We start from the raw sequence: 55,458 nt of genomic DNA, 5'->3' as shown, positions 1-55,458 counted from the left end.
CCGCGCTACTCGATTCCGCAGAGCCCAACAAGCCCCGCACTCGGTTGAGCACCGCTATAAGATCGATGTGTGCGCAGTCCAGGTCGCAAGCGGCCAATCCCTCATAGCCTCGATACCGAGGTCGCACCGAGCGTGCTCGAAAAATGGGCGGATTTCGCGCAGTACGTCGGTTCTCCCGAGCACAAGTCTTACCCGTCATTCGCTGGCCCCCCTCGCCTGCGATCCGATGCGACCCAATGCCCCAAACAGTTGAATGACGCCAACCAGGTAACTGAGTGGTTGCGACGTGGCATTCTCGACGGAAACGTGAGTGCGTATCGCGACGGAGGTAATTACCCCCGCTATGTCTGGGGGTGGCACCTCGACAGGTGGTTCGAGGCACGACTTGTGAATTCAGAACAGGGCACGTACAAGGGCTATCCAGTTCGGGACGACGAAGTTCCGCCAACGTTACGGAATCGAGCATGAGTCTCTCAATCACGTTGGACTGGGACCGAGCCGACGAAGTCAAGACGCCTGAACTCCGTGAGACCTGGTGCCGCCTCCGGGTATCGGTCGATGGCGCAGTAGCGTCGTTGGTCCGGCAGCGAAACTCGCCACACGTAATCCGTGAATCCTTGGATGTGTCCGCGTATCCGTTGGCTGAGTGGATCGCGTTGAATTGGTGGGCTCTAGCCACTTCATCTCATGTTCCATCCTTCGCGGGAGTGAAACTCTCCGATGCGGGCGATGGTTTTCCGTGGCCGCCTCTTCGACTCCGGTCCGATCGTTCCCAGATGTGGGCCACTCTCGACCCGTTTATCGATGAAAGTGCGCAGGTCGAATTCCTCAGTCGTATTAGCACCGTGCTGGACTCTGAAGAGACCCTTCTGGAGCTCACTCGCTTCGTTGACGCCACCGTCCGACGCCTCGATGAAGCAGCCATCACAGGCACCCTGTTGCAAGACGAGTGGGCTGAAATCCGCCGAGCATCCGCCGAAGAGCGAGAGTTTGCAACGGTCGCCGCTGCGTGGGGGTTCGATCCCTACTCTATGGACGAGCACGTCGAACAACTGCTCCTTCAAGCGAATGCCACATTGGGCGACTCAACGCTGTTAGCAGAGTTCGCCCGAACGGGCGATCTCAGTTCACTTCCCAAAGCGGAAGCGTGGCTCAACGCGGCAGCCGCACGGTCTTTCGCCCCAAGGCAGCATGCGCTCATTGAAACCGCAGTCGAGCCTGTGCGGTCGATCCACGACACAGTGCCTTGGCGAGAAGGCTATAAAAGGGCGCGGGCGCTCCGTGAAGCGCTCGGTCTCTCCTGGTCTGAGCGTGCGCCTGTCGATGATCTTGTGGAGGTTGTGTCACTCGCAACCGCCCCACCAACCAACGTCGACGCACTCGTCCGAACCAACAGCATGATGACCGGAGCGATCGTCGCCCCGCACCTCCACGCACACTCACAACGATTCCTCGCTGCTCGAGCAATTGCTCGAAGATCGACAGAAACTGGTTACGGCGTTTCGCTGCTGACACGCGAGTCCGGGTACTCCGACAAAGTGGAGCGTGCGTTTGCCGCAGAGTTTCTCGCGCCAGCTCAGGGAATCAGCGAACTACTCGGCGGTGATTTTGGGGAAGATTCGCAACTGCAGGTTGCCACCGCACTCGGAGTAAGCCCGCTCGTGATCTCTCATCAAATTTCGAATCAGCTGGCGGCCTGAGGAAGATCAGGCACTCCTGACAACGGTTGCGCCCCCGACGGCACTGCCCGGGGCCCCGCGCTACTCGGCCTTGACCGGTTCGGGGAAGATCGCCGTGAACAGCTGTCCGACCCACTCGAGCAGTTGCGCATCGGGCAGGGGTTCGAGCCCCACGCCGACTGCAGCAGGGACCGTGGGCATCGGCACGACCAGAGCCTCTCCCCCGGAGACGAGCTTCGCCTTCGGGTACAGACGCTGCAGCCGCACCTTGATCGAGTCCTCGAGCCGCGCGGGCGCGATGCGCAGGTTCGACCCCATCACCACGACGTCCGTCAGCCCCGCCCGTGCCGCACGACGACGAAGGCGCGAGACGGCCAGCAGCCCTTCGACCTCTTCCGGCGGAGTGCCGTAGCGGTCGACGAGCTCTTCGACGACGAGGTCGATGGCATCGTCCTTCGCGGTCGCAGCGGATGCGGCGGAGAGCTTCTGGTACGCCTCGAGGCGCAGCCGCTCACTGTCGATGTAGTACTCGGGGATGCGCGCGTCGAGGGGCAGCTCGAGCCGCAGCTCCTGCCCGGTCTCGACCTCGTCGCCGCGGAAGGTCGCCACGGCCTCGCCGATCATGCGCAGGTACAGGTCGAAGCCCACGCCGGCGATATGACCGGCCTGCTCGGCACCGAGCATGTTGCCCGCACCACGCAGCTCGAGGTCCTTGAGCGCGACCTGCATCCCCGAGCCGAGTTCGTTGTTGACCGCGATCGTCTGCAGACGGTCGGCGGCAGTCTCGCTCAGCGGCTTCATCTCGTCGTACAGGAAATAGGCGTAGGCGCGCTCTCGCCCACGACCGACGCGGCCGCGCAGCTGGTGCAGCTGGCTGAGTCCGTACTTGTCAGCGCGGTCGATGATGATCGTGTTCGCGTTCGCGATGTCGAGTCCGGTCTCGATGATGGTCGTCGACACGAGCACGTCGAACTTGCGCTCCCAGAAGTCGTCGACGACCTGTTCGAGCTGGTGCTCGGCCATCTGACCGTGTGCGACCGCGATCCTGGCCTCCGGCACCAGTTCGGCCAGCTCGCTCGCGACCCGCTGGATCGACTGCACCCGGTTGTGCACGAAGAACACCTGGCCTTCGCGCAGGATCTCGCGTCGGATCGCCGCCGCCATCTGCTTGTCGCTGCGGGGACCGACGAACGAGAGGATCGGATGCCGGTCCTCCGGTGGCGTCGCCAGGGTCGACATCTCGCGGATGCCGGTGACCGCCATCTCCAGTGTGCGCGGAATCGGGGTCGCGCTCATAGCGAGGATGTCGACGTTCGTCTTCATCTTCTTGAGCGCGTCCTTGTGCTCGACGCCGAAGCGCTGCTCCTCGTCGATGATCATCAGGCCCAGGTCCTTGAAGATCACCTGATCGGTGAGGATGCGGTGGGTGCCGATCACCATGTCGACCGAGCCCTCCAGCAGGCCCTGCAGGGTGAGGCGCGCCTCCTTGTCGGTCTGGAAGCGCGACAGCGGCCGCACCTTCACCGGGAAGCCCGCGAAGCGCTCCGTGAACGTCTCGAGGTGCTGCTTCACGAGCAGCGTCGTCGGCACGAGCATGGCGACCTGCTTGCCGTCCTGGATCGCCTTGAACGCGGCACGGACGGCGACCTCGGTCTTGCCGAAGCCCACATCGCCCGAGAGCAGACGGTCCATCGGGATCGGCCGCTCCATGTCGGCCTTGATCTCGTCGATGGTCTGCAACTGGTCCTGGGTCTCGGCGAACGGGAAGGCTTCTTCGAGTTCGCGCTGCCACGGGGTGTCGGGGCCGAACGCGTGGCCCTTCGCGCTCATCCGGGCGGAGTAGAGCTTCACGAGCTCGACGGCGATGTCGCGGACGGCCTTGCGTGCTTTGCCCTTGGCCTGCGACCAGTCGCTGCCGCCCATCTTCGAGAGCGTGGGGGCCTCGCCACCGACGTACTTCGAGAGCAGGTCGAGCTGATCCGTCGGAACGAACAGCTTGTCGCCGGGGTACCCGCGCTTGGAGGGCGCGTACTCGAGCACGAGGTAGTCGCGGATCGACTTCGTGGCGTTGCGTCCGCCGGTGGACACCTCGCGCTTGGTCATCTCGACGAAGCGGCCGATGCCGTGGGTGGCGTGCACCACGAAGTCGCCCTGCTTGAGCTGCAGCGGGTCGACCACGTTCTTGCGGCGCGATGCGAGCTTCTTGACCACGCGCTGGTCGCCGCCGATCGTGCGGCCGTAGAACTCGTTGTCGGTGAGGACCGCGAGCTTCGCCTCCGCCACCTGGAAGCCGGCTTCCACGGACCCGGTGACCAGCGTCGCGACGCCGCCCTCCGGTGCATCGCCGAGCGTCTCGACCACTCGGGCGGCCAGGCCGCGGTCGGCGAGCACGTCGCGTGCGCGGTCGACCAGACCGCCACCCGCCGCGATCACGACGACGCGCCACCCGTCGGTCAGCTTCGCCTCGACGAAGGAGATCGCGCCGTCGACGTTGCCGTGGAAGGACGGGATGACGGCGGCGCCGAGGTTCGTGGTGTCCGCGTCGCCCTCGCCGAGCCCGGCTCCGAACGGGCTGAGCCGCCACCACACGCCGTCCCGATCCCGCACGACCTCGCGCAGCTCGGCGATCGTCAGGAAGTCGCCGGCACCGAGGTCGATGGGAGCCGACGCCCCCGAGGTCGCGGCGCTCCACGCGGCATCGAGGAACTCGCGATTCGTGTCGCCGAGGGTGATGGCACGCGCGCTCGAACGCTCTGGGTCGATGATCGCCGTGGCGCTGCCGACGGGCAGGTACTCGGCCAGCGACTTCAGCGGCCCTGCGACGGCGGGGAGCAACGACTCCATGCCCTCGACCGGGATGCCCTCGGCCATCTTCTCGAGCATTCCCGAGATCGCGGGGAAGCCTCCGACCAGGGCACGGGCACGATCTCGGACCTCGGCGGTGAGCAGCAGCTCGCGGGTGGGAGGCAGATCGACACCGGTGACGTCGCCGGGCAACGAGCGCTGATCGGCGACCGAGAACGCGCGGATCTGATCGATCTCGTCGCCGAAGAACTCGACGCGATACGGATGCTCCGACGTCGGAGGGAAGACGTCGAGGATGCCGCCGCGCACCGCGAACTCTCCGCGACGGGACACCATGTCGACGCGCGAGTAAGCGCGCTCGACCAGCTGCTCCACCGCGAGGTCGAGTTCGTTCCCCCTGCTGCCGACGGCGAGTTCGAGCGGGGCGATCTCTCCCAGGTTGCCCGCGATCGGCTGGAGCGCGGCGCGCACGGATGCCACGACGACGAGCGGGTGATCGCCCGACCACTCGGCGATCCGGCGCAGGGTCTGCAGCCGCTGGCCGACCGTGTCGGGGCTCGGGCTGAGCCGCTCGTGCGGCAACGTCTCCCAGGCCGGGAAGGTCAGGACATCGGCCTCCGGAAGGTAGGCGTGCATCGCGAGCGCGAGGCTCTCCGCCCTCCTGCCCGTGGGGACGACGGCGAGCAGGGCGGCGGGGTGCCCTGCCGCGGCGCGCTTCTCGAGCAGCCCGGCGAGCGCGGGCGCATCGAGCCCGTCGACCAGGCCGAGATCGGCGTCGGTGCGCGCCCAGCTGAGGGCATCGCGGTACAGAGACGCCTCTTCCAAGGCGCGCAGAATCCCCGGAACAGTCACCGGACAAGACTAGTCGCGCCCACCGACACTCCGGCCGCTCCGCGTTCGCAGGGGCATCGTTCTCCCTAGGCTGTCGGGATGGAATCCGTCGTCCTCACCACCGAACGCCTCGTCCTCCGCGCCCCGACGGAGGCGGACATCGATGCGATCACGGATGCCTGCCAGGACCCGGAGATCCCGCGCTGGACGACCGTTCCGAGTCCGTACGGTCGCGAGGACGCCGCAGAGTTCGTGCGCATGGTCGCCGCGCAGTGGGACACCGGGTCGGAGGTCGTCTGGGGCATGTACGCGGATGGCGAACTCGTCGGCATGATCGGTCTGCACAACATGACCGAGCACTTCACCGGCGCGACTGCCGAGCTCGGCTACTGGGTGACGGAGGCGGCCAGGGGCAAGGGCTATCTCGCAGAGGCGGGGAGGGCCGTGGTCGACTGGGGGTTCGTCGGACTCCGGCTGGTGCGCATCCGCTGGCAGGCCGTCGCGGGCAACGTCCCCTCCGCCCGCGCTGCGCGCGCACTCGGCTTCCGGTACGAGGGACTGCAACGGCAAGCGCTCACGGGCCCGCGCGGCCGGGACGACGGCTGGATGGCCGGGCTGCTGCCGAGCGACGACCGCACGCCGGTGGACTGGCCCATCCTCTGAGGTTCGTGACCGCGCGGCGAGCGATGACCTCGGCAGCCGAGGGTGACAGTGTCGGCGGCCGATGACAGGATGAACGCATGCCGGAGATGCCGGAAGTCCAGGGGCTGTCCACCTTCCTCGGCGAGCGCGCCGTGGGGCACACGATCGCGCGCGCCACCGTCTCGGCGATCGCCGCGCTGAAGACGTACGATCCGCCGATCCATGCGCTTCAGGGGCAGGCGATCACGGCGTCCACCCGTCTCGGCAAGTTCGTCGTGCTCTCCTGCGGCGACGAACTGCACCTGGTGTTCCACCTCGCGAAGGCCGGCTGGCTGCGCTGGTACGAGTCCCTCCCCACGACGCTCATCAAGCCGGGCAAGTCGCCGATCGCCCTGCGCGTCGCGCTCGACGACGGGAGCGGGTTCGATCTCACGGAGGCGGGCACGAAGAAGTCGCTCGCGGTGTATGTCGTCCGCGATCCGCAGGAGGTGCCGGGCATCGCCAGGCTGGGACCCGATCCGCTCGACGAGGCGTTCACGCGCGAGACGTTCGCCGCCCTGCTCGACGGCCGCCGCATGCAGATCAAGGGGCTGTTGCGCGACCAGGCGGTCATCGCCGGTATCGGCAACGCGTACTCGGACGAGATCCTGCATGCCGCTCGCATGTCGCCGTATGCGATCGCCGACACGCTCGACGGTGCCGAGATCGATCGCCTCTTCGATGCCATGCGCGAGACGCTCACCGAAGCGGTCGCCGAAGCCTCCGGCAAGCCACCGGCCGACCTGAAGGATGCGAAGCGCCGTGGGATGCAGGTGCACGCCCGCCGGGGGGAGGCCTGCCCGGTGTGCGGCGACACGGTCCGCAGCGTGTTCTTCGCCGACCGCTCGCTCGAGTACTGCCCCACCTGCCAGACGGGCGGCAAGGTGCTCGCCGACCGGCGACTGTCCCGGCTTCTCAAGTGACGGCGAGCGCGTGGCGCACCCGGATGCATGTCTTGGAATGAAATCTGCGCAGATGCGTTGACTACACTCAGATCAACAACGTGCTCCGGGGTCGGTGGGAATCCGAACCGGCGGTGACAGTCCGCGAGCGTCTCGAGAGATCGAGATGCCGATCCGGTGGAATTCCGGGACCGACGGTGATGCGAGGGAGACCTCGCTAGTCCGGAAGGGAGGCAGCACGAGACGCATACGTGCGTCCGTTCCGCCATCCCTGCCCGAATCCGGAGCCTCAGAGGAGGACGACGGATGGCAGTGAACGCGGCAGAGCGCACCGCGATGGACCGCGCTCTCCATCTCGCCGCACGCGGGCCCCGCGGGGCGAACCCGCAGGTCGGCGCGGTCATCCTCTCCCCCGACGGCACCGTGCTCGCCGAGGGCTGGCACCACGGCGCCGGCACTCCGCACGCCGAGGTCGACGCTCTCTCGAAACTCGCTCCCGGCGAAGCCGAAGGCGCGACGGCCGTGGTCACACTCGAACCCTGCAACCACACCGGCCGCACTGGCCCCTGCGCCGTCGCCCTGATCGAGGCGGGCATCTCACGGGTGGTCTACGCTCTCGACGATCCCGGCGCGGTGTCCGGGGGCGGCGCGGAACGTCTGCGCACTGCCGGCGTCGAGGTCGAGTCCGGCGAACAGGCGGATGCCGCGCACGCCCTCATCGCCGGATGGCTGACCGCCCAGCGACTCGGCCGTCCGCACATCACCGTCAAGTGGGCCCAGAGCCTCGATGGCCGCGCCGCCGCCGATGACGGGTCGAGCCGGTGGATCACCGGATCCGCAGCCCGCACCGACGTGCACCATCGCCGGGCAGCGGCCGATGCGATCGTCGTCGGCACGGGAACGGTGCTCTCCGACGACCCCGCTCTCACGGCCCGCGACGGTGACGCTCTGCACCCGCATCAGCCGATCCCCGTGATCATCGGAACGCGGCCCACACCCGCCGCGGCAGCGGTGCATCGCCACCCGCAGACGCCCCTGTTCTTCGACACCCGCGACCTGCATGCCGTCGCGGCCGACCTCCATGCCCGCGGCGTGCAGAGCGTGTTCGTGGAGGGCGGCCCGACGCTCGCCAGCGCCTTCATCGCGGCGGGGCTGGCCGACCGGGTGCTCGCCTACATCGCGCCCGTGCTGCTGGGCGGACGCCGGCTCGCCCTGACGGAGATCGGCGTCGGATCCATCGGCGAGGCGCGCCGCCTCGTCGTCGACGAATGGGTACCTCTCGGCGAGGACCTGCTCGCCGTCGCACACCCCGCGGACGCGGCGGACCCTGCGCAAACCACGAACCCCCAGAGCGAAGGAGCCGCCTGATGTTCACCGGAATCATCGAGGAGATGGGCGAGATCACCGCGATCACCCCCGCGGGCGACGGCTGGCGACTCACCGTGCGCGCGCCCCGCGCCGCTGCGGATGCCGTGCACGGCGAGTCGATCGCCGTCTCCGGCGTGTGCCTGACCGTGGTCGGCTCGACCGCGGACACCTTCGACACCGACGTGATGAAGCAGACGCTCGATGTGGCCGCGATCGGGTCGGCGACCATCGGCACCCGCGTGAACATCGAGAAGGCCATGCCGGTGGGCGCCCGACTCGGCGGACACATCGTGCAGGGCCACGTCGACGGGGTCGGCGAGGTGCTCGAGGTGCGGCCCGGCGCGCAGTGGAGCGTGCTCCGGATCAGTCTGCCCGCCGATCTCGCCCCACTCGTCGTCGACAAGGGCTCCATCTCGGTCGACGGCACCTCGCTGACGGTGAGCGCCGTCAGCGCCCCTGCGGACCCCTCTCCGTGGTTCGAGGTCTCGCTGATCCCCGAGACCCTCGCCGCGACGACCCTCGGCGTCCGCGCCGTGGGAGACCGCGTGAACCTGGAGACCGATATCCTCGCCCGCCACGTGGAACGCCTCCTCGCGTTCCGGGCTGCACCGGAAGGAGGCTCGCGATGAGCCTTTCCACGATCGACGAAGCCCTGGAAGCCCTGCGCGCCGGGCGACCCGTCCTCGTCGCCGACGATGAGAACCGCGAGAACGAGGGCGATGTCATCCTCTCGGCAGAGCTCGCGACGCCGGAGTGGGTGGCGTGGACCGTGCGCTGGTCGTCCGGTTTCATCTGCGCCCCGATGCCCGCCGACCTCGCCGACCACCTCAACCTGCCGCCGATGGTCGCCGCCAGCGAAGACGCCCGCTCGACCGCCTACACCGTGAGCGTCGACGCCGCACAGGGGGTCACCACCGGCATCAGCGCCCATGACCGCGCCCACACGCTGAACGTGCTGTCGAACCCGGAGTCGACGTCGACCAGCATCATCCGCCCGGGCCACGTACTGCCTCTGCGGGCGGTCGACGGCGGCGTGCGCGAGCGCAGCGGCCACACCGAGGCCGCCGTCGAGCTCATGAAGCTGGCGGGGCTCCGCCCGGTCGGAGCGATCGCGGAGGTCGTCGCGGAGGACGGCAGCATGATGCGCCTGCCCGGACTCATCGAGCTCGGTGCGCGAGACGGCGTACCCGTGATCACGATCGAGCAGCTGATCGCCCACCTGAACGAGATCGACCCCGATGGCGCGACGCCCAGTGCGCACCGCGGACGCCGCGTGAGCCTGCGCGCCGACGCCACCGTCCCGACCACGCACGGCACGTTCCGCTTCCTCGCGTACAAGGACCGCATCACCGGCACCGACCACATCGCGGTCGTCTCCGGCGAGCCTGGCGACACCGCGCTGGTACGCGTGCACTCGGAGTGCCTGACCGGCGAGGCGTTCGGGTCGCTGAAGTGCGAGTGCGGCCCACAGCTCGACTCCGCACTCGACGCGATCGAGAAGGAGGGCGGGATCGTCATCTACATGCGCGGCCACGAGGGGCGAGGGATCGGCCTGATCAACAAGCTGCGCGCCTACAGCCTGCAGGAGGAGGGCCTCGACACGGTCGATGCCAACCTCGCTCTTGGCCTGCCCGCAGATGCGCGCGACTACGCCGCGGCGGCCGGCATCCTCTCGGACCTCGGCGTATCGAAGGTGCGTCTGCTGACGAACAACACCGACAAGGTCGCGCAATTGCGCGAACTCGGCCTCGACGTGATCGAACAGGTGCCGCTGATCGTCGGAGTGGGTCCGAACAACCACCAGTACCTGGAGACCAAGCGTGACCGGATGGGTCACATCATCGGCGAAGCAGACCTCGCAGAGGCACTCGCCCACGGAAAGGACGACGAATGAGCGGCGCAGGAGCACCCGAGACGGGAAACATCGACGGGCGGGGTCTGAACGTCGTCATCATCGCCGGCACCTGGCACGAGACGATCTCGAACGGCCTGATCGCCGGGGCGGAGCGCGTGCTCGACGCCGCCGACGCCACGCACCGGCTCGTGCGCGTGCCCGGCTCCTTCGAGCTCGCGATCGCCGCGCAGGCCGCTTTCGCCGGGGGAGCCGACGCGGTCGTCGCGCTGGGCGTGATCATCCGCGGCGGAACCCCGCACTTCGAGTACGTCTCGGCGGCGACCACCGACGGCCTCACTCGGGTCGCACTGGATGCCGGCAAGCCCGTCGGCTTCGGCGTGCTGACTCTCGACGACGAGCAGCAGGGACTGGACCGCGCGGGGCTGGCGGGCTCCAAGGAGGACAAGGGCGCCGAGGCGGCCGATGCCGCCCTGCGCACCGCTCTCGTCACGAGGGAGCTCCGCGGCTGAGGTCAGCCTGCCCTTGCTAGCGCAGGAGGGCTCCACGCTCGTACGGTGAGGGCATGGAGACCCTGCGTCATATCGTCGTGTTCATCCACCTGATCGGCTTCGCCGTGCTGTTCGGCGCCTGGGCCGCGCAGGCCTTCGGCGGTAAGCGCCAGATCACGAAGATCATGGACTACGGTCTCGCGATCGCCGGTGTCGCAGGTCTCGCCCTCGCCGCGCCGTGGGGCATCGACTACGACCTCAACTACGTGAAGATCGGCGTCAAGCTGGTCGTGCTGGTCATCATCGGCGCGCTCCTCGGCATCGGTTCGGCGCGACAGAAGCGCGGAGACGCCGTGCCGCCGGCCGTGTTCTGGCTGATCGGCATCCTGGCACTCCTGAACGCGGGACTCGCCGTCATCTGGCGCTGACCGCACACGTCGACATGACGCCCGGAGCGCTCAACGCTTCCGGGGAGGCGCTGTGCTCCCTCTCACGATGAGCTCCGTTCCCACCAGCGGCGTCTGCGGTCGGTCGAGACCGGCCGACCCGGCACCCTCGAGTTCCGCGAGCAGAGCGTCCACCGCGAGTGCGCCCACGCGCTCGGGGTGCTGCTGCACGGTGGTCAGCGGCGGCCAGAGCTGAGCAGCATCGGGCGTTCGCCGTGGCGGAGGTCGACCGCGACGAGCGCGTCCGTCAGCCCCTCGGGGGCGGCATCGAGGCGTCCACCCAGCCCGCACACGCCGAGGACGAGAGCACGTTCGACCGCGGCTCCTGCGGGAACCCGGTCGTCACGCGAACGCATCGGCGCGCGGTACACGGGAACATCGCTCACGGCAGCGTCACCAGCGTGACCTTCACCGCGGCACCGTCGATCTCGGCCCACATCATCGTGCGGGCGGGCTGTCGTCGACGGTCGGTCGGCGACCCGGGATTCAGCAGCCGCATGCCCGCCGGCGACACGGTGTCCCACGGAATGTGGGAGTGCCCGAAGACCAGCAGGTCGACGTCGGGAAAGGCCTCGTCCATGCGACTCTCGCGCTGCCGCGACGGCCCCGTCTCGTGCACGACGGCGACGGCGACGGCTTCGACGGCGAAGCGGGCGATCTCGGGGAGCCGCGCGCGCAGCTCATCGCCATCGTTGTTGCCGAACACGCCCTGCAGCATGCGTGCCTTGGACGCGAGCAGGTCCAGCGTCGCCTCGTCCACCCAGTCGCCCGCATGCACGACGATGTCCGCCTCGTCGACCGCCCGCAGGACGGCTTCCGGCAGCCGCTTCGCCCTCTTCGGGACATGCGTGTCAGCGAGCAGCAGCATCCTCGTCGCCATGGTGTCCTCCCCGCGTTCCGCCTCCCCGACTCTACGCACCGCACGCGCTCTCCGGGATGACACGCGACATGCGCGTACAGCAAACACTCAGGAAGGCGTAAACTCGCCCGAGTCCCTTGGTATACCGGGGACTCGATCGGAGGAACACACATGAGCACTGCCACTGCGCCGGCGAATCCCCGCTCGCGCGTCATCACCGCGAGCCTGGTCGGCACCACGATCGAGTTCTACGATTTCTACGCGTATGCGACGGCGGCCGTGCTCGTGTTCCCGGTGCTGTTCTTCCCCACCGGCGACGACACGACATCGCTCCTCTCCTCGTTCGCCGTCTTCGGCGCCGCGATGGTCGCCCGACCGATCGGCGCTGTGGTGTTCGGCCACTTCGGCGACAAGTTCGGACGCAAGGCCACGCTCGTGGCATCTCTGCTGACGATGGGCATCGCGACCTTCGTGATCGGTCTGCTGCCGACCTACCAGGACATCGGCTGGTGGGCGGCACTGCTGCTGCTGATCCTCCGCCTCGCGCAGGGCTTCGCGCTCGGCGGCGAGTGGTCTGGGGCGGCCCTGGTCGCGACCGAGAACGCCCCGAAGGGCAAGCGCGCCTGGTACGGCACCTTCCCGCAGTTGGGAGCCCCGCTCGGGTTCATCATCGCGAACTTCCTCTTCCTCGCGATCAACTGGCTGCTGCCGCACGCCGACAACCCGGCACTGAAGTCCGAGGCGTTCCTCGCCTGGGGCTGGCGCATCCCGTTCCTGTTCTCCGCCGTGATGGTCATCATCGGCCTGTGGGTGCGGCTCAAGCTCGTCGAGTCCGACACCTTCAAGAAGGCCGAGACGAAGGGCGTGATCCGCAAGCTCCCGCTCGCGACCGTGTTCCGCCACCACTGGAAGCAGCTCATCCTCGGCACGTTCATCATGCTGGCGACGTACGTGCTGTTCTACCTGATGACGAACTTCACCCTCGCCTACGGCACCAAGCCCGCGTCGCTGGAGACGGCTTCGGCTGCGGCGAAGGCGGCGGCCGAGGCGACCGGCGCCTCGTTCGATCCCACCAAGTTCGCAGCGCAGTTCTATCCGGGACTCGGCTTCGGCTACACCGACTTCGTGCTGATGCAGATCATCGGCGTGGTGTTCTTCGGCGTCTTCACCCTGCTCTCGGGTCCCATCGCCGATGCGGTGGGCCGGCGCAAGCTGCTGCTGTGGGTCACGGGAACCATCATCGTGTTCGGTCTCACCTTCAACGCGTTCCTGCTCCCGGCGATCGACCCCAAGTTCACGGGTGCGCTCACGCAGGCGTTCCTGGTGTTCGGCTTCATGCTGATGGGCGCCACGTTCGGGCCCATGGGAGCCCTGTTGCCCGAGCTGTTCCCGACGAACGTCCGGTACACGGGGTCGGCCATCGCCTACAACGTCTCCTCCATCCTCGGCGCGGCGGTGGCCCCGCTCATCGCTCTGAAGCTGTGGGAGGTGGCCGGCGGGGCGCCATGGCTGGTCGGTCTGTACCTGTCGGCGATGGGTGTGCTGACCTTCATCGCGCTGATCCTCTCGCCGGAGACGAAGGACCACGACTACGACGACGACCTCGGCGTGGCCGCAGCCGTCGAGCTCTAGTCCGCCCGAGGGCGGGGATCAGAGGACGATGACGTCGCAGTAGCGTGCGGCCGATTTCGCGAGTCGACGGTCGAGCGTCAGCAGAGGCACGCCGAGCGCCTCCGCCAGTGCGACGTACCCGGCGTCGTAGGCGGAGATCTCGTCGCGCAGCATCCAGACCCTCGGGATCAGACGACGCAGAGGATGGCGGGTGATCTCCAACTCGCTGAAGGCATCCAGCGCCTCGCGCGCGATGTGCGCTGGGAGACGATGGTGGATTGCCTGCCGCCGCAGGACGGAGAGCACCTCGATGTCGAGACCGGCATGCGCATGGAAAATGTCGCCGCCCAGCCACTCCTCAGTACCGATCACCGCCTCGATCGCAGCCGAGGCGTCGAGCACCGCTCCGGCGCTCACCGATCGTGCTCAGCATCCCGGTCGGCGCGCGCCGCGTCCCGCGCCTCGAGGACCTGGTCTCGGGTGAGGGCACTGCCGCGCGCGGCAGCCCTTGCTCGGGCCGCCGCGACGATCTCCGCGTTGGTCCTGTACTGCACGAGGCTCGTGAGCTGAGCGGCGACATAGTCGGAGAGGGACATGCGCTCTGCGGCGGCTCGCTCCTTGAGCCGTGCGTGAACGTCGTCCGGAAGGTTTCTCACCTGCAGCATCCGACTCATTTTTCCAGCGTCGCATGTTCAGCACATGCGGTAAAGAGCCATCTGTGGATAACTTCAGCCGGCGAGGAATCCCTCGATCGCGGCGATCGTCGTCGCGTTGTCGACATGCCGCACGGCGCGGATCCCGACCGCTTCGGCTCCGTGGACCGACACCTGGTGGTCGTCGATGAACAGCACGTCTCCCGGCTTCGCCCCCATGCGCTGGAGCGCACGCAGGTAGGCCTCACGTTCCGGCTTGTTGACGCCCTGCTCGTGGCTGTAGCAGATCGGATCGAAGATCTCGGAGAACCCGAAGCGGCGTTCCTCCTCCTCTCGCGCGCCATCGGCCGAGTTGGAGAGGATCGCGGTTCCCGCGCGCGACGAGAGGGTTCGCGCGTACTCGATCAGTTCCCCGTTGGCGGTGCCGCAGTACGCGTCCCAGAAGTCGGCGCGCATGGCGCTGCGTTGCGCGGCATCGAGGTCGAGCGCTGTGCTCACCGCGTCCCAGAAATCCGACTCCGTCCCCGTGGTGACGTCGATCGCGGGAAGATGGGCGGCCGCGATGCGCGCATCGAAGACACCGCGGTCGAGACCGCTCGCCACCTGCCAGCGATCCCACCACTCCTGCTGCCATGCGTCGTCGTCGACGACCTCGAGAACTCCACCGATGTCGAACAGGACCCACTTCTTCGAAATCATCGCCCCAGACTGTCACGTCAACATGTATTGACTTCCCGGCCCGCGTCAACGAATATTGACGCAGGAGGTTCATCATGACACTGCCGACGGCAATCGCCCAGGACGACGGGAGCGAGCCGCTGGCCGCCCTGCACCGCCTCGCCGAGGTGCGGAAGGAGGTCGCCCGCGCCGAGGAGGCGAACGTGCGTCGCGCACGCAACCTCGGCTACTCGTGGCAGGCCATCGCCAGCGCTCTCGGTGTGAGCAAACAGGCGGCCCACCGCCGTTTCGGCCGCTCCTGAAGCTCTTACAGCCACTCCATAGGATCCGACCGCGAACGAAGTACGGTCGAAGTACCATCTCCAGATAGAGGTCCCGCATGTCCGGTTCGGCGACAGCACGCCGTCGCGGACGTGGCGCACAGCCCGAAGGCCCCCGCGCGACGTTCCGCCAGCTCCTCCCCTTCCTCTTCGAGCACAAGCGCACCCTCATCGTGGTCGCCGTGCTCAGCGTCATCGGCGCAGCGACGTCGCTCGTGCAGCCGCTCCTCGTGGGTCAGGTCATCGAAGCCGTGCAGTCCGATACGGGGATCGGGATCCTCGTCTGGCTCCTGGTCGGCTTCGTGATCGTGTCGTCGATCATCTCCGGCTTCCAGCACTACCTGCTCCAGCGCACCGGCACCGCCGTGGTGTATTCGAGCCGTCGCAAGCTGATCGCCCGCATCCTGCACCTGCCGACCTCCGAGTTCGACGCCCGCCGCACCGGTGACCTCGTCTCACGCGTCGGCACGGACACGACGCTGCTGTACGCCGTGCTCACCCAGGGCCTCGCCGATGCCGTCGGCAGCGCAGTGCTCTTCGCCGGAGCACTGATCGCGATGCTCGTGATCGACCCGATCCTGCTGCTGCTCATCGTCGTGGTGATCGGCATCTCGGTCGCGGTCGTCGTGATGCTGAGCGGACGCATCCGCACCGCATCGACCGCCCAGCAGGAGAAGGTGGGTGAGCTCGCCTCCGGCGTGGAGCGTGCCGTCGGCTCGATCCGCACCATCCGCGCCTCCGGGGCGACCGAACGCGAGACCACCGCCGTCACCGCCCTCGCATCAGACGCCTACGGGATCGGCGTGCGCATCGCCAAGATCTCCTCCATGGTCGTGCCCGTCTCCGGCATCGCCCTGCAGCTCTCGCTGCTGGTGGTCCTCGGCGTCGGCGGCTTCCGTGTGGCGGCCGGAGCGATCACGATCGCCTCCTTGATCTCGTTCATCATGTTCCTGTTCCTGCTCGTGATGCCCTTGGCCACCACGTTCGGCGCCATCACCTCGGTGAACCAGGCCCTCGGTGCGCTCGGTCGCATCCAGGAAGTGCTCGATCTGCCGACCGAGTCGCAGGACGACGAGAAGATCGCCGCGTCGCTGCCTCGCGAGACGCCGACCCCCGACGCACCGGCCATCGAGTTCCGCGACGTGCGCTTCCACTACCCCGCGAACGTCGTCGCAGCCCGTGCGGCCGCAGCCGAGGAGGCCCGGACCCTGCTCGCGGATGCACACCTGGAGTCCGCAGAGGATGCGACGGCCACCGTGCAGGACCACGAGGTGCTCCGCGGCGTGTCCTTCGCCGTGCCCCACGGCTCCCGCGTCGCCCTCGTCGGCCCCAGCGGCGCCGGCAAGAGCACGATCCTGTCGCTCATCGAGCGCTTCTACGACCCGACGGGTGGCTCGATCCGCCTGCACGGCCACGACGCGCGCACGTATCCGCGCGACGAGCTGCGCGCCCACTTCGGCTACGTCGAGCAGGACGCGCCGACGCTGGCCGGCACTCTCTCCGAGAACCTGCGGCTCGCCTCTCCCGAGGCGACCGACGCCGACTGCGAGCGCGTGCTGCGCGCCGTGAATCTCGGCGACGTGCTCGAGCGCAGCCCCCTCGGGATCGAGGCTCCCGTCGGCGAGGACGGCGTGATGCTCTCCGGCGGTGAGCGTCAGCGACTCGCGATCGCCCGCGCGCTGCTGACCGACGCCCCGATCCTGCTGCTCGACGAATCGACGTCGTCGCTCGACGGTGTGAACGAGCAGCGCATGCGCGAGGCCATCGATGCGGTCTCCACCGACCGCACGCTCGTGGTCATAGCCCACCGCCTGTCGACGGTCGTCGACAGCGACCTGATCGTGGTCCTGCAGGACGGCGTCGTGGTCGGCCAGGGCACGCACGCCGAGCTCGTGGAGTCGACACCGCTGTACCGCGATCTCGCCCGGCACCAGCTGCTCGCCTGATCCCCACCCCACCCTCGCCCCCACCCCCACCCTCGCCCCGCCCCGCCCCCCGCGGCGTCGAGACCCATCGTGCTCGTCGAGACCCATCCTCCCCCACGCTTGGGAGCGTGGGTCTCGACGACGAGCGTGGGTCTCGACCAGCGCCCGAACAACACGAAGGCGGGACGTCGGAGACCACTCAGCCATGGGTTCGTCTCTGATGTCCCGCCTTCGCGGGTTTGCAGGGCACGAGGCCCTGAGGGTGCCGGCTCCCCCGAACCGGCACCGGTCTGGGGAACTACGCCTTGTCGAGGCGGTAGCGCAGCGAGGCCAGCTCGGCGCGCAGCGCCGCCGGAACCTTGTCGCCGAAGGTGTCGTAGAACTCCTCGGTCAGATCGGCCTCGGTCTTCCACGCCTCGGCGTCGACGGAGAACAGCTCGTCGAGGTCGGCGGCGGGGATGTCGAGTCCGTCGAGATTGAGGTCTTCCACGCGCGGCAGGCGTCCGATCGGGCTGTCGACCGCGGGCACGTCACCGGCGATGCGGCGGATGATCCAGTCGACGACGCGCGAGTTGTCGCCGAAGCCCGGCCACAGGAACCGGCCGTCGTCGCCGCGGCGGAACCAGTTGACCTGGAAGATGCGCGGTGCGCGGTCGAAGCGCAGACCGCGGCCCACCTTGAGCCAGTGGCCGAAGTAGTCCGCCATGTTGTAGCCGCAGAACGGCAGCATCGCGAAGGGGTCGCGGCGGAGCTCCCCGACCGTGCCTTCAGCGGCAGCCGTGCGCTCGGACGAGATGTTCGAGCCGAGGAACACGCCGTGCGTCCAGTCGGTTGCTTCGACGACGAGGGGCACGTTGCTCGCGCGGCGTCCGCCGAACAGGATGACGTCGAGCGGGACGGCCTCCTCCCAGTCCTCGGAGATCTGCGGGCACTGAGCCGCCGACACCGTGAAACGGGAGTTGGGGTGCGCGGCAGGGCGTCCCGACTCGGGGGTCCAGTCGTTGCCCTCCCAGTCGATCAGGTTCGCCGGTGCCTCGTCGGTCAGGCCCTCCCACCACACGTCGCCGTCGGGGCGGAGCGCGACGTTGGTGAAGATGGTGTTGCCCCAGAGCGTCTCGACCGCGGTGACGTTGGTCGATTCGCCGGTGCCCGGTGCGACGCCGAAGAAGCCCGCCTCGGGGTTGATGGCCCACATGCGACCGTCTTCACCAGGACGGATCCAGGCGATGTCGTCGCCGAGGGTCTCGACGCGCCAGCCCGGGATGGTCGGACGCAGCATGGCGAGGTTCGTCTTGCCGCAGGCCGAAGGGAAGGCCGCAGCCACGTGGTAGGCCTTGCCCTGCGGGTCGATCACGCGGATGAGCAGCATGTGCTCGGCGAGCCAGCCCTCGTCGCGGGCGATCACCGAGGCGATGCGCAGCGCGAAGCACTTCTTGGCGAGGATCGCGTTGCCGCCGTAGCCCGAGCCGTACGAGTAGACCTCGAGCGTCTCCGGGAAGTGCACGATGTACTTGTCGTCGTTGCAGGGCCACTCCACGTCCTGCGCACCCGGCGCGAGCGGGGCACCGACCGTGTGCACGGTCTTGACCCACGGCGCACCCTCGGCGATCTGACGCGTGACGGCATCGCCGACGCGGGTCATGATGCCGATCGAGGCGACCGCGTAGGCGCTGTCGGTGATCTGCACGCCGATGTGCGAGAGCGGGCCGCCGACGCGTCCCATCGAGAACGGGACGACGTACATGGTGCGCCCACGCATCGATCCCTCGAAGATCTCATCCATCTTGGCGTGCATCTCGGCCGGAGCCGCCCAGTTGTTCGTGGGGCCAGCGTCCTCCTCGCGCTCGGAGGCGATGAACGTCCGCCCCTCGGTGCGAGCGACGTCGCTGGGGTGCGAGCGCGCGAGGTACGAGCCGGGTCGCCACTCGGGGTTGAGCTTGATCAGCTTGCCCTCGTCGACCAGTCCGCGCAGCAGCCAGTCGTTCTCGGCCCGCGAGCCGTCGACCCAGTGCACGGAGTCGGGCTGGGTGAGCGCCCGGATCTCCTCGACCCAGGCGGCCAGCTCGGCCATGGCAGGAGTGTCATACGTCGGAGCCGCCCCGAACGTGCGCGTCGGGGAGACGGGAGACGTGCGAGGGGTGAGGACTTCGGCCATGGCCATGACTGCTCCTTAGAAGTGTGGGGCGTTGCACCTATCTTCTTCCGGTTCGAACGCGACTTTCGGCCATTTCAAGCGATAAGAACTGGAATTCTTTCGCTAGACTCAAGGAATGGCGTCCTCCGGCATCCACCTCACGACCCTCGGCCACCGCATCCGTCACCACCGACTGGAGAACGGTTACACGCTCGATGAGCTCGGCGCGCTGGTCGGCGTCGCCGGCTCGCAGCTGAGCCTGATCGAGAACGGCAAGCGCGAGCCCAAGCTCTCCCTCCTTCAGGCGATCGCGCACGCGACCAAGACCGAGGTGACCGATCTCATCTCCGGTGAGCCGCCGAACCGGCGTGCCGCGCTCGAGATCGCCCTGGAGCGCGCGCAGGAGAGCCCGGTGTTCCGGCAGCTCGGCGTCGCCCCCGTGCGCGTCACCAAGGGGATGAGCGACGAGACGATCGAATCCGTTCTCGGCCTGCACCGGGAGTTGGAGAGGCGGGAGCGCGAGGCGATCGCGACCCCGGAGGAAGCACGCCGCGCCAACACCGAGCTGCGGCTGCGGATGCGCGCCCAGAACAACTACCTCCCCGAGATCGAGAAGCTCGCCGAGAAGCACCTCAAGGCTGCGGGACACGTGCAGGGTGCACTCACCCACCGCACCGTGAGCATCATGGCCGAGAAGCTCGGGTTCGAACTGATCTATGTCAACGACCTCCCGCACTCGACACGGTCGGTCACCGACCTCGAGAACGGGCGGATCTACCTGCCGCCGGCCTCGATCCCCGGCGGTCACGGCCTGCGCTCGATGGCGTTGCAGGCGATGGCGCACCGACTTCTCGGACACACCCCGCCGACCGACTACGCCGACTTCCTGCAGCAGCGCCTGGAGATCAACTACTTCGCCGCATGCTGCCTGATGCCGGAGACGGCTTCCGTCGCGTTCCTGCAACAGGCGAAGAAGGACCGCAACCTCGCCGTCGAGGACTTCCGCGACGGCTTCGGCGTCACGCACGAGGCGGCGGGCATGCGCATGACGAACCTGTTGACACAGCACCTCGGCATGGCGCTGCACTTCCTGCGCGTCGACTCCACCGGGGCGATCACCCGTGTGTACGAGAACGACGACCTGCCGCTGCCGATGGATGTGACCGGTGCCGTGGAGGGACAGCGGGTGTGTCGCAAGTTCCAGGCCCGCGCCGCGTTCACGCAGCAGAACCGCACGGTGGAGCACCACCAGTACACCGACACCCCGTCCGGCACCTTCTGGTGCTCGACGCAGACCGGGTCGTCGACCGACGGCGAGTTCTCGGTGACGGTCGGGGTGCCCTTCGACGACGCACGGTGGTGGCGTGGACGCGAGACGAACGACCGCGCGGTATCGACGTGCCCCGACGAGTCGTGCTGCCGTCGCCCCTCGGCCGAGCTGAGCGATCGGTGGAGCGGACGGGCCTGGCCGAGCGCGCGCGTGCACACGCACATGTTCTCCCCTCTCCCCCGCGGCGCGTTCCCGGGCGTCGACGACAACGAGGTCTACAGCTTCCTCGCCCGCCACGCCAGCGAGTAGGCGCCACGCCAGCGAGTAGGGGCGGGTCGGGCTCGGGCGGGCGTCTCAGTCGTCGGCGAAGCGGGCGAACCGCGCGAGGGCTGCGGCCACGACCTCGGGATCCTCTGGCGCCTCGAAGAGCTCCGGCGGTGCACTCCTGGTCGCGCTCGCATGCGACCAGGAGCCGATGACGCGGCCCTGTTCGACGATCGTCGGACGCACCATGCCGTTCTTCCCCGGCCCGATCGCCGCCAGATACGCCGGGTCGCATACGGCCGTGCGATCGGCGTAGGAGATGTAGTACTCGTCGAACGCGCCGAGAGCATGGACCGACGCGGCGCCGCTCGCCCGATGCGGAGGCCGGCACGCGACGAAGAGCCCTTCGTCGACCTCTTCGACGCTGGAGGCCGCCCACTCTGCCGCCTCACGCGACTGACCCAGAGTGAGGCCCGACCACCACGCGAAGTCGGCGACCCCGGCAGGACCATGGCCGTCGACGTAGCGGACGAACAGCTCGGCGAGCGGATCGTCGGGTGCTGCGTGCTCGCGGATGTGCTCCTCCACGAAGACGAAGCGCTGTTCGCGGGCGACACCGGCGCGGGCCACGACCGGTCCCTGGCAGATCAGCCCGGCGATCGTGAGGGTGAACAGCAGGTGGATGCCGCGCTGACCGGAGGGGTCGATGCCGATCCCCTCCAGCACCTCGAACACCTCCGCACGCGTGCACCCGCCATCGCGCAGGCGCGGTGTCAGGGCGCGAACGGCAGCGGCGACCATGTCGTCGTCGATGCCGAGGTCACGGTGACGGGTGGCTGCCTGCTGCCGCTGCCGCCCGGCGGTGACCTGGAGCATCCAACCGAGGTCTCGCGCCGGGACGGTGTGCAGGGTGCCGCGCATCGTCCACGCGCGCACGATGTCGCCCCGGTCGAAGGCCCGGTCGACGTCGCGCAGTGTCGGCTCACCGCGGGTACGCACGGCGAGCGCCCACCGACCGGCCGTGAAGTCCTGACTCTGCACGGCGAGCATGTGCTGCGCCGCAGCCGTCACGGTGCGCGCCGGAGCGGTCAGGCGATGCGAACGGAGGCGTTGTGAACGGAGACGGTCGGTGCGCTGAGCCGCGGTCTTCATGACCTCATCATGCCGGGTACTCCGGACGATACGACGAAACCCGGCGAACGGCGAGACTCAGCCCTACAGGGTCACCTCGCGGCGCTCCGGCAGCACGATCGGGTGCGAGCCCGCCATGACCTCGAGCACACGGATGACCTGGCAGGAGTATCCGAACTCGTTGTCGTACCAGACGTACAGGATGAGGGTGTCCTCGTCGGCGATGGTGGCGAGGCCGTCGACGATGCCGGCACGGTGCGAGCCGACGAAATCGGTGGAGACGACGTCGGGGCTCTCCACGTAGTCGATCTGCTGACGGAGCTTGGAGTGCAGCGAGACGCGGCGCAGGTAGTCGTTGACCTCGTCCTTGGTCGCGGGACGCTCGATGGTCAGGTGCAGCACCGCGAGCGACACGTCGGGCGTCGGGACGCGGATCGAGCTGCCGGTGAGCTTGCCCTCGAGCTGCGGGAGCGCCTTGGCCACGGCCTTGGCCGCCCCCGTCTCGGTGATGACCATGTTGAGCACGGCCGAACGTCCGCGTCGGTCGCCCTTGTGGAAGTTGTCGATCAGGTTCTGATCGTTCGTGAACGAGTGCACGGTCTCCACGTGCCCCTTGACGACGCCGTACGCCTCATCGATCGCCGCGAGCACCGGAGTGATGGCGTTGGTCGTGCAGGACGCGGCCGAGATGATGCGGTCGGAGTCGGCGATGGTGTCGTCGTTGATGCCGTGGACGATGTTCTTGAGCGGGCTCTTGCCGGGGGCCGTGAGCAGCACGCGGGCGACGCCCTTCGACTGCAGGTGCTGGGAGAGCCCCGCCTCGTCGCGCCAGCGTCCGGTGTTGTCCACGACGATCGCGTCGTGGATGCCGTGCGCGTTGTAGTCGATGGTCGCCGGGTCGTCGGAGTAGATCACCTGGATGCGGGTGCCGTTCGCGATGATCTGCTCGGCATCTTCGTCGACCGTGACCGAACCGGCGAAGCGGCCGTGCACGGAGTCGCGCAGCAGCAGTGACGCGCGCTTGACGAGATCGTTCTCGGCACCGCGGCGGACGACGATGGCACGCAGACGCAGCCCGCTCCCGCCTCCCGTGTGGGCGATGAGGATACGAGCGAGGAGGCGGCCGATCCGCCCGAACCCGTAGAGCACGACGTCGGTGGCCTCAGCGGCGACAGCTCCCATGGCCGGAGCGAGCACATCTGCGAGATAGGCCTCCAACGGCTGACCGCTCTCCGCGTGGCCGGCGACCAGGCGGGCGACGTCGAGGGAGGATGCCCCGGGCGCGAGAGCATGGATCGCTTCCAGCACCGCAAGGCTGTCCTCGATCGGCAGACGCTCGTGACCGAGCTGGGCGACACGCTCGTGCACCTCGACCAGCCCCGTCGCCGACAGGCCGAGCAGACGATGCCCGTGGAGCGACGTGACGACGTCGTGCTCCCGTCGGAGCGCCCCGATGAGCGGGATCATCCGCTCCGCCAGCTCTTCGCTCTCTGTCCAGTCGTCGCGGTGTGCCGCGGAATCGTTCATCTGCGTCCTTGCATGTGTGAGCGCGCGCCGAGGTCGCCGGCGCGCGAGTTGCCGGGTGGATCGGGGGATGCATCCAGCGTACAAGTCGCAGGAACACGTGCCGAATCCGACGGCTGCGGACCGGGGTCGAGCAGGCCCGGCTTCTCGCGGGAATCCCCCGGTCACCCGTCGCGTTCTCCCCCTCGGACGCTCCACGAAAGGCTCGCGATGACCCCCAGCCCCCGCCGCTCGGCATGGCCGCCCCTGCTGCTCGCGATCGCCCTCGAGGTGAGTGCGACCCTCTCCCTCCGCGCCGCCGAGGGGTTCACGCATCCGTTCTGGCTCGTCGTCGTGGTGCTCGGCTACACGGGGTCGCTCTGGCTGCTGTCGGTCGTGCTCGACCGCGGCATGGCCGTCGGCGTCGCATACGGCATCTGGTCGGCGATCGGCGTCGTGCTCACCGCCGCGCTCGGCACGGTGCTGTTCGGCGAGCTGCTGGGACCGGTGCAGATCGTCGGCGTCGGCGTGATCGTGGTCGGCGTGCTGCTCGTCGAACTCGGATCCCATACGCGCGATACGACGGAGGCGACGTCGTGACCTGGGTGTTCCTCGCCCTCGCGATCGCGAGCGAGGTCACGGCGACGCTGAGCCTGCGCGCATCCGAGGGCCTGCGCCGTCGCCGCTGGATCCCCGTGATCGTCGTCGGCTATCTCGCCGCCTTCACCCTGCTCGGCACGATCCTCGCGATGGGGATGCCGGTGGGCGTCGCCTACGGGATCTGGGCCGCCGCCGGTGTCGCGCTGACCGCGGTGCTCGGGCGGGTGATCTTCAAGGATCACTTCTCGGCCATGATGGCGATCGGCGTCGCGCTGATCGCGGTCGGAGTCGCGATGATCGAGTTCGGCGGCGGCCACTGACGACAACGCGCCATGAGCTTCTCCTCGGCAGCAGTTTTGCGTCTACACTGGTGGAATAATGACACAGTCACTCCACGGCGACGATGCCGACCTGATCATCCGCGGCGGCCGCATCCGCACCCTCGACCCTTCCGACACGATCACGGAGTCGCTCGCCGTCCGCGACGGGGTGATCGTCGCTCTGGGTGCGGAGGCGGAGGCTCTGGATTCACGCGCGGTGATCGAGCTGGACGGGCGCACCGCGATCCCCGGCATCAACGACGCCCACCTGCACGCCGCATGGCTGGGGGCACGGTGGCCGCATCTCTTCTTCTCCGACACACCGCCGGAGGAGCAGCCGTCCGGACGGCTCGTGTCGACGTCGGAGGAACGCCGGTCGGCGCTGCGACGCGCATGGGCACTGCTCGCCGAGCTCGGCATCACGAGCTACACCGAGCCGGGGATCGGCCCCGGCGAAGACGACGGCGAGACCGGATGCTTCGGCTCCGACATGCTCGACACCTACCTCGAGCTGCATCGCGAGCGCGCCCAGACCTCCCGCGTGACCCTGCTGAGACTGTTCGGCACGATCGACGGCGAGAGCACGCTCGACGACTTCGAGCGCGGGGTGCGCATCCCCGCACCGCCCTCCGACCCTCGATGGCTCGCGATCCCCGGCGTGAAGATCTTCGCCGACGGCATCCCCCCGATGGCGACCGCCTGGGTCGATGAACCGTACGCCGACGGCACCACCGGCGGACTGCTCACCCGCGGCGAGCCCGACGCCCGCACCGCGTTCCGACGCATGCTCGAACTGGCCTCTGCCCGCGGGCTGCAGATCGCGGTGCACGCGACGGGAGACCGTTCGATCGCCGAGTTCCTGTCCGTGCTGGAGGGCCTGCACGCACAGCACCCCACGCCGTCGGGTCCGCACTACGTCGTGCACGGCGATCTCGCCACGACCGAGCAGATCGCCAGGATGGGGCGCATCGGCGCGGGGTTCGCGGTGCAGCCGCTGATCGCGGCGCACACGCACTCCTGGGCGGCGATGCAACTGGGAGAAGCCAGACTCGCCTCCGCATGGCCGCTCGCCGAGATGCTGACCTCGGACGCGCTGACCACGATCACGAGCGACTCCCCCGTCGCGAGCCCGGACTGGCGGCTGGGTCTCGACGCGTCCCTCGCGCTGCTCACCGCCGCGGGCGCCACGGACGACGCGGGCACCAGGAACCGGCTGCTGCGCTCCGTCACCGTCGACCCTGCTCGACAGGATGGCGCCTCGACATGGAAGGGCTCGCTGGCCATCGGCATGGTCGCCGACGTCACCGTCCTCGATGAGGACCCCCTGACGCCCGGCCGCGACCTCGCGACGATCGGCGTCGCCCGCACGATCGTGGACGGGCGCACGGTCTTCTCGCGCGGCTGATCCCGAAAGCGATGCACGAAAACGGCGGGCGGCATGTTCACGCATGCCGCCCGCCTCTGATCCCCCTCGGACCAGTCGTGTGCCCCGGCGCCGGTCACCCGGCGCCGGGACGAGTCTCACACCGCAGTCGCCACGAGCACCCGCGGGCTGCCGGGCAGCGCGACCTTGTCGCGCACCGACCAGCCGGCGTCGGCGAGCCATCCGCGCACCTCGGTCTCGGGATAGACGACGGTGCCGTCGATCACGAGGTACTCGCCCGCGTGCAGGGCGTCGAGCCCGCGCTGCTCCACATCCTCGTCCAGGAAGAAGTCGAGCACGGTCAGGGTCGCGCCGTCGACGGCAGCCGCCCGCAGGTTGCGGAAGATCTGCGCATTCTCCTCGGCGGAGAAGCGGTGGATCACGTGGTTCGCGAAGACCGCGTCGTACTCTCCCTCGGGAGCGGTGGTCGCCGTGTCGCCGACCTCGACCGTGGCACGCTCCTGCACTCCCGCAGCTGCGACCGCGTCGGCGATGCCGTCTTCGAAGCCGGGAGCGTAGAGGAACGTGGTGTGCAGCTCGGGGTTGTCCGCCATGACGGACAGCGCGAACTCGGCGGACAGGCCGCCGAAGTCGAGCACCCTGGTCGCACCGTCGAGGTCGACGTGACGGCCGAACTCCTGCGCGTGCAGACGGTTGTACGTCATGACGCCGGCCATGAAGGTCGCCCAGCGGGCGTCGTCCATCTGCAGGTCGCCCGGCTCGGTCGTGTCGACCGTATGCGCGAACTGCAGCCAGTGCGGGTAGCTGATCTCGTCGAGGAACGTGAGGAAGGGAGCGAGGTCGATCGCCGCCTCGTCGCCGACCAGGTACGCGGCGGCATCCTCGGCGAGCGCGTAGCGTCCGCCGGTCCTGGTGAGCAGGCCCTTGGCGGTCATCGCATCGGCGAGCAGCGTCGCGATGCGCTCGCTGACCGCGCACCGCTCGGCGATCGCGGCCGCCGTGTCCGCCCCGTCGGCGATCGCGGCGAACAGGCCGATCCTGCTGGCCTGGAAGAGCTGCTTGGAGGCCATGTAGCCGGTGGCGATGTCGAGGATCCGCGCCGCGTCGGCGGTGGGGGTTTCGGTCATGAGCGAGCCTTTCGAATTATCTACGAATGTTGGAAATAAAGATCATGATTGAAGCCGGATGTCGAGGGGGCTTCAATCCGCGAGGAACTCCCGCACCGCGGTCCGGAACCCCGGTGCGTGCAGGGCCGCGAGATGGTCGCCGGGAACGCGCCGTGTCCGCGCATCGGGTAGCAGCGCCGCGAGGTCGTCGATCCCCGCCGCCATCCCGTCGTCGACTCCACCGATCAGGAGGACCGGAACACTCGGCCCGCCGCGATCGGCGACGAAGGGCTCCGCCGCCAGACCCTCGATCAGATCGAGCAGGTCGGCAGGACGGTTGCCCGGCATCGACACCATGCCGAGGATCATGCCCGTGAGCGGATCCCTCGGCGCGCTGCCGTCCGCGAGGGAGGCTCGCGCGGCCGGGAGGTCGACGAAGGAGAAGGGCTCCCCCGCGCTGAGCCCGCCGAGCACGAGCCGCCGAACGGCGATGTCGTGACGGGACGCGAGGTCCCATGACAGCCGCGCCCCGAGCGAGTAGCCGACGAGGTCGACCTCCTGCTCACCGACGGCCGCACGGATCGATGCGGCGATGGCGTCGGTCACGGCCGATGTCGTCGCGGTCCCGAGCGCGATGCTGTCGCCGTGAGCCGGAAGGTCGATCACCACACGCGGTCGATCGCCGAGAACGGCGTCCCACTCGCTTTCGGGCCAGTCCAGACGCCCCCTCGAGGCCAGGCCGTGCAGGAACACGACAGGACGCCCCGCTCCCGGATGGTGCGAGACGGACAGTGGTGCGGTCATGAGGCGCCTTCCTCTCGAATGCGGCGCCTCGCGGTCAGCGGAGTCGCGCCAGGAACTTCCGGATGTAGTCCTCGTAGTCGGCGATGCGCTCGCCCTCGGGATACATGAGGTTGATCACCGTCGCTCCGACGGCGACCGAGATGAACTCGTTCGCGAGGGCCGCATAGTCCTGATCCCGGATAGATCCGGCATCGCGCGCCGCCTCCATCCGCTCGACGAGCATCGCGTGCCACCGCGCGAGATGCGTGCGGTAGAGCACCGTGAGCTGATCGTTCGACATCGCGTACTCCCAGAGGGCGAGGAGCACACGCCCACTCGCGATCTCCCCGACACTGCTCGGCAGCGTGCCCTCGAGCACCTGCTGCAGCATCCGCTCGGGCGTCGCGCCCTCGGAGATCGACTCCTGGAGCCAGGTGTCGTGCTCGAGCAGCACGGTCTCGAAGGTGGCGGCGACGATGCTCTCCTTCCCGGGGAAATAGTGCTTCAGGGCACCGTTCGCGAATCCGGCCTCGGCGGCGATGCTGCGCATGGTCGCCGCCTCGAATCCGCCCTTCAGGATGATGCTCTTCGCCACCTCGACGATGTCCCGTCGACGCTGGTCGTGGTCGATGATCTTCGGCATGTCGTCCTTCCGGCCGATTCTGCTGCGTGGAGTGTTCCGGCCTGGAGCTACCGTACCGCCGCATCGCGCACCTCCCGCAGAGCGAGCCACTGCGCGCGACGTTCGCGCTGGGCGCGCGGGTCGGCGACAGGCGAGGCCAGCCGAAGGCGCTCGGAGTAAGGATGCTCGGGGGCACGGGTCACCTGCTCGCCCTCCCCGACCTCGACCAGCTCACCGCGGTACATCACCGCGACCCGATGGCAGACCCGTCGCACGACGCCCAGGTCGTGGGAGACGAAAAGGTAGGCCACACCGGTGTCGCGCTGCAGCTCGATGAACAGGTCGAGGATCGTCGCCTGCGTGGTGAGGTCGAGCGCACTCACCGGCTCGTCGCACACGATCAGGCGAGGGCCCCGCACCAGCGCGCGGGCGATCGCGACCCGCTGCCTCTGCCCGCCGGAGAACTCGCTCGGATACCGGTCCACCGACGTCGACGGCAGCCGCACGCGATCGAGCATCTCCCGTACCTTCGCCTCTGCGGCCTTGGCACCGATGCCGGTGGTGAGCAGCGGCTCAGCGAGGATGTCGCCGATCGTCATGGCGGGATTCAGCGAGCCGTAGGGGTCCTGGAAGACGACCTGCACGTCATCGGCGAGCGCTCGGCGATGACGGGTGCCGAGGTGGCTGATCTCGCGCCCGTCGAACCGGATGCTGCCGGCTGTGACGGGAGCGAGCCCGAGGATGGCCTTGCCGAGCGTCGACTTCCCCGACCCGGACTCTCCGACCAGACCGAGGCACTCCCCGGGTGCGATGTCGAGCGAGACGCCGTGCAGTGCCCGGTAGGCCTGCCGTCCGCGACCGTATTCCACGACCAGGTCGTTCACCTCGAGCAGCGGGTTCATGCGGGGACTCCCGTCGTGCGGCGGTCGAGCTCGGCTCTGCCCTCGGCGTCGTCGAGCGACGCGGCGATCAGTTCTCGCGTGTAGTCGACGGCGGGGGCGGCGAAGAGGTCGTCGACAGGGCCCGACTCCACGATGTCGCCGCCGCGCATCACGATCACCCGATCGCAGATGTCCGCCACGACGCCGAAGTTGTGCGTGACGATGAGCAACGCCATCCCGTACTCCGCCTGCAGCTCGCGCAGCAGCTCCAGCACCTCGGCCTGCACCGTGACGTCGAGCGCGGTCGTCGGTTCGTCGGCGACGAGGAGCGACGGCTTGCCGGCGATAGCCCCCGCGATCAGCACCCGCTGCGCCATGCCTCCCGACATCTGGTGGGGGTAGCTGCGCATCACCCGGTCGGGGTCGGTGAGGCCCACTCGCACGAGCATCGCCCTGGCGCGCTCCTTCGCCGCAGCCTTGCTGAGCCCATGCGTGCGGCGCAGCGGCTCGACCAGCTGATGGCCGATCGTGTACGAGGGGTCGAGGTTGCTCATCGGCTCCTGCGGCACGTAGCCGATGGAGCGCCCCAGCAGGGCATGGCGCTGCGCGGGTGTCGCCCGCGTGACGTCGACACCACCGACCCAGATCGCGTCGGCGGTCGCCCGCCCGGTGGCCGGAAGCAGGTCGAGCACCGAGAAGACCGTCTGCGACTTGCCGGATCCCGACTCGCCGACGATGCCGACGACCTCGCCGGGCGCGACGTCGAGGGTCACCCCGTGCACCACCTCGGTCTCGCCGTTCGGTGTGGCGTGCACGACCCGGAGGTTCTCCACGCGCAGAGCCGAGGCCTCCGCGGCATGCTGCACCGTGCCGGACGGGGAATCCGGTCCGGAGAGGGCGGCGGACCCGGCAGCGGAGACGGCGACGTCCTTCCGACGATGGGACACCCGTGGCGTGCGCACCTGCACCAGCTCGGCGAGCGTCGACCCCATGATCGCGAGCACCGCGATCGTGAGCCCGAGGGCCGCCGACGGCCACAGCAGCATGAGCGGATACGTGAGCATGAGGCGGAAGCCCTCCAGCATCATGGCTCCCCAGCTCGGGACGTTGGAGTCGCCGATGCCGAGGAACTGGAGGCCTGCCTGCATGCCCATCGCGATACCGGCGGTCAGCGCCGTCTGGATGATCACGGGCGGATAGACGGCCTTGATCACGTGGCGGAAGATGATCCGTCCGTCGGAGAGTCCGGAGACCCTCGCGGCGTCGATGTAGGGCTCGCTGCGCACGGCGAGCGTCTGCGAGCGGGCGATACGGAAGTAGCCGGGCACCATGAACACGCCGACGGTGGCCATCAGCAGTTCGAAGTTGTTGCGAGACCCTGCGGCCACGACGAGCAGGATGATCATGCCGGGGATCGACTGCAGGGCATCGCTGATCCATGTGGAGACCCGGTCGAATGCTCCCCCGAAATAGCCGGCGGCGACACCGGCGGGCACACCGATCACGAGGGCGGTGACGATCGTGATGAGCGCGCCCCACAGCGTCGTGCGGGTGCCGTAGATGAGGCGGCTAAGGATGTCCCGCCCCGTGGAGTCGCCACCGAGCAGATGCTCCGGTCCCGGTGCGGCCTTCGCGGCGGACAGATCGACGAAGTTCGGGTCCATCGGTGCGAGCAGCGGGGCGAACACGCCCACCAGCACGATGAGCACGAAGATCGCGAGCGGGATGTACCCGCCGGGGTGACGGAGGAACCGCCGGAACAGGCTCGACCTCCGCTTCTGCGCCGCGCGGTCGAACGCGACCCTGATGTCTGTCGTGGTCATGCGACGCGCACCTTCGGATTGATCCAGCCGAGCACGAGGTCGAGCAGGAGGTTGATGAGGACGACGAAGACGACGGAGACGACCGTGATGCCGAGCAGCATGGGGATGTCGCCGTTCTGCGATGACTGGTTCGTGAGCTGGCCGAGCCCCGGGAGGCTGAAGATCTGCTCGACCACGATCGCGCCGGAGAGGAGGCCGACGAACATGAGCGCGATCACGGTGAGGGCCGCCGGCGAGGCGTTTCGCAGGATGTGCAGGTTGACGCGGGCGGCGGAGAGTCCTCGGCTGCGGAGAGTGCGTACCCAGTCCTGTCGGCTCTGCGCGATGACGGCGTTGCGCAGCTGCTCCGACACCGCGACGATGCCGCCCAGCGCGAGCGAGATCGCCGGAAGGGTGATGGAGCGCAGCCAGCCGTCGACGGACTGCGTCGGGGGCACGTAGCCCACGGCCGGGAACCACTTCAGCTGCACGGCGAGCCACATCACCAGCACGAGGCTGACCCAGAATCCCGGGAGTGCGAACAGCACGACGGAGATGCCCTTGATGATGCGGTCGAACCAGGTGCCGGGTCGGAGTCCGGTGATCATGCCGAACCCGATGCCGACGACCGCGGTGATGAGCGTCGCGAAGGTCACGACGCTAAGCGTCACCGGGACCTTGATCGCGAGCTGCGCGCTCACCGGTTGGAAGTTGCGCCAGGAGACGCCGAAGTCGAGCAGCACGGCGTGTGAGAGCCAGTCCCAGAACTGCACGAGGAGCGGACGGTCGAGACCGATCTTCTCGGCCAACGCCGCCTGCTGCGCTGGGCTCGCCGTGGTGCCGAGCAGGGATGCGGTCGGGTCGCTGATGGCCAGGTGCGCCAGGAAGAAGGTGCCGATCGAGACCGCGACGAGCAGGAGGATGCCGGACAGCACCCGCTTCGCCGTGAACACAAGCATGAGAACCTCGGGAGGGGTCGGAGGGGGCAGGACCCGGGGGCGGCCGTGTCGTGGCCGCCCCCGGAGGGCATCAGCCCTGGGTGATGTAGCGCAGGGTGGGGAACATCATCCCGACGACGGGCTGCAGCTGGATGCCGGGTGCCGTGTAGTAGATGTTGTTGGCCTGGTACCAGACCGACCACCACGCCTGATCGACGAGGGCCTTGTTGAGCTCCTTGACGGCGTCGGTCTGCGCGTCGCCGCGTTCCTTCTGCACCTTGTCGACGAGCGGGGCGATGACCTCGTTCTGGGCGTAGTCGGGTTCGGGGTTGAACCACTGCACGCTGGTGACCTGACGGGCCACCGTCGCGACGTCGTTGCCGTCCATCGCGAGGAACGAGATGAACATCGGGTAGTTCGGCGCGTTCAGCTGGTAGTCGGGCATCTGCATGTTGTCCCAGGTGACCGTGACACCCAGCTCGTTGAGCGCCTGCTCCGCGGAGGGCTTCCACATCTCGAAGATCGGCGACATGGGCATCGAGATCGCGAACCCGTCGGGGTAGCCGGCGTCAGCGAGCAGCTTCTTGGCCTTGTCCATGTTGTAGGCGTAGGTCTCGTTGAGGGCGGGGTCGTTGACTGTGCCGCCGTCGGGGAACACCTGGTTCGTGGCGACGCCGGCACCGCTGCCGACGGCGGCCAGGATCGCGGCGCCGTCGAAGGCGTAGTTCAGGGCCTGGCGCACCTCAAGCTTGCCGAGGGGCTCGCTCTTCGCGCCGGTGTGGTCGGTGATGACGAGTCCGGCCCAGCCGGAGACGCGCTCCGCGGTGTTCCAGCCCTGCTGCTTCGCCTGCTCGAGGTTGGCGACGTCGCCGTACTGCACGTTGATCTGGCCGCTGAGCATCGCGTTGTGCCGGGCGGTGGCGTCGGTGATCGGGTAGATCGCGAGCTCGGAGAACGGATAGGTCTCGGCATCCCAGTAGTCGGCGGTCTTGGTGAAGTGGTACTCCGCACCGGCGACGCTCGTGGCACTGTCGAGGACGTACGGGCCGGAGCCGATCGGCTCGCTGCCGAGTGTTCCCGCCTCGATGGCCGCGGGCGAGGCCACGTAGCTGCGGCCGAGGCCCATGAAGTAGAGGATCGTGTCATCGCGCTGTGTGAGCACGATGCGCACGGTGTCGTCGTCGACCTTCTCGAACGAGGCGACGTTGACGTAGGCCTCCCCGGAGCGCGCTCCCGCCTTCAGGTACTCGAGGCTGGTGATGACGGCGTCGACGTCGACCGGGGTGCCGTCGCTGAACACGGCGTCGGTGCGGATGTCGAGGTCGATGCTCAGGTCGTCGTCGGCGACCGTCCAGTCTGTGGCCAGCGACGGGATCGGTTCGCCGTCGGCGTCGAGGGCGATCAGGGCGTCGTAGACCGCGGAGAGGTACGGACCGTCGAAGCCGATGTCGGCGAGGGAGGGATCCCACGACGTGATGTCGAGGAAGTTGCCGATGTTCAGGGCGTTGGGGCCTTCGGCAGCGCTGCCGTCGGACGGGGAGGGCGTTGCGCCGCCGCTGCAGCTGGTGAGCGCGAGGGTCGCGGCCACGGCTGCGGCGAGCGCGAGGGGCATTCGTTTCATGGTTCCTTCTCTCGGGTGCAAGGGTGGTGAAGAAGGCTCGGAGTGCCGCTGGCCGGTAGCCGGATCCGGCGTCACCTCGATGTGTCGCGCTGGTTAGTCTACAGGTGTGGAAAAAGAGCGCAAGGGTGATTCTTGCCACGGATGCCCCACCCCATGCCCGGGGGCGCACCGGGCTTGTCCGAGCGCGCAGGCATAGCGGCAGATCGGCACCCCGTTCAGCCGACGCCCGCCTCAGTCAGCGCCCCTCTCAGGCAGCGCCCGCCTCACGCAGCGCCCGCCTCACGCAGCGCCCGCCTCAGGCAGCGCCCGCCTCACGCAGCACCACCCTCAGGCAGCACCACCCTCAGGCAGCGCCCCTCTCAGGCAGCACCACTCTCAGGCAGCGCCCCTCTCAGGCAGCACCACTCTCAGGCAGCACCACTCTCAGGCAGCGCCCCTCTCAGGCAGCGACATCGAAGCGTGCTCGCCCACCCAGCCGCGGAGTGCGCGCCGGATCAACCGAGGCGGGCGGCAGGAACCACACCTTTTCGCGACCACCGCCACCGCCACCGCCACCGCCACCGATGCGGATGCCCCACCCGTTGTCGTGGATGCGGTGATGACAGGTCTCGCACAGCAGCACGCCGTTCGAGAGATCGGTCGGCCCCTGGTCGCGTCTCCACCAGCGGATATGGTGCGCCTTCGTCATCTCCGGGGGGAGTCCGCACATGGCGCAGCCGCCGTCCCTCTCCACGAGGGCCAGTCGTTGCGACCGCGTGAAGAGGCGCTTCTCCCGCCCCCAGTCGAGCACCTCGCTCACGGTACCGAGTACGCACGGGATCACTCCCCCGCCCGCAGCCATCCGCCGCGCAGCTCCGATGCTGACGGGCTGCTCGATTCCGTCGATCTCGGCCGATCCCACACCCGCTTCCAGCGCGTCGAGATCCACCCGCACGATGACGGTCGCGCCCGCCAACGGCACGCGAGCCTCGCAGTCGAGCACATGCCCGGCGAACACCGCGAGCGCATCGGCCTGGATCATCGGCACGGTACGACGATCGGCATCGGGCGCGTCCGGGGCCGTCGCATCCTTCCGGGCGGCGAATGCGGCGCTCACGTAGCCGCGGATGGCGGTCACGACGGGCGCGGCAGTCTCCGCATCGAGGACGGCGTTCAGATGCACCATCCCGCCGCGCTCGTGGATGGTCAGGGATCGTCGGGAACGCTGCTCCTCGAGACGCGACTCCACCCCATCCGGGTCCAACCAGGCTTCCGCCCGCACGACCAGCTTCCGTACGTCGTCGAGCGCGAGCCCCGCCGACTTCTCGACCAGCACACGCTCCGCTTCGGCGACACGCTCGACACCGACCACCACGCGGCATCGGTCGAGCAGCGCGATGATCACCGCTGCCGCCTGAGCGCTGAGTGCGCCCGCGTCGAGTGCCTCCCGAATCAGCGGATACCTCGCCGGCAGCGGTACACCGAGGAGATCGGCGCGTGGTGCGACCGCCTCTCCGACCTTCACCAGCCGATGCGCCTCACCGCGCGACACCCCGACAGTCGCCGCGATCAAGGTCGCCGGATTCCGGAAGCCCTGCTGCTTCGCAAGGCTCTCCGCCCCCAGCTCCGGACGGGACTCCCGCGAGATGCAAGCGGCGACCTCGATGTGCACCGCGTCCAGCCGGCGTTGCAGCACGCCGATCGACGCGCTCACCGCGATCAGCTGCTCACGCGAGAGGTCTCCCGAACTCTCGGCGTCGGCCCACGCCGCATCGAGGCGGGACATCGCCTCGTGCAACACGGCCAACTTCGACATGCCTCGATTCTATCGAATCAGCGCTCGACATTCGAAGTTATGTTCGATCTCATTCCGGCATTCCGCGCCTCATCGACGAGCGCACGATACCCGGGGAGGAACGGCTCGACGAGCTTCGTCTCGAGTTGCGACTCCAGATCCCAGAGCACGCGCCGCTGCGCCTCATCCACCACGAGCTCACCACTCCCGTTGGCAGCGGCCAGCCATTCGAAGAGCACCAGCGCTTCGCCAGCCGTCAGCTGCACCTCGACGGACTCGCTCTCTCCATTTCCCGCCATGCGCATCATGCTCGCATGGTTCACTGGAGCAACCGCACCGGACGACAGACAACCGGACGACAGCGCACCGTACGACAGAGAAGAGGACGACGTGGGCACCTGGGGACCGGGGAACTTCGACGACGACACCGTCGCGGACGGACTGAGCGCGATCACCGACGACCTGATCGCGAAGATCGCCGAGGTGTTCGCGGACGAGGACGACGACACCGAGCTGCAGCCGGACGAGTGGGGAGGATCCATGGCCCCGGCGTGGCTCGAGATCCTCACCGACATCGCGTCCGCAGGTCGCGTGGGGGCGACCTTCCCCTCCCGCAGCACGCTCGAAGGGTGGCGGGATCGATACGTCCGCGTGTGGGACGAGTACATCGACGAGCTCGAACCCGACGACGACTATCGCATCGACCGGCGACAGGTCATCGTGTCGACCTTCGACCGCGCCGTATCACTCGCCCGCGAGCGCGAGTCGTAAGCACGACCCGCACTCCCCCTCCACTCACCACTCACCACTCACCACTCACCACGCTCCATCCGCCCGCACTCCGCGGTCGACCCAGCAGTCGGCGAGGGCGGTGCGCACCTCGTCGCCGTGGTCGCGCGCCAGCGCGAGGGCGGCATGGTTGAGCTCGAGCTGTGCGACGCGTGAGGCGCCGAACAGCACGTTCGCCGTCGCGGGGTTGGACAGGCAGAAAGCGATGCCGAGTGCTGCCGGCGTCACGCCGAACCCCTCGGCGACCCGCGCGACCTCGGGGTAGACGGCCGCGATCCGCTCACGGATCCCGCCGACGTCGGCACCGATCTTCCGTTCCGGCATCCGTCCGGTGGCGAGGATGCCTCCCTCGAACACGTCCGACGCCTGGAGGGTGAGCGTGCCGTCGGCGAACAGCGGCCCGTAGGCGTCGCCTTCCGCCATCGACCGACGAGCGATGCCGTACTTCAACTGTGCGAACACCGGTCCGGCCACCCCCTGAGCTTCGGATTCCGCGAGAGCCTGCCGCGTGTGTTCGATGCGCCAGTTGTTGATGCCCCAGGAACCGACGAGCCCTTCGTCGATCAGCGCGTTCACGTCGGCCACGAGCCGCGGCAGGTCGGGGGAATCGAGGTAGTCGCCCACCACGAGGGTGTCGAACCGGTCGAGGCCGGCCCGCTGCAGCGACTCCACGAGCTGCGCACGGAACCCCTGGTTCGGCCAGTCCCACAGCCAGAGCTTCCCGCACAGCACGATGTCCGCGCGGTCGACGCCGCTCGCCCGCAGCGCCTCGCCGAACAGGATGTCGGTGCGGGAGTTCTCGGCGTGCGGACCCATGTTGTAGTACGCGACGTCGAAGAACCCCGCATCGAGCTCCACCGCGCGCCGGATGAGGGTGACCGCCTCGTCCCGCTCCATGCGATCCCAGGTGTTCCACGACCCCAGGGCGAGCGGCGGCACCGGCGCCCCGCCCGAGAACAGGGGTGTGCGGGGATATGTCGGATCGGGCATGAGGGCTCCTTCGCCGTCTCGTGGCACGGGGTTGTGTTTTTCTATGTTTGTAGAATATAACGGACTCATCCCGTCAGAACACCCGTCAGTGAGGACGAACATGACCGTTTCCCCCCGCCGCATCCTGGTCACCGGAGGGGCGTCCGGGCTCGGCCGCGGCATCGCCACCGCCTTCCGCACGGCCGGCGACGAGGTGTTCATCGGCGACGTGGACGCCGACGCAGCCGCTGCCGTCGCCGCCGAGATCGGCGCCACCCCGCTCCCCCTCGACATCGGCGACGAAGCGTCGGTGCGAGCGGCGGCCGAGCGGGTCAGGGAGTCCGGCGGCATCGACGTGCTGGTCAACAACGCCGGCATCGTCGCTGGTGGCGGCACGCTGCAGGAGGTACCGGTGGATGTGGTGGATGCCGTCCTCCGCGTCAACGTGCGCGGCACGTTCCTCATGCTCCACGTCTTCGGCGCACTGCTGGCCGAGGCGGGGCACGGTTCGATCGTCAACATCTCCTCGATCGGCGCCCGCCAGCCCACCGCGGGCCTCGGACACTACGAGGCGACGAAGGCCGCGGTCGACGCCTTCACCCGCACCGCCGCCCTCGAGCTCTCCGCCTCGGGAGTGCGCGTGAACGCCGTCGCACCGGGGCCGGTCCTCACCCCGCTGACGGCCGGCTTCGCCTCCGACCCCGACGCCCGAGCCGCCTGGGAGTCCCGCATCCCCCTCGGGAGCATCGCCGAGGTCGACCAGATCACGCCGCTCGTGCTGTTCCTCGCGAGCGACGCCGCCAACCACATCACCGGAGTCTCGGTCGCCGTCGACGGCGGCCAGCTCCTGGTCTGAGAGGACCCCCATGTCGATACCCACCCTCACCCGCGCCGCCGTGCTCACCGCCCACGGCGAACCCCTCACACTGCAGGAGCTCCCCCTCCCGAGCGAGGTCGAACCGGGCGCCGCGCTCGTGCGCATCGCCTGCACCACGCTCTGCGGCACTGACATCGAGATCTGGGAGGGGAGGATGACCTTCCCCGGCATGCTGCCCATGGTCCTCGGGCACGAGATGGTCGGCGAGATCGTCGCCGTCGGCACGGATACCCGCGATGCGCTGGGTCGACCGCTCTCCGCCAGCGACCGCATCGGCTGGTCGGAGTCGACCTGCGGGGAGTGCCACGGCTGCGTCGTGCTGCGCGAACCCGTCGCCTGCTCGCGCCGCGGCTACGGATTCCTGCAGCGCGCCGATGTGCACCCGTTCGCCACCGCGGGGCTCTCCGAGTACGCCTACGTCACCCCCGGTGCAGCCAAGCTGCTGCTGCCGCCGACGGTCAAGGACACGTGGGCGTCGATGGCGGGATGCGCGGCGAAGACCGTGCTGCGCGCCTTCGAGCGCGCGGGCCGCATCCGTCCAGGCTCGACCGTCGTGGTCCAGGGGTCCGGAGCCCTCGGCATCTTCGCCACCGCCGTCGCGAAGATCGCCGGTGCGGGTCGCGTCATCACGGTCGGCGCTCCCGCCGTCCGCCTCGAGCTCGCCGCGCGCTTCGGTGCGGATGCCGTCGTCGACTTCCGCGACGGACCCGTCGTGGATCAGGTTCTCGAGCTCACCGGCGGCCTCGGCGCCGACCACGTCTTCGACTTCGCCGGGGCACCGAGCGTCGGCCCCGACGCCGTCGGCATGGCCGCGCAGCGCGGCACGATCGCGATCGTCGGCTCCACGGGACCAGCGGGCGACGGCTTCGCCCTCAGCACGATCATGGGCAAGGAGCTCACGGTGGTCGGCTCATTGAACGGCGACATCTCCGACTACGCCAGGGCCATCGACTTCTTCGCCGCCTTCGCCGATCGCTACCCGTGGGACGCCCTGTTCAGCGCCCCCGTCGGTCTCGCCGACGCCTCGGACAAGATCGCCCGCATGCACCACCTCGATGAGGTCAAGGCCGTCATCGACCCGAGAATGTGAGCCTCCGATGACCACTCCCCTCCGCACCGTCCCCCGCCGCGAGATCGGTCGCAGCGGCATCGACGCCTCGCTGTTCTCCCTCGGCTCCTGGCACACCTACGACCGCATGGACTTCGCCGACGCGGTGGCCATGCTGCGGGAGGCCGTGGAGCGCGGTGTCAACCTCTTCGACGTCGGCGTGTACTCCGCGCCCGGCGCCCCGCCCGTGTTCACGGATGTCATCTTCTCCGCCATGGTCCGCGCCGCCGGTCTCGCCCGTGAGGACTGGCTGCTGTCGTCGAAGCTGTGGCTCGAGGCCTTCGACGCCGACGGCTTCCGCCCGCAGCTCGAGAACGCCCTGATGCGGGTGGGCGTCGAGCACGCCGACCTCGTGATCCTGGGCGACCTGCGGCGGGACGACCTCGACCTGCGCGACCTCGTGATCGATCTCGCCCGACTCACCGAAGCCGGACTCATCCGCGCATGGGGCGTGAACAACTGGTCGGCCTCGAGCATCCAGACCCTGATCGACCTCGCCGCACGAGAGGGGGTCGCCGGCCCGCAGATCGCACAGCTGAAGTACAGCGTGTCCCGACGCTCGATCCCCGACGGCGCCCCGTTCGCCCGCCTGTGGGAGCAGGGCCTCACCCTGCAGGCTTCGGACTGCCTGGAAGGCGGCGTGCTCGCCGGAAAGGTGAACGGCGACCGGCAGATCGGCCGCGACCCCGGAGACATCCGAACGCGGATCATTGCCGACGTGCCCGCGTTCACGGCGCTCGCGGAATCGCTCGACGTCTCGCCCGCACAGCTCGGCCTGGCGTTCACCCTCACGCATCCCGCCCTCACGACCACGCTCTTCGGCGCATCGAGCGTCGCGCAGCTGCGGGCGAACCTCGACGCCGCCGCGCTGGTCGAGCGCGTGGGCGCCACGACGCTCCGCGAACTCGTCGAACCGTTCTGGGCCGACCGCGACGTCGTCGACCCCGAGGGCCCCTGAACACCGCCCCGCGACCGTGCCCGCCCGAAGCCTCGCAAGGAGACCCATGACCACCCCCACCGCCACCGCCACCGGACGCCCCACCCTCACCCCCGTGCCGTTCGACCCCGAGGTGCAGGCCGTGCTCGATGAGCTCGACAGGAACCCGCAGCCGGCGCTGACCCGCGACACCCTCCCGCGCGAGGGCACCGACCGCATGTTCCCCGACAACGACGCCGTGATCGCCGGACGTGCGATCGAGTGGGAGGACCGGATGATCCCCGGCCCCGCCGGCGCCCCTGACATCGAGATCACGGTGTTCCGTCCCGTCGGCACCGCGCACGAGGTGCTCCCCGGCTTCGTGAACATCCACGGTGGGGGCATGATCGTCGGACACCGCTCCTGGGAGACCGGCCGCGTGGTCGACATCGTCGCCGAGCACCACGTCGTCGCAGTGAACGTCGAGTACCGTCTCGCGCCGGAGGACCCTTTCCCGGCCGGAGTCGAAGACTGCTACGCCGCCTTCCTCTGGGTGCACGCCCACGCCGCCGACCTCGGGATCGACCCCGATCGCATCGTGGTCGGAGGCGGCAGCGCCGGTGGTGGCCTCACGGCGGCCGTCGCGCTGATGGCCCGCGACCGGCGCGGACCGGTCATGGCAGGGCAGCTGCTGCTGTGCCCGATGATCGACAACACGAACACCACCGTCGCGAGCCGCCAGTACGACGGCATCGGCACCTGGCAGCGGGAGATGAACCTGCTCGCCTGGTCGTGCGTGCTCGGCGACGACCTCGCCTTCAGCCCGGAAGCCCCGGCGTACGCCGCTCCGAGCCGTGCGACCGACCTCGCCTCCCTCCCACCCGCCTTCATCGAGGTCGGCGAGGCGGAGGCCTTCCGCGACGAGGACACCGAGTACGCGCTTCGCATCTGGGCCACCGGCGGTCAGGCGGAGTTGCACGTGTGGGGCGGTGGCGCGCACGGCTTCGACATGTACATGCCGGATGCCGAGATCTCGCGCGCGGCCCTCGCCACCCGCGCCTCCTGGCTGCGCCGGATCTGGCTGGAAGCCCGATGACCGCCCCCGCGCCGGTGCCGTACGACCCCGCGCTCGTCCCGGGGCTGACCGCGTTCGTCGACCTCGTCGAGGTGATCCCGCTGCGCGCCGAGACGATCCACGCCAACCGCGACCACTTCGCGACGATCATCCCGCCCATGGCGACACAGGCCGCCGGGCGGGCGGTCGCCTGGGAGGATCGGACCATCCCCGGCCCCGACGGCGCCCCCGACATCGAGGTCACGATCGTCCGCCCGACCGCACCCGCGTATGCACCGGCGCCGGCCGTGCTGTCGATCCACGGCGGCGGCATGGTCCTCGGCACCCGGTTCTTCGGCACGGGCGAGCTCATCGACCTCGCGGAACGCCACGGCGTGATCGGCGTCGCCGTCGAGTACCGCCTCGCCCCCGAGCATCCCGGTCCCGCACAGGCGGAGGACTGCTACGCGGCATTGGAGTGGATGGCCGCGCACGCCGACGAGCTCGGCATCGACCCGGACCGCATCATCGCCTCCGGCATGAGCGCGGGCGGCGGGCTCTCCGCTGCCGTCGCCCTGATGACACGCGACCGCGGCGGCCCACGCCTGGCAGGACAGCTGCTCGGCTGCCCGATGCTCGACGACCGCAACGACACCGTCTCCAGTCGCCAGTACGACGGGTTCGGCGCCTGGGATCGCCACAACAACGACACGGCCTGGAACGCCATCACCGGATCCGACCGCGGCACGGACCGGGTCTCCCCGTACACCTCGCCCGCGCGCGCCGACGACCTGTCCGGCCTCGCGCCCGCGTTCATCGAGGTCGGAGCGGCCGAGACGTTCCGAGACGAGGCGGTCGACTACGCCCTGCGCATCTGGGCGACGGGAGGTCGCGCGGAGCTGCACGTCTGGGCCGGCGGCTATCACGGGTTCTCCGGCTTCTCCCCCGAAGCGGAGGTCTCACGGGCGGCCGTCGCCGCTCGCGACAGCTGGCTGCGGCGCACCCTGCGCCTGGACGGATGAGCATCACCTCGTCCGGACCGACCCCGCGCCCGCGGATGGGCACGCTGCGGGCCATGCTCGTGCTCGGCATGCTGGAGGCGTTCGGTCCGCTGTCGATGGATCTGTATCTGCCCCAGCTGCCGCAGCTCGCCGCGTCCCTCGACACCACCGAGGCGCTCGCTCAGGCGACGATGTCGGCGTGCATGATCGGCCTCGGCCTCGGCCAGCTCGTCGCCGGGCCGCTCAGCGATCGTCTCGGCAGGAGGCTCCCGCTCATGGTGGGCGTCTCGGCCTTCGCCGTGCTCTCCCTCCTGTGTGCTCTCGCCCCGACGATCGAGGTCCTGCTGGTGGTCCGCTTCCTGCAGGGTCTCGCGGGGTCGGCCGGCATCGTGATCTGCCTCGCAATCGCCCGCGACCAGTTCGAGGGCGTCGAGCTGTCGCGCATGCTGTCGCTGTTGTTCCTGGTCTCGGGCACCGCGCCGATCGTCGCACCCGTGGTCGGCGGTCAGCTCGCGCTGATCATGGATTGGCGAGGCATCTTCGGCGTGCTCAGCGCGGTGGGTGTCGTGCTGCTCCTGGTCGTCGTGCTCGCCCTGCCGGAGACCCTGCCTGCCGCCGCCCGTCACGGCGGAGGTCTGCGCACGCTCGGACTCCATGCCGGGGCCGTCGTCCGCGATCGTCTGTTCGTGGCCGTGCTGTGCGCCGCAGCAGGAGGCGGTGTCGCCTTCTTCACCTACCTGTCGATGTCGTCGTTCGTGCTGCAGGACGAATTCGGCCTGAGCCCGCAGTCGTTCAGCCTCGCTTTCGCGGCTGGAGCGCTGGCCAGCATCGCCGGCAGCCAGCTCAGCCGTCTCGTGGTCGGCAGATGTGGCCCGCTGCGCGTGTACCTCGGCGGCATCTCGGCCACGCTGGTCGCGACGACCGCATTCCTGGCGCTCGCCCTCTCCGATGTCGGCGTCACGGGCATCGTCGCCGCGTTGATCGGCTTCATGCTGTGCTCGGGGCTGGGTGGCCCCAACGGGCAGACCCTCGCGCTCGCCCACCACGGAGCACGAGCGGGCACCGCCTCTGCCCTGCTCGGCATGTCGACGTTCCTGTTCGGCCCCGTGCTCGCGCCGATCGCCGCGGGAGTCGGCGGCACGAACGCGGTCACGATGGCGGTGACGATGACCGTGGCTGCGGCCGTCGCCGCGGTCGCCGCGTGGGCGTTCGTGCGCCCGGCCGCGGTCGTCTGAGAGCTCCGCTCAGAATCCGAGGCACATGACAGCGACGCCGGCAGCCATCGCCCACGACTCGACGGTGAGCAGACGCGCCGTGCGACCTCGATGCACGGGAGCGACGAACCACTCCGCGACGACCGTCCACAGCACGACCCCGACGACTCCGACCAGCACGAGCACCGACAGCACTCCCGACAGCCCGTGCCCGCCGTGACCGGACGACACGGATGCCGAGGCGCCTCCTCCGACCGGATCTGCCGCCACCACTCCGTCGAACGCGCACATCGCCATCACCAGGGAGACCAGCGCTCGATGACAGCAGCTCGCCGCCGCCGCCGTGCCGCGCACCCCCATCGTGCCCACCATGGCCGAGACCAGCAGCACGGCACCCAGGACGAGCCCGACCAGCGGGTTGCGGCCGTCGGTCGCCGCGAGCGCGAGCATGGCTGCAGCCATGATGAGCGACGCCTGCCGCCCCTGCCAGGGCACGGCGCGCCAGAGCGCCGCTGTAGCGGCGGCGGAGACGATCGCCGCCGCGGCCATCAGCCACGGTGCTGCGGGGAGGAGGTGAACCACAGCCGCAGTATATTGATCAATCGCTCAATAACGCTAGACCGCAATGCCGCAGGTCTCGACGCCATGCGCCAGGATGGAGTCATGCCCCGCATCGTCGACCACGATGAGCGCCGCAGGCAGATCGCCGAGGCGCTGCTCGCCGTCGCCGCTCGCGACGGACACGAGAGCGTGTCATCGCGGGCGGTCGCGAAGGAGCTGGGCGTCGCGACGGGTGCACTCTGGCACTACTTCGACGGCTTCGACGAGGTCGTCCGCGCAGCCGCGGCCGAGGTGACCCGGCGCACCGAGGAGCGCATCGCCGCGGCCACGGCAGGACTTCGCGGCCTCCCCCGCCTCCACGCACTCATGCGCGAGGTGCTCCCGATCGATGAGCGCACCCGCACCGAGGCGCACGTCGTGGTCGGATTCTGGGGGCGCCTCGCAGCACTCGCCCCCGCGCCGGACGCGGCGGTACCCACCCTCGCCACCTGGCAGGAGAGCACCCGGCTCGCGCTGCGCGAGGCGGTCGAGGACGGCGAGCTGCGCACCGACACCCCGACCGAGACGATCGTGACGCTGCTGCGCTCCATCACCTACGGGCAGCAGATCGTCGAGGTCACGGAGCCGCAGTCCGCCGCCGCGCACCTCGCCGTGCTCGACGCCGCGCTCGCCCCCTGGCGCGCCTGAGACCCGCCTCCGCACGCCTCGTCGGGAAGACGCCCCGTTGCGAAGGACGGGCTGTCGGCCCTATCATCGTGCCAACCCGTTTATTGAGCAGTCGCTCGAAAATAGTGAGGTCGATGATGTCCCACCATGCTCCGCAGCCCGTGTCGATCGGGAAGATCGCCGCTCCGCACCCGCACGATCCCCTCACCGGAACCGAGATCGCCGCCGCCCGTGAGGTGCTCGACGCCGCTGGTCTGATGACGGCGACCACCCGCGTGCCGATGCTGCTCCCCGACGAGCCCACCAAGGACGAGCTCGCGACGTGGACCGCCGGATACGCCGTCGACCGCCGCGTCGACGTGACACTGCTCGACATCGCCACCGGGATCGCCACGGAGGTCGTGGTCTCGATCACCCGTCGTGAGGTGCTGCGCACGCACCGGGTGCCGAACGACGCCCCGCCCTACGGACAGCCGCAGTATCTGTTCGAGGAGTACGAGCGCGCGGAAAGCATCGCGAAGGCCTCGCCGGAATGGCAGGCCGCGATGAAGCGTCGGGGGCTCGAGGAGCACATGGCTCTCGCCTTCTGCGGCCCCCTCGCTCCCGGATACACCGGGCGTGCCGACGAGGTGGGCCGCCGGGTGATCCGCTCGCTGACGTTCCTCAAGTACGACGAGCACGACTCCCCGTGGGCGCACCCGGTCGAAGGCCTCATCGTGCACATCGACCTCACCTCTAACAGCGTGATCCGCGTCGAGGACCATGGCGACGTGCCCGTGCCGGCCGGACACGGCAACTACTACCCCGAAGTGCAGGGCGAGGCGCGCACCACTCTGAAGCCCATCGAGATCACCCAGCCGGAGGGGCCCAGCTTCTCCGTCACCGGGTCGCTCGTGGAGTGGGAGGGCTGGTCGATGCGCGTCGACTTCAACGCCCGCGAGGGACTCGTGCTGCACGACGTCACGTTCCAGGGACGATCCGTGCTGAGCAGGGCGAGCGTTCCGGAGATGGTGGTCCCCTACGGCGACACCGCTCCCGGACGCTTCTGGATCAGCTACTTCGACGCCGGCGAATACCTGCTCGGCAAGAACGCCAACCACCTCGAGCTCGGCTGCGACTGCCTCGGTGTGATCCGGTACGTCGACGGCTACGTCGCCGACGACCACGGCCACCCGGTACGGATCCCGAACGTGATCTGCATGCACGAGGAGGACTACGGCATCCTCTGGAAGCACACCGACCTCGCCGGTCGCTCCGACGTGCGCCGCTCCCGTCGGTTCGTGGTGTCGTACTTCTCCACGATCGGCAACTACGACTACGGCTTCTACTGGAACTTCGGCCTCGACGGCTCGATCGAGGTCGTCGCCAAAGCCACGGGCATCGTGTTCGCCGGTGCGGGTGAACCCGGCGTGCGGCAGCGGCATGCGACCGAACTCGCGCCCGGCGTGTTCGCCCCGGTCCACCAGCACCTGTTCTGCGCGCGCCTCGACGTCGCGATCGACGGCGAGGACAACCGGCTCGTCGAGGTGGATGCCCAGCGCATCCCGATGGGCGAGGACAACCCCTTCGGCAACGCCTTCACATGGTCGGAGACACCGCTGCGCACGGAGTCGGAGGCGCAGCGCGACGCGGACTCCTCTGTGGCGCGGGTCTGGGAGGTGCAGAGCGCCTCGCGGACGAACCACGTCGGCCGACCCACGGCGTACCACCTGATCCCGGAGCCGACCGCGCTGCTGATGGCCGACCCGGAGTCCTCCGTCGCCGCGCGCGCCGCCTTCGCGACGAAGCACCTGTGGGCGACGCGCTTCGAGCCGGGGCAGATCTGGCCGGCCGGTCGCTACCCGAACGCCCACCAGGGCGGCTCCGGACTGCCGGAGTACGCCGCCGCGGACCGTGACATCGACGGACAGGACATCGTGCTCTGGCACACCTTCGGCCTGACGCACTTCCCCCGACCCGAGGACTGGCCCATCATGCCCGTCGACTACGCCGGCTTCTGGTTCAAGCCCGCAGGGTTCCTCGATCAGAACCCGGCCATGGACGTGCCGGAGTCCTCGCAGGCGCACGGAGGTGCGGCATCGGCCTGCTGCAGCGGAGGGTCTTGCACCTGCGGGCACTGATCCTGTGCCCGCGGAGCCGCGCCTGCAGGGCACAGGCACAGGCACAGGCACCGGGCCCGCAGGTCGCAGGCCCGGCGTCAGTCAGTACTGCGCCGAGAAGGCCCCGTCGGACTTCAGCAGCTGCCCCGAGATCCAGCGACCCTCGTCGGACACGAGGAACTCCACCACGGCCGCCACATCCGCGGGCCGGCCGAGGCGTCCGAGCGGGGTCATCCCGGCCAGGCCCGTGCGCGTCTCGTCGTCCATCCAGCCGGTGTCGACCGGTCCGGGGTTCAGCACGTTCGCGGAGATCCCCCGGGGGCCGAGCTCGCGCGCCGCGGAGATGACGAGGCGGTCGAGCGCCCCCTTCGACGCGCCGTAGGGGAGGTTGCCGGTCACGTGGTCGCTGGTCAACGCCAGGACCACTCCCCCGTCGTCGCCGACCTGACGGGCGAAGGCCGCGATCAGCAGCAGGGTCGCTCGCGCGTTCACGGCGACGTGCAGATCGAAGCTCTCCGCTGTGGTGTCGAGCACTCCTGACTCCACATCGTGCGCGTGACTCAGGATGAGGGCGGTGATCGGTCCGTGAGCCGCCGTCACCTCCGCGATCAGCGCTTCTGGCCCCTCGACCGTGGAGAGGTCGGCGGGGTGGTCGGCATCGCGCAGGTCGCTGGTGACGACGGTCCAGCCGGCGGCGCGCAGTCGGGGGACGATTCCGGCGGCGATGCTGTCGGCGCGCGCAGCGCCGGTGATCAGAGCGAGGGGCATCCGCATACCGTATCGGACGCGCGGGAAGCGCGCCGATCAGGCGAGCGCGGTGATGGCGTCGCGAAGGATCCCGTCGGCCTCGTCGAGCGCGGACGCCGCAGCATCCGCCGTCGCATCGGCGGCGAGCATCAGCAGCGCGAGCTTGACCGAGCCGTCCGCCGCCTGCAGCGCCGTGGCCGCCCCCGCGGTGTCGACGCCGGACAGCTGCGACACCGTGCGGATCGAACGGGCGTGCAGCTTCTCGTTCGTGGCCAGCAGATCGACCATGACGCCGCGATACGTCTTGCCGAGGTTGATCATCGACAGCGTCGTGAGCATGTTCACGACGAGCTTCTGCGCCGTCCCGGACTTCAGCCGCGTGGACCCGGAGATGAACTCGGGTCCGGTGACGACCTCGATCGCGACCTCGGCCGCGGCCCCGATCTCGGAGTCGGCGTTCGACGCTATCGCCACCGTGAACGCGCCGATGCCGCGCGCGTACGTCAGGCCGCCGACGACGTAAGGAGTACGGCCGGAGGCCGAGATGCCCACCACCGTGTCGCGCTCGGTGAGTCCGAGCTCGCGCAGCGACGCCTCGGCGGCCGCGTCATCGTCCTCGGCGTTCTCGACGGCGGAGCGGATGGCCGTCTCACCACCCGCGATCAGACCGACCACCATCGAGGGGTCCGTGCCGAACGTCGGCGGGCACTCGCTCGCGTCGAGCACGCCGATGCGGCCCGCGGTGCCCGCTCCGATGTAGATGAGGCGTCCGCCGCGACGGAACCGCTCGGTGATGCCGTCGACGGCAGTCGCGATCTCCTCCGCGCGCTCGGCGACGGCTTCCGGCACCCGGCGGTCCTCCGCGTTCATCCGTCGCACGAGCTCGGCCGTGCCGAGCAGGTCGAGGTCGCCCCGCTCCGTCGTCGAGGCCTCGGTGTCGAGGCGCTCCAGCACGGAGAGGAGGGCGGTCAGGCGGGAGTCGTCATTCGGCACGGTGGACGAACCTTTCATGGGGGAGGTCGGTGCGGCGCGCGAGAAGCAGCGCCCCGTCGAGGGCGTCGCCGCGCGCGGGCACGACCCGACGCTCGGCTGCCTGCAGGGACGACGTGAGCTGCTGGCGGAACCAGACGTGGTCGGTCAGACCGCCGTGGATGACGGTGTCGGCGGTGCGCGCGGAAGCGGCGGTGGCCGTCGCCGTGAGCAGACGGACGCCCTCGTCGACGATCGCGGAGGCAGCCGCATCGCCGTTCTGCGCGGCATCGAGCACGAGGGGCGCGAGCGTCGCGAGGCGCCGCGGAAGGGGCTCGCCGCCCGCGAGCCACGCCTGGATGTCGGAGACGTCGCCGACCGGATCGGCGATCGCCGCGGTGAGGACCGTGCTCGGCCCCAGCGAGTCGTTCGCGCGCAGTACGGCGCGCAGCGCTTCCCGTCCGAGCCACGAGCCGCTGCCGAGGTCGCCGAGCTCAGGGCCCCAGCCGTCGACGAGGCGCGCGCCGTCGGAGTCGATGCCCAACGCGGCCGCCCCGGTCCCGGCGATGAGGAGCACGCCGGCGCCGCCGTCGAGGGCTCCCGCATGAGCGGTGACCACGTCGGACGCGACAGCGGTCTGCGCTCCGGTCGCCGCGGCGAGCGATGAGGCCAGATCCCGCGCAGCATCGGGTGCGAGCCATGCGCCGGCCGCACCCACCCCGACCAGCTCCAGACCCTCGTCGCCCGACAGGAGCCGCAGGATGGCCTCGAGCGCGCTCTTCACCCCGCCCGCTGCGGCGAGTCCGGGCGCTCCGACGCCGTCACGCTCGATCCGGCGGTCGGGGCCGGTGACGAGGACGCGGCACCGCGACTTGCCGAGGTCGACGGATGCCGTGACGCGTGCGTCCATGGGCCCTCCTCCGGATCGGCGAAAAAGTCTGTGAAAAGAGCCTACATCGGAAGTAGACTCGGCAAAAAGAATTTACACCTCGCACCTCACACCTCGCACTCACCACGACGGAGGACGGCATGAGCATCCAGTCGACGATCGAAGCGGCAGCATCCACGCTGACCCCTTCCCTCGCCCGCATCGCCCTCGTCGTGCGTGAGAACCCCTCCGTCGTGATCGACAGCACCATCAACGAACTCGCCGCGGAGTGCGACACCTCCGTCGCGTCGGTCGTGCGCTTCTGCCGGGCGATCGGCTTCAGCGGGTACGCCCCGCTGCGCATGGCCCTGGCCTCCGAACTCGGCAAGGAGGCCGCCCAGTTCTCGGCACGGGGCGCCTACGGGTCGGAGATCTCGGAGTCGGACACCCTGCAGGAAGCGGTGTCGAAGGTCGCATCACTCGAGCTGCTGGCCATCGAGGAGACCGTCGCGCGGCTCGACTTCGAGGTGCTCGAGGCTGCCGTCGACGCGATCGACCGCGGGGAGCGCGTCCTCCTCTACGGCCTCGGTGCCAGCCGCTTCGTGGCCGAGGACCTCAGCCACAAGCTGCTCCGTGTCGGACGCAACGCCCACATGCCCGCCGACCCCCACGAGGCCGTCGCCGTGTCGGCGCTGCCCACCGCGGGCACGGTCGCCATCGGCTTCTCGCACTCGGGTTCGACCCTCGAGACCGTGCGGTTCCTGGAGACCGCGCGTGCGAGCGGCGCGACCACGGTCGCGGTCACCTCCGCCAAGCACTCTCCGCTCGCCCGCGCGGCCGACCATGCGCTGTTCACCGAGGTGCGCGAGTCGAGCTTCCGCGCGGGGGCGATGGTGAGTCGCATCGCCCAGCTCACCCTCGTGGACTGCCTGTTCCTCGGCGTCGCCAAGCGCCGCTACGCCGAGACGGTCGACGCGCTGCAGCGCACCGGCCAGGCGACCCGAGAGCTTCGCGGCTGAGCGATCTCACCCGAGTGCCGCCGCCGTCGGAATGTCGGTGGCCCATGATGGACTGAGTCCATGAACGCACTGCTCGACGCGACGGACACCCAGATGGCGATGCTCGCCGATCTGGTCGCGTCGCTCGAAGCGGCGGAGGCCACGCTGAGCAGCATGCACGCCGCTCGCGACGGCATGCTGGCGATGGCAGGGCGCCTCGCCGTCGACATCGCCCGCGCCGCGGAGCACCCCGACCGGGGAGACATTGCAATCCGCGCCGTGGCCGCCGAGATCGGGGCCGCACAGCGCGTGAGCGACCGCACGGTGGAACGGCGGATGGCCGACGCCTCCTGGCTGGTCGAACGCTTCCCGGCCGTGTGGCGGGCCCAGGGCGAGGGGCGCATCAGCGCGGCGCATTCGCGCGTCATCGTCGATGCGGGCGCGCACCTCGAGCACGCGGCGGATCGACAGGCGTTCGCTGACGAGGCGGTGGAACTGGCCGCGGGCGAATCCCCCAACCGGCTGCGCAGGCTGGCCCGCCGGCTCGCGGAGCGGTTCCAGGAGCGCACGCTCACCGAGAGGCACCTCGATGCGCGGGAGAGGCGTCGGGTCTGGGTGCGCGACCTCGAAGACGGCATGGCCGAGCTCGGCGTCCAGGCTCCCGCCGTGCTCGTGCACGGTATGTTCGATCGGCTCTCGCAGATGGCTCATGCGGTGAAGCAGCAGAGCGCCGTTGTTGATCAAGGCACCGCTGATGAAGGCACCGCTGATGAAGGCACCGCTGATGTAAGCACCGCTGATGTAAGCACCACCGAGGAGCACGACCGCGAGGCGCGTACGGTCGATCAGCTGCGCACTGACCTGCTGACCGACCTCGTGCTGACCGGAACGCCCACCGGACACGACACCGCCGACGGCCTGCTCGGAGAGATCGAGGCCCGCGTCGAGGTCACGGTTCCGGTGATGACGCTGATGGGCCGCGACGATGCCACACGACAGGGGCTCCCGTTCGTGCCCGGTTCCGTGCCGCCGCGAGCAGGTTCCGTGCCGCCGCCGGCCGAGCTCGACGTTGTGCCGCCGCCGGCCGAGCTCGACGTTGTGCCGCCGCCGGCCGAGCTCGACGGTGTGGTTCCGATCGACACGGCGACTGCTCGAGCACTCGCCGGTCTCACCTCCGGGTGGGATCGGGTGCTCACGCATCCGATCTCCGGCGAGATGCTCGCGGTGGATCGCTACCGACCGAACGCGCGGCTGCGACGACACCTTCGAGCCCGAGATCAACGCTGCCGGTTCCCCGGGTGCGGGATCGTCGCCCGAAAGTGCGACCTCGACCACAATCATGCGGCCTCGAGCGGCGGTGCCACCTGCGAATCGAACCTCTCCGCATTCTGCCGACGACATCACATGCTCAAACACCATTCCCCCTGGCATGTCGAGCAGCGCCCAGGTGGCGTCTTGGAATGGACGAGCCCGACCGGGCGCGAGTACATCGACCGCCCACCACCCCAGAACACGGTGGTGTTCACCGACGAGTCACCGCCAGACGAGCCGGCACCGGACGAGCCAGTTCGCCCGCGCTTCTGAGACACCTCGCAGGAGCACGCTTCAGGAGCACGCCTCAGGAGCACGCCTCAGGAGCACGCCTCTGATCAGCGTGCCGACCTGAACGGACTGCCGCGTACCCAATCGGCCCGTGACAAGTGGAACCGCAGGTACCGCGAATCGGCGCCGAGAAAGCGGGGGTCGGGGTGTTCGATGATCTCGCGCCACCACGAGGCGACTCGATCGACCGTCATGTCCTGGCTCCACCCCGCGTGTGCGCGGAACACCGGATCCTCGGCCCACGACGCGAACGTCTCCGCATCGGCGGGGATCATCGGACGCAGAGCGAGCTTCACACCTTCACCGTAATCATCGGAGCCACCCGACCCGAGCACCCTCGCAACGCGAACGAGCCGCCCGGACCCGAGGGTCCGGACGGCTCGTGTTCCGCGACGACGAGCGTCGCGGAGCGATGTGTCTTACTGGTACGACTTCACGATCTCGAGGAGGCTCGGGACGTTGGCGTAGGCCTCTGCCGCGTTCTCCTTGGTGACGATGATCGGGTCGAGCAGGTAGGCCGGAACGACCTTCACGCCGTTGTCGTACTGCTCGGTGTCGTTGACGTCGACCTCTTCGCCCTTCTGGAGCTGGCCGACCATCTTGATCGACTGCTCGACGAGGAGCGTGGTGTCCTTGTTGATCGTGGAGTACTGGACGCCCTCCATGATCGACTTCACCGACTCGACCTCGGAGTCCTGACCCGTGACCACCGGGACCGGCTTGCCCGCACCCTGCACCGAGGTGATGATGGCGCGAGCGAGGGTGTCGTTCGGGGACAGGACGCCGTCGAGCGTCTCGGAGCTGTACGTCGACGTCAGGAGCGAGTCCATGCGGCGCTGAGCGTTCTCCGCCTTCCAGCCCTCGGTCGCCGTCTGGGCGATCTCGGTCTGGCCGGACACGACCTTCAGCGTGCCGTCATCGATCTTCGGCTGCAGCACGTCCATCGCACCGTTGAAGAACACGGCCGAGTTCGCGTCATCGGGCGAGCCCGAGAACAGCTCGATGTTGTACGGAGCCTCGTGACCCGCGCGCTCGGCGAGCCCGTCGAGCAGAGCCTGACCCTGCAGCTGACCGACCTTGAAGTTGTCGAACGCCACGTAGTAGTCGACGGCTTCGGTGTTCTCGATCAGACGGTCGTACGCGATGACCGTGACGCCGGCGTCACGGGCGGCCTCGACCTGGGTGGCGAGCTGCTTGCCGTCCTTCGCGCCGATGATGATGACCTTGGCACCGCCGGTGACCATCGCCTGGATCTGGTTCTGCTGCTCGGCGACCGTGTTGCTGGCCGGCGCGTACTGCACGTCGGCCTTGAACCCGGCCTTCTCGAGACCGTCCGTGAACAGCTGACCGGCGAGAACCCAGTTCTCCGAGGTCTTGTCCGGAAGGGCGACACCGATCGTGGCGTCGGCGGCGAAGCCCTTGGCGGTCTCCTCCCCCGCTCCCGATCCGGTGCCACCGCGCTCCGAGGAGCAGCCGGTGAGGGCGAAGGCGCCCGCGACGACAAGCGCTGTCGCCGACAGAAGAATCTTCTTCATGTGATCTCTTTCTCTGGTGTGTGAAGGTCCAGGTGCGCGTGCGGTACGCGCCTGGGCCCCTACTATCCGCGCGTCTCTTCGACGGCGGGGGCTTCGTACTTCTGGCTGGTGGGGTAGTTCGTCTTGGTCGGATCGAACGTGTCGGTCGCCGGGTCCTGCTTGCGGCCGAATCGACGCGTGAGGAATCCGATGATCGACGGGCGGCCCTGCTGCTTGTTCCAGACGTCGACACCGACGGCGAACAGCAGCACGAGGCCCTTGATCATCGACACCACGTCGGCACCGGCGCCCAGGAGGGCGAGACCGTTGTTGAGGAAGGCCATCACGAGACCACCGATGATCGACCCGATCACAGTTCCGATCCCGCCGGAGACAGCCGCGCCACCGATGAAGACCGAGGCGATCGCATCCAGCTCCCAGCCGTTGCCGTCCTGGGGACCGGAGGCAGTCGCCCTGGCGACGTAGATCATGCCGGCCAGCGACGCGAGCACCGACATGTTCATCATCACGAAGAAGTCGACCCAGCGGTCCTTCACACCCGACAGGCGCGCGGCCTGCCGGTTGCCGCCGACCGCGTAGATGTGGCGACCGAAGACGGTGTTGTTCGTGATGAACGAGTAGAGGATGACCAGGGCGAGCAGGATGATGCCGGAGATCGGGAAGCTGGTGCCCTCGCGCCCGGTGGCGAACAGCCAGCCCGCGATCAGGATCACGGCGGAGATCAGCACGACCTTGGTGACGCTCACCCACGCCGGCGCCATGTCGGCACCCATCTTGCGCTGGATGCGACGCGTGCGGAACTCCCAGAACACGATCCAGGCCACCCCGAGAAGGGCGAGGAGCATCGTGAACACGTTGAACGGCACCGGGATGAACGGCAGCTCGGGCAGGTAGCCGGCACCGATCACCTTGAAGCCCTGCGGCACCGGCACGGACTGCGAGTCGCCGACCCACTGGTTTGCGCCTCGGAAGAACAACATGCCCGCCAGCGTCACGATGAACGCCGGCACCCCGACGTAGGCCACCCAGAACCCCTGCCAGGCACCGACGAGCACGCCGACACCGAGACCGAGCAGGATGCCCAGCGGCCAGGGGAGGTTCCAGTCGGCCATGGCCTTGGCCACGACGATGCCCGTGAACGCGGCGACGGATCCGACGGAGAGGTCGATATGACCCATGATGATGACCATCACCATGCCGATGGCCAGGATCAGGATGTACGAGTACTGGTTGACGACGTTGATCAGGTTGCCGGAGGACAGCGTCAGTCCGGTGCCCTTGAAGATCCACGTCAGCACCTGGAAGACGACCAGGATCACGACGAGGCTGCCGAGGATGCCGAACTGACGGAGGGTCGACTGCCCTCCCCCGAACATCTTCGTGATGTCCTTGAAGTGGAAGCCGCGCTTCGTTGCGGTGGTGTCGGTGGTCATGCGGATGCTTTCTGGTTCGTGGAGGTCATGCTGCGCATGAGGTCCTCGGGTGTCGCCTGATCGGCCGGGATGCAGTCGGTGACCCGACCCTCGAAGACGGTGTAGATGCGGTCGGAGATGCCGAGGAGTTCGGGAAGCTCGCTGGAGATGACGATGACACCCTTGCCCTGGGCGGCGAGCTCGTTGATGATCGCGTAGATCTCGTACTTCGCGCCCACGTCGATGCCGCGGGTCGGCTCGTCGAGGATCAGCAGGTCGGGATCGGTGAACATCCACTTGGCCAGCACGACCTTCTGCTGGTTTCCACCGGAGAGCTTGCCGACGCCCTCTTCGACCGACGGCGTCTTGATGCGCAGCGCCTTGCGGTAGCGCTCAGCCACCGAGAACTCCTCACGGGAGTCGACGACGCCGTTGTGCGCGATCTTGGAGAGCTTCGCCGCGACGATGGACCGCTTGATCGTGTCGAGCAGGTTGAGTCCGAGCACCTTGCGGTCTTCGCTGACGTACGCGAGCCCGTGCTTGATCGCCGAGGCGACGTCGTGCAGGGCGACCTCCTGGCCGTCCTTGATCAGGGTTCCGGAGAGGAAGGTGCCGTACGAGCGCCCGAAGATGCTCATGGCGAACTCGGTGCGACCCGCTCCCATGAGACCGGCGATGCCGACGACCTCGCCGCGGCGCACGTTGATGTTCGAGCCCTTGACGACCATGCGCTCGGGCACGGTCGGGTGCTGCACCCACCAGTCCTTGACCTCGAAGAACACCTCGCCGATCTCGGGGGTGCGATCCGGGTAGCGGCTCTCGAGGGAACGACCGACCAT

The 55,458-nt window shown here is 69.0% G+C and carries 54 protein-coding genes and 1 riboswitch (1 of these 55 cut by a window edge); of the genes, 26 read left to right on the top strand and 28 right to left on the bottom strand.

Annotated features, from left to right (window positions below):
• The first annotated feature begins 776 nt into the window (after positions 1 to 776).
• The gene (locus MOX01_RS07440) at positions 777 to 1,700 is read left to right on the top strand and encodes a hypothetical protein (RefSeq protein ID WP_141369115.1); all 924 of its coding nucleotides are present in this window, start codon (positions 777 to 779) and stop codon (positions 1,698 to 1,700) included.
• Positions 1,701 to 1,760: 60 nt separating this feature from the next.
• Here MOX01_RS07440 and mfd read toward each other — a convergent pair whose 3' ends face one another.
• The gene (gene mfd / locus MOX01_RS07435; protein ID WP_141369113.1) at positions 1,761 to 5,336 is read right to left on the bottom strand and encodes a transcription-repair coupling factor; all 3,576 of its coding nucleotides are present in this window, start codon (positions 5,334 to 5,336) and stop codon (positions 1,761 to 1,763) included.
• Between the two features lie 78 nt (positions 5,337 to 5,414).
• On the opposite strand from mfd, the gene MOX01_RS07430 reads away from it, so the two are divergent.
• The 7 genes from MOX01_RS07430 to MOX01_RS07400 all read left to right on the top strand — a co-directional run bounded on the left by MOX01_RS07430 (position 5,415) and on the right by MOX01_RS07400 (position 11,037).
• Positions 5,415 to 5,978, top strand: coding sequence for a GNAT family N-acetyltransferase (locus MOX01_RS07430; RefSeq protein ID WP_046749656.1), 564 nt, complete (start codon positions 5,415 to 5,417; stop codon positions 5,976 to 5,978).
• 77 nt (positions 5,979 to 6,055) lie between these two features.
• Positions 6,056 to 6,919: an Fpg/Nei family DNA glycosylase gene (locus MOX01_RS07425; protein WP_141369111.1), complete on the top strand. Its 864-nt coding sequence runs from the start codon at positions 6,056 to 6,058 to the stop codon at positions 6,917 to 6,919.
• Positions 6,920 to 6,996: 77 nt separating this feature from the next.
• Positions 6,997 to 7,141: riboswitch (FMN riboswitch) on the top strand.
• A 63-nt stretch (positions 7,142 to 7,204) separates the two neighbouring features.
• Positions 7,205 to 8,266, top strand: a complete 1,062-nt coding sequence (ribD, locus tag MOX01_RS07420) for a bifunctional diaminohydroxyphosphoribosylaminopyrimidine deaminase/5-amino-6-(5-phosphoribosylamino)uracil reductase RibD (protein ID WP_141369109.1) — start codon at positions 7,205 to 7,207, stop codon at positions 8,264 to 8,266.
• Complete coding sequence (locus MOX01_RS07415) at positions 8,266 to 8,895, top strand: riboflavin synthase (protein ID WP_046749659.1); 630 nt, start codon at positions 8,266 to 8,268, stop codon at positions 8,893 to 8,895. Before ribD ends, MOX01_RS07415 begins: the two co-directional genes overlap by 1 nt.
• Positions 8,892 to 10,160, top strand: a complete 1,269-nt coding sequence (locus MOX01_RS07410) for a bifunctional 3,4-dihydroxy-2-butanone-4-phosphate synthase/GTP cyclohydrolase II (RefSeq protein ID WP_058632891.1) — start codon at positions 8,892 to 8,894, stop codon at positions 10,158 to 10,160. Before MOX01_RS07415 ends, MOX01_RS07410 begins: the two co-directional genes overlap by 4 nt.
• The gene (gene ribH, locus MOX01_RS07405; RefSeq protein WP_058632892.1) at positions 10,157 to 10,630 is read left to right on the top strand and encodes a 6,7-dimethyl-8-ribityllumazine synthase; all 474 of its coding nucleotides are present in this window, start codon (positions 10,157 to 10,159) and stop codon (positions 10,628 to 10,630) included. The genes MOX01_RS07410 and ribH overlap by 4 nt, the downstream gene beginning before the upstream one ends.
• 53 nt (positions 10,631 to 10,683) lie before the next feature.
• Positions 10,684 to 11,037: a hypothetical protein gene (locus MOX01_RS07400; protein ID WP_046749662.1), complete on the top strand. Its 354-nt coding sequence runs from the start codon at positions 10,684 to 10,686 to the stop codon at positions 11,035 to 11,037.
• A 30-nt stretch (positions 11,038 to 11,067) separates the two neighbouring features.
• On the opposite strand, the gene MOX01_RS07395 is transcribed toward MOX01_RS07400, so the two are convergent.
• From MOX01_RS07395 to MOX01_RS07385, 3 genes are read right to left on the bottom strand one after another with little or no spacing between them, the layout of a single operon-like run.
• Positions 11,068 to 11,205, bottom strand: coding sequence for a hypothetical protein (locus MOX01_RS07395; protein WP_230979364.1), 138 nt, complete (start codon positions 11,203 to 11,205; stop codon positions 11,068 to 11,070).
• 26 nt (positions 11,206 to 11,231) lie between these two features.
• Positions 11,232 to 11,441, bottom strand: a complete 210-nt coding sequence (locus MOX01_RS07390; RefSeq protein ID WP_211368729.1) for a hypothetical protein — start codon at positions 11,439 to 11,441, stop codon at positions 11,232 to 11,234.
• Positions 11,438 to 11,935 (bottom strand): metallophosphoesterase family protein, encoded by a 498-nt coding sequence (locus tag MOX01_RS07385; protein WP_113680979.1) that lies wholly within the window; start codon positions 11,933 to 11,935, stop codon positions 11,438 to 11,440. Before MOX01_RS07385 ends, MOX01_RS07390 begins: the two co-directional genes overlap by 4 nt.
• 150 nt (positions 11,936 to 12,085) lie before the next feature.
• Between MOX01_RS07385 and MOX01_RS07380 the strand changes: the two genes are divergently transcribed.
• Positions 12,086 to 13,546, top strand: a complete 1,461-nt coding sequence (locus tag MOX01_RS07380) for an MFS transporter (RefSeq protein WP_046749673.1) — start codon at positions 12,086 to 12,088, stop codon at positions 13,544 to 13,546.
• Positions 13,547 to 13,564: 18 nt separating this feature from the next.
• Here MOX01_RS07380 and MOX01_RS07375 read toward each other — a convergent pair whose 3' ends face one another.
• The 3 genes from MOX01_RS07375 to MOX01_RS07365 form a co-directional block, all read right to left on the bottom strand.
• Positions 13,565 to 13,942, bottom strand: coding sequence for a type II toxin-antitoxin system VapC family toxin (locus MOX01_RS07375; RefSeq protein ID WP_058632901.1), 378 nt, complete (start codon positions 13,940 to 13,942; stop codon positions 13,565 to 13,567).
• Complete coding sequence (locus tag MOX01_RS07370; RefSeq protein ID WP_082108764.1) at positions 13,939 to 14,190, bottom strand: FitA-like ribbon-helix-helix domain-containing protein; 252 nt, start codon at positions 14,188 to 14,190, stop codon at positions 13,939 to 13,941. Before MOX01_RS07370 ends, MOX01_RS07375 begins: the two co-directional genes overlap by 4 nt.
• Before the next feature lie 63 nt (positions 14,191 to 14,253).
• Positions 14,254 to 14,877, bottom strand: a complete 624-nt coding sequence (locus tag MOX01_RS07365; protein ID WP_141369108.1) for an HAD-IA family hydrolase — start codon at positions 14,875 to 14,877, stop codon at positions 14,254 to 14,256.
• Between the two features lie 74 nt (positions 14,878 to 14,951).
• Between MOX01_RS07365 and MOX01_RS07360 the strand changes: the two genes are divergently transcribed.
• Positions 14,952 to 15,158 (top strand): hypothetical protein, encoded by a 207-nt coding sequence (locus MOX01_RS07360; protein WP_045262938.1) that lies wholly within the window; start codon positions 14,952 to 14,954, stop codon positions 15,156 to 15,158.
• A gap of 77 nt (positions 15,159 to 15,235) precedes the next feature.
• Positions 15,236 to 17,122: an ABC transporter ATP-binding protein gene (locus tag MOX01_RS07355; protein ID WP_141369106.1), complete on the top strand. Its 1,887-nt coding sequence runs from the start codon at positions 15,236 to 15,238 to the stop codon at positions 17,120 to 17,122.
• Between the two features lie 277 nt (positions 17,123 to 17,399).
• On the opposite strand, the gene MOX01_RS07350 is transcribed toward MOX01_RS07355, so the two are convergent.
• Positions 17,400 to 19,262, bottom strand: a complete 1,863-nt coding sequence (locus MOX01_RS07350; protein WP_058632905.1) for a phosphoenolpyruvate carboxykinase (GTP) — start codon at positions 19,260 to 19,262, stop codon at positions 17,400 to 17,402.
• A 109-nt stretch (positions 19,263 to 19,371) separates the two neighbouring features.
• Here MOX01_RS07350 and MOX01_RS07345 point away from each other — a divergent pair, with 109 nt between their 5' ends.
• Positions 19,372 to 20,814, top strand: coding sequence for a helix-turn-helix transcriptional regulator (locus MOX01_RS07345; protein ID WP_061015373.1), 1,443 nt, complete (start codon positions 19,372 to 19,374; stop codon positions 20,812 to 20,814).
• A 45-nt stretch (positions 20,815 to 20,859) separates the two neighbouring features.
• Here MOX01_RS07345 and MOX01_RS07340 read toward each other — a convergent pair whose 3' ends face one another.
• Positions 20,860 to 21,921, bottom strand: coding sequence for a winged helix DNA-binding domain-containing protein (locus tag MOX01_RS07340; protein ID WP_141369104.1), 1,062 nt, complete (start codon positions 21,919 to 21,921; stop codon positions 20,860 to 20,862).
• A 63-nt stretch (positions 21,922 to 21,984) separates the two neighbouring features.
• Complete coding sequence (locus tag MOX01_RS07335) at positions 21,985 to 23,427, bottom strand: glyceraldehyde-3-phosphate dehydrogenase (protein WP_141369102.1); 1,443 nt, start codon at positions 23,425 to 23,427, stop codon at positions 21,985 to 21,987.
• 207 nt (positions 23,428 to 23,634) lie between these two features.
• Between MOX01_RS07335 and MOX01_RS07330 the strand changes: the two genes are divergently transcribed.
• The 3 genes from MOX01_RS07330 to MOX01_RS07320 are packed head-to-tail and all read left to right on the top strand — an operon-like array spanning position 23,635 to position 25,728.
• A complete protein-coding gene (locus tag MOX01_RS07330) occupies positions 23,635 to 24,003 on the top strand; it encodes a DMT family transporter (protein WP_046749681.1) in 369 nt (122 codons plus the stop codon).
• Positions 24,000 to 24,323: a DMT family transporter gene (locus tag MOX01_RS07325; protein WP_058632908.1), complete on the top strand. Its 324-nt coding sequence runs from the start codon at positions 24,000 to 24,002 to the stop codon at positions 24,321 to 24,323. The genes MOX01_RS07330 and MOX01_RS07325 overlap by 4 nt, the downstream gene beginning before the upstream one ends.
• Before the next feature lie 58 nt (positions 24,324 to 24,381).
• A complete protein-coding gene (locus MOX01_RS07320; protein ID WP_141369100.1) occupies positions 24,382 to 25,728 on the top strand; it encodes an amidohydrolase in 1,347 nt (448 codons plus the stop codon).
• Between the two features lie 116 nt (positions 25,729 to 25,844).
• Here the strand turns inward: MOX01_RS07320 and MOX01_RS07315 are convergent, their stop codons facing one another.
• From MOX01_RS07315 to MOX01_RS07275, 9 genes are all read right to left on the bottom strand, one after another.
• On the bottom strand, positions 25,845 to 26,834 hold the full coding sequence (locus MOX01_RS07315; RefSeq protein WP_058632910.1) for a methyltransferase family protein: 990 nt from the start codon (positions 26,832 to 26,834) through the stop codon (positions 25,845 to 25,847).
• 72 nt (positions 26,835 to 26,906) lie between these two features.
• The gene (locus MOX01_RS07310) at positions 26,907 to 27,617 is read right to left on the bottom strand and encodes an alpha/beta fold hydrolase (protein WP_058632911.1); all 711 of its coding nucleotides are present in this window, start codon (positions 27,615 to 27,617) and stop codon (positions 26,907 to 26,909) included.
• Positions 27,618 to 27,651: 34 nt separating this feature from the next.
• A complete protein-coding gene (locus MOX01_RS07305) occupies positions 27,652 to 28,239 on the bottom strand; it encodes a TetR/AcrR family transcriptional regulator (RefSeq protein ID WP_046749685.1) in 588 nt (195 codons plus the stop codon).
• Between the two features lie 47 nt (positions 28,240 to 28,286).
• Positions 28,287 to 29,120, bottom strand: coding sequence for an ATP-binding cassette domain-containing protein (locus MOX01_RS07300; RefSeq protein WP_046749686.1), 834 nt, complete (start codon positions 29,118 to 29,120; stop codon positions 28,287 to 28,289).
• The gene (locus MOX01_RS07295; RefSeq protein WP_141369098.1) at positions 29,117 to 30,922 is read right to left on the bottom strand and encodes a dipeptide/oligopeptide/nickel ABC transporter permease/ATP-binding protein; all 1,806 of its coding nucleotides are present in this window, start codon (positions 30,920 to 30,922) and stop codon (positions 29,117 to 29,119) included. The genes MOX01_RS07300 and MOX01_RS07295 overlap by 4 nt, the downstream gene beginning before the upstream one ends.
• Complete coding sequence (locus MOX01_RS07290) at positions 30,919 to 31,860, bottom strand: ABC transporter permease (RefSeq protein ID WP_046749688.1); 942 nt, start codon at positions 31,858 to 31,860, stop codon at positions 30,919 to 30,921. Before MOX01_RS07290 ends, MOX01_RS07295 begins: the two co-directional genes overlap by 4 nt.
• A gap of 70 nt (positions 31,861 to 31,930) precedes the next feature.
• On the bottom strand, positions 31,931 to 33,460 hold the full coding sequence (locus MOX01_RS07285; RefSeq protein ID WP_230977833.1) for an ABC transporter substrate-binding protein: 1,530 nt from the start codon (positions 33,458 to 33,460) through the stop codon (positions 31,931 to 31,933).
• A gap of 439 nt (positions 33,461 to 33,899) precedes the next feature.
• Positions 33,900 to 35,255: an HNH endonuclease gene (locus tag MOX01_RS07280; protein WP_141369096.1), complete on the bottom strand. Its 1,356-nt coding sequence runs from the start codon at positions 35,253 to 35,255 to the stop codon at positions 33,900 to 33,902.
• Positions 35,256 to 35,272: 17 nt separating this feature from the next.
• Positions 35,273 to 35,533: a hypothetical protein gene (locus MOX01_RS07275; RefSeq protein WP_141369094.1), complete on the bottom strand. Its 261-nt coding sequence runs from the start codon at positions 35,531 to 35,533 to the stop codon at positions 35,273 to 35,275.
• Between MOX01_RS07275 and MOX01_RS07270 the strand changes: the two genes are divergently transcribed.
• Positions 35,532 to 36,005, top strand: a complete 474-nt coding sequence (locus MOX01_RS07270) for a DUF4259 domain-containing protein (protein WP_230977832.1) — start codon at positions 35,532 to 35,534, stop codon at positions 36,003 to 36,005. The two genes, MOX01_RS07275 and MOX01_RS07270, sit on opposite strands and share 2 nt — an antisense overlap.
• 45 nt (positions 36,006 to 36,050) lie before the next feature.
• On the opposite strand, the gene MOX01_RS07265 is transcribed toward MOX01_RS07270, so the two are convergent.
• Positions 36,051 to 37,013: an aldo/keto reductase gene (locus MOX01_RS07265; protein WP_141369092.1), complete on the bottom strand. Its 963-nt coding sequence runs from the start codon at positions 37,011 to 37,013 to the stop codon at positions 36,051 to 36,053.
• A 100-nt stretch (positions 37,014 to 37,113) separates the two neighbouring features.
• Between MOX01_RS07265 and MOX01_RS07260 the strand changes: the two genes are divergently transcribed.
• The 6 genes from MOX01_RS07260 to MOX01_RS07235 are packed head-to-tail and all read left to right on the top strand — an operon-like array spanning position 37,114 to position 43,183.
• Positions 37,114 to 37,848, top strand: a complete 735-nt coding sequence (locus MOX01_RS07260; protein WP_046749694.1) for an SDR family NAD(P)-dependent oxidoreductase — start codon at positions 37,114 to 37,116, stop codon at positions 37,846 to 37,848.
• 10 nt (positions 37,849 to 37,858) lie between these two features.
• Positions 37,859 to 38,959 (top strand): zinc-binding dehydrogenase, encoded by a 1,101-nt coding sequence (locus tag MOX01_RS07255; RefSeq protein ID WP_174799760.1) that lies wholly within the window; start codon positions 37,859 to 37,861, stop codon positions 38,957 to 38,959.
• A 7-nt stretch (positions 38,960 to 38,966) separates the two neighbouring features.
• On the top strand, positions 38,967 to 39,935 hold the full coding sequence (locus tag MOX01_RS07250) for an aldo/keto reductase (RefSeq protein WP_046749696.1): 969 nt from the start codon (positions 38,967 to 38,969) through the stop codon (positions 39,933 to 39,935).
• A gap of 46 nt (positions 39,936 to 39,981) precedes the next feature.
• Entirely contained in the window at positions 39,982 to 40,989 is a 1,008-nt protein-coding gene (locus MOX01_RS07245) for an alpha/beta hydrolase (protein ID WP_141369090.1), read from the top strand.
• Entirely contained in the window at positions 40,986 to 41,969 is a 984-nt protein-coding gene (locus MOX01_RS07240) for an alpha/beta hydrolase (RefSeq protein ID WP_061015581.1), read from the top strand. The genes MOX01_RS07245 and MOX01_RS07240 overlap by 4 nt, the downstream gene beginning before the upstream one ends.
• On the top strand, positions 41,966 to 43,183 hold the full coding sequence (locus tag MOX01_RS07235; RefSeq protein ID WP_230977831.1) for a multidrug effflux MFS transporter: 1,218 nt from the start codon (positions 41,966 to 41,968) through the stop codon (positions 43,181 to 43,183). The genes MOX01_RS07240 and MOX01_RS07235 overlap by 4 nt, the downstream gene beginning before the upstream one ends.
• Before the next feature lie 9 nt (positions 43,184 to 43,192).
• On the opposite strand, the gene MOX01_RS07230 is transcribed toward MOX01_RS07235, so the two are convergent.
• Positions 43,193 to 43,744: a hypothetical protein gene (locus tag MOX01_RS07230; RefSeq protein ID WP_061015580.1), complete on the bottom strand. Its 552-nt coding sequence runs from the start codon at positions 43,742 to 43,744 to the stop codon at positions 43,193 to 43,195.
• An 81-nt stretch (positions 43,745 to 43,825) separates the two neighbouring features.
• Here MOX01_RS07230 and MOX01_RS07225 point away from each other — a divergent pair, with 81 nt between their 5' ends.
• Together MOX01_RS07225 and MOX01_RS07220 are read left to right on the top strand one after the other, a co-directional pair.
• Positions 43,826 to 44,410 carry a TetR/AcrR family transcriptional regulator gene (locus MOX01_RS07225; protein WP_061015579.1) on the top strand — a complete coding sequence of 195 codons (585 nt, stop codon included), beginning with the start codon at positions 43,826 to 43,828 and terminating at the stop codon, positions 44,408 to 44,410.
• Positions 44,411 to 44,523: 113 nt separating this feature from the next.
• Positions 44,524 to 46,509, top strand: coding sequence for a primary-amine oxidase (locus MOX01_RS07220; protein WP_141369088.1), 1,986 nt, complete (start codon positions 44,524 to 44,526; stop codon positions 46,507 to 46,509).
• Positions 46,510 to 46,590: 81 nt separating this feature from the next.
• Here the strand turns inward: MOX01_RS07220 and MOX01_RS07215 are convergent, their stop codons facing one another.
• Genes MOX01_RS07215 through MOX01_RS07205 form a run of 3 tightly spaced genes read right to left on the bottom strand, consistent with a single transcriptional unit; the run spans position 46,591 to position 49,114 of the window.
• Positions 46,591 to 47,256 (bottom strand): SDR family oxidoreductase, encoded by a 666-nt coding sequence (locus MOX01_RS07215; protein WP_127012442.1) that lies wholly within the window; start codon positions 47,254 to 47,256, stop codon positions 46,591 to 46,593.
• Positions 47,257 to 47,292: 36 nt separating this feature from the next.
• Positions 47,293 to 48,228 (bottom strand): N-acetylmuramic acid 6-phosphate etherase, encoded by a 936-nt coding sequence (murQ, locus tag MOX01_RS07210; RefSeq protein ID WP_082682673.1) that lies wholly within the window; start codon positions 48,226 to 48,228, stop codon positions 47,293 to 47,295.
• Positions 48,218 to 49,114 carry an N-acetylglucosamine kinase gene (locus MOX01_RS07205; protein ID WP_058632419.1) on the bottom strand — a complete coding sequence of 299 codons (897 nt, stop codon included), beginning with the start codon at positions 49,112 to 49,114 and terminating at the stop codon, positions 48,218 to 48,220. Before MOX01_RS07205 ends, murQ begins: the two co-directional genes overlap by 11 nt.
• A gap of 119 nt (positions 49,115 to 49,233) precedes the next feature.
• Here MOX01_RS07205 and MOX01_RS07200 point away from each other — a divergent pair, with 119 nt between their 5' ends.
• Positions 49,234 to 50,091, top strand: a complete 858-nt coding sequence (locus tag MOX01_RS07200) for a MurR/RpiR family transcriptional regulator (RefSeq protein ID WP_058632418.1) — start codon at positions 49,234 to 49,236, stop codon at positions 50,089 to 50,091.
• Between the two features lie 60 nt (positions 50,092 to 50,151).
• The gene (locus MOX01_RS07195; protein ID WP_141369086.1) at positions 50,152 to 51,654 is read left to right on the top strand and encodes an HNH endonuclease signature motif containing protein; all 1,503 of its coding nucleotides are present in this window, start codon (positions 50,152 to 50,154) and stop codon (positions 51,652 to 51,654) included.
• A 65-nt stretch (positions 51,655 to 51,719) separates the two neighbouring features.
• Here MOX01_RS07195 and MOX01_RS07190 read toward each other — a convergent pair whose 3' ends face one another.
• From MOX01_RS07190 to mmsA, 4 genes are all read right to left on the bottom strand, one after another.
• Positions 51,720 to 51,968, bottom strand: a complete 249-nt coding sequence (locus MOX01_RS07190) for a hypothetical protein (protein ID WP_058632415.1) — start codon at positions 51,966 to 51,968, stop codon at positions 51,720 to 51,722.
• A 123-nt stretch (positions 51,969 to 52,091) separates the two neighbouring features.
• Positions 52,092 to 53,207 carry a substrate-binding domain-containing protein gene (locus MOX01_RS07185; protein WP_058632414.1) on the bottom strand — a complete coding sequence of 372 codons (1,116 nt, stop codon included), beginning with the start codon at positions 53,205 to 53,207 and terminating at the stop codon, positions 52,092 to 52,094.
• A 62-nt stretch (positions 53,208 to 53,269) separates the two neighbouring features.
• A complete protein-coding gene (gene mmsB / locus MOX01_RS07180; protein WP_058632413.1) occupies positions 53,270 to 54,640 on the bottom strand; it encodes a multiple monosaccharide ABC transporter permease in 1,371 nt (456 codons plus the stop codon).
• Positions 54,637 to 55,458, bottom strand: the 3' portion of a protein-coding gene (mmsA, locus tag MOX01_RS07175) for a multiple monosaccharide ABC transporter ATP-binding protein (protein ID WP_058632412.1). Its footprint extends 720 nt past the window's final position; the window shows 822 of its 1,542 coding nt (coding positions 721–1,542); the start codon falls outside the window, past its right edge — the gene reads right to left on this strand; its stop codon occupies positions 54,637 to 54,639. The genes mmsB and mmsA overlap by 4 nt, the downstream gene beginning before the upstream one ends.

It is taken from the genome of Microbacterium oxydans (genome assembly GCF_006540085.1).
Classification (GTDB): Bacteria; Actinomycetota; Actinomycetes; order Actinomycetales; family Microbacteriaceae; genus Microbacterium; species Microbacterium oxydans.
Note: the sequence above shows the minus strand (reverse complement) of the source record. Positions and strands in the feature narration are given on the sequence as shown.

Excerpts from the sequence above, each read along its gene's own strand:
- MOX01_RS07440 (WP_141369115.1), top strand. The coding sequence starts at position 777 with ATGTGGGCCACTCTCGACCCGTTTATCGATGAAAGTGCGCAGGTCGAA.
- MOX01_RS07430 (WP_046749656.1), top strand. The coding sequence starts at position 5,415 with ATGGAATCCGTCGTCCTCACCACCGAACGCCTCGTCCTCCGCGCCCCG.
- MOX01_RS07425 (WP_141369111.1), top strand. The coding sequence starts at position 6,056 with ATGCCGGAGATGCCGGAAGTCCAGGGGCTGTCCACCTTCCTCGGCGAG.
- ribD (WP_141369109.1), top strand. The coding sequence starts at position 7,205 with ATGGCAGTGAACGCGGCAGAGCGCACCGCGATGGACCGCGCTCTCCAT.
- MOX01_RS07415 (WP_046749659.1), top strand. The coding sequence starts at position 8,266 with ATGTTCACCGGAATCATCGAGGAGATGGGCGAGATCACCGCGATCACC.
- MOX01_RS07410 (WP_058632891.1), top strand. The coding sequence starts at position 8,892 with ATGAGCCTTTCCACGATCGACGAAGCCCTGGAAGCCCTGCGCGCCGGG.
- ribH (WP_058632892.1), top strand. The coding sequence starts at position 10,157 with ATGAGCGGCGCAGGAGCACCCGAGACGGGAAACATCGACGGGCGGGGT.
- MOX01_RS07400 (WP_046749662.1), top strand. The coding sequence starts at position 10,684 with ATGGAGACCCTGCGTCATATCGTCGTGTTCATCCACCTGATCGGCTTC.
- MOX01_RS07385 (WP_113680979.1), bottom strand. The coding sequence starts at position 11,935 with ATGGCGACGAGGATGCTGCTGCTCGCTGACACGCATGTCCCGAAGAGG.
- MOX01_RS07380 (WP_046749673.1), top strand. The coding sequence starts at position 12,086 with ATGAGCACTGCCACTGCGCCGGCGAATCCCCGCTCGCGCGTCATCACC.
- MOX01_RS07370 (WP_082108764.1), bottom strand. The coding sequence starts at position 14,190 with ATGCTGCAGGTGAGAAACCTTCCGGACGACGTTCACGCACGGCTCAAG.
- MOX01_RS07365 (WP_141369108.1), bottom strand. The coding sequence starts at position 14,877 with ATGATTTCGAAGAAGTGGGTCCTGTTCGACATCGGTGGAGTTCTCGAG.
- MOX01_RS07360 (WP_045262938.1), top strand. The coding sequence starts at position 14,952 with ATGACACTGCCGACGGCAATCGCCCAGGACGACGGGAGCGAGCCGCTG.
- MOX01_RS07355 (WP_141369106.1), top strand. The coding sequence starts at position 15,236 with ATGTCCGGTTCGGCGACAGCACGCCGTCGCGGACGTGGCGCACAGCCC.
- MOX01_RS07350 (WP_058632905.1), bottom strand. The coding sequence starts at position 19,262 with ATGGCCATGGCCGAAGTCCTCACCCCTCGCACGTCTCCCGTCTCCCCG.
- MOX01_RS07345 (WP_061015373.1), top strand. The coding sequence starts at position 19,372 with ATGGCGTCCTCCGGCATCCACCTCACGACCCTCGGCCACCGCATCCGT.
- MOX01_RS07340 (WP_141369104.1), bottom strand. The coding sequence starts at position 21,921 with ATGAAGACCGCGGCTCAGCGCACCGACCGTCTCCGTTCACAACGCCTC.
- MOX01_RS07335 (WP_141369102.1), bottom strand. The coding sequence starts at position 23,427 with ATGAACGATTCCGCGGCACACCGCGACGACTGGACAGAGAGCGAAGAG.
- MOX01_RS07330 (WP_046749681.1), top strand. The coding sequence starts at position 23,635 with ATGACCCCCAGCCCCCGCCGCTCGGCATGGCCGCCCCTGCTGCTCGCG.
- MOX01_RS07320 (WP_141369100.1), top strand. The coding sequence starts at position 24,382 with ATGACACAGTCACTCCACGGCGACGATGCCGACCTGATCATCCGCGGC.
- MOX01_RS07315 (WP_058632910.1), bottom strand. The coding sequence starts at position 26,834 with ATGACCGAAACCCCCACCGCCGACGCGGCGCGGATCCTCGACATCGCC.
- MOX01_RS07310 (WP_058632911.1), bottom strand. The coding sequence starts at position 27,617 with ATGACCGCACCACTGTCCGTCTCGCACCATCCGGGAGCGGGGCGTCCT.
- MOX01_RS07305 (WP_046749685.1), bottom strand. The coding sequence starts at position 28,239 with ATGCCGAAGATCATCGACCACGACCAGCGTCGACGGGACATCGTCGAG.
- MOX01_RS07300 (WP_046749686.1), bottom strand. The coding sequence starts at position 29,120 with ATGAACCCGCTGCTCGAGGTGAACGACCTGGTCGTGGAATACGGTCGC.
- MOX01_RS07295 (WP_141369098.1), bottom strand. The coding sequence starts at position 30,922 with ATGACCACGACAGACATCAGGGTCGCGTTCGACCGCGCGGCGCAGAAG.
- MOX01_RS07290 (WP_046749688.1), bottom strand. The coding sequence starts at position 31,860 with ATGCTTGTGTTCACGGCGAAGCGGGTGCTGTCCGGCATCCTCCTGCTC.
- MOX01_RS07285 (WP_230977833.1), bottom strand. The coding sequence starts at position 33,460 with ATGAAACGAATGCCCCTCGCGCTCGCCGCAGCCGTGGCCGCGACCCTC.
- MOX01_RS07280 (WP_141369096.1), bottom strand. The coding sequence starts at position 35,255 with ATGTCGAAGTTGGCCGTGTTGCACGAGGCGATGTCCCGCCTCGATGCG.
- MOX01_RS07270 (WP_230977832.1), top strand. The coding sequence starts at position 35,532 with ATGCGCATCATGCTCGCATGGTTCACTGGAGCAACCGCACCGGACGAC.
- MOX01_RS07275 (WP_141369094.1), bottom strand. The coding sequence starts at position 35,533 with ATGGCGGGAAATGGAGAGAGCGAGTCCGTCGAGGTGCAGCTGACGGCT.
- MOX01_RS07265 (WP_141369092.1), bottom strand. The coding sequence starts at position 37,013 with ATGCCCGATCCGACATATCCCCGCACACCCCTGTTCTCGGGCGGGGCG.
- MOX01_RS07260 (WP_046749694.1), top strand. The coding sequence starts at position 37,114 with ATGACCGTTTCCCCCCGCCGCATCCTGGTCACCGGAGGGGCGTCCGGG.
- MOX01_RS07255 (WP_174799760.1), top strand. The coding sequence starts at position 37,859 with ATGTCGATACCCACCCTCACCCGCGCCGCCGTGCTCACCGCCCACGGC.
- MOX01_RS07250 (WP_046749696.1), top strand. The coding sequence starts at position 38,967 with ATGACCACTCCCCTCCGCACCGTCCCCCGCCGCGAGATCGGTCGCAGC.
- MOX01_RS07245 (WP_141369090.1), top strand. The coding sequence starts at position 39,982 with ATGACCACCCCCACCGCCACCGCCACCGGACGCCCCACCCTCACCCCC.
- MOX01_RS07240 (WP_061015581.1), top strand. The coding sequence starts at position 40,986 with ATGACCGCCCCCGCGCCGGTGCCGTACGACCCCGCGCTCGTCCCGGGG.
- MOX01_RS07235 (WP_230977831.1), top strand. The coding sequence starts at position 41,966 with ATGAGCATCACCTCGTCCGGACCGACCCCGCGCCCGCGGATGGGCACG.
- MOX01_RS07225 (WP_061015579.1), top strand. The coding sequence starts at position 43,826 with ATGCCCCGCATCGTCGACCACGATGAGCGCCGCAGGCAGATCGCCGAG.
- MOX01_RS07220 (WP_141369088.1), top strand. The coding sequence starts at position 44,524 with ATGATGTCCCACCATGCTCCGCAGCCCGTGTCGATCGGGAAGATCGCC.
- MOX01_RS07215 (WP_127012442.1), bottom strand. The coding sequence starts at position 47,256 with ATGCCCCTCGCTCTGATCACCGGCGCTGCGCGCGCCGACAGCATCGCC.
- MOX01_RS07205 (WP_058632419.1), bottom strand. The coding sequence starts at position 49,114 with ATGGACGCACGCGTCACGGCATCCGTCGACCTCGGCAAGTCGCGGTGC.
- MOX01_RS07200 (WP_058632418.1), top strand. The coding sequence starts at position 49,234 with ATGAGCATCCAGTCGACGATCGAAGCGGCAGCATCCACGCTGACCCCT.
- MOX01_RS07195 (WP_141369086.1), top strand. The coding sequence starts at position 50,152 with ATGAACGCACTGCTCGACGCGACGGACACCCAGATGGCGATGCTCGCC.
- MOX01_RS07185 (WP_058632414.1), bottom strand. The coding sequence starts at position 53,207 with ATGAAGAAGATTCTTCTGTCGGCGACAGCGCTTGTCGTCGCGGGCGCC.
- mmsB (WP_058632413.1), bottom strand. The coding sequence starts at position 54,640 with ATGACCACCGACACCACCGCAACGAAGCGCGGCTTCCACTTCAAGGAC.